The organism is Acinetobacter sp. SwsAc6, from assembly GCF_013391565.1.
Classification (GTDB): domain Bacteria; phylum Pseudomonadota; class Gammaproteobacteria; order Pseudomonadales; family Moraxellaceae; genus Acinetobacter; species Acinetobacter cumulans.
Genome location: NZ_JACAXE010000023.1, coordinates 1 through 54,536 on the forward strand (window position 1 = coordinate 1; position 54,536 = coordinate 54,536).

The 54,536-nt window shown below is 41.1% G+C and carries 69 protein-coding genes and 3 pseudogenes (1 of these 72 running past the window's edge); 42 read left to right on the forward strand and 30 right to left on the reverse strand.

The features are described from left to right. Positions 1-113 precede the first annotated feature (113 nt). From HYG93_RS13830 to HYG93_RS13855, 6 genes are all read right to left on the reverse strand, one after another. Entirely contained in the window at positions 114-737 is a 624-nt protein-coding gene (locus HYG93_RS13830) for a hypothetical protein (protein ID WP_087528569.1), read from the reverse strand. A 120-nt stretch (positions 738-857) separates the two neighbouring features. Next, a complete protein-coding gene (locus tag HYG93_RS19480) occupies positions 858-1,301 on the reverse strand; it encodes a hypothetical protein (RefSeq protein WP_228141108.1) in 444 nt (147 codons plus the stop codon). A 692-nt stretch (positions 1,302-1,993) separates the two neighbouring features. After that, positions 1,994-2,302, reverse strand: coding sequence for a hypothetical protein (locus tag HYG93_RS13840; protein ID WP_005006143.1), 309 nt, complete (start codon positions 2,300-2,302; stop codon positions 1,994-1,996). A gap of 5 nt (positions 2,303-2,307) precedes the next feature. Beyond that, a complete protein-coding gene (locus HYG93_RS13845) occupies positions 2,308-2,814 on the reverse strand; it encodes a thermonuclease family protein (RefSeq protein WP_058952583.1) in 507 nt (168 codons plus the stop codon). Positions 2,815-2,899: 85 nt separating this feature from the next. Further along, on the reverse strand, positions 2,900-3,763 hold the full coding sequence (locus tag HYG93_RS13850; protein WP_005028500.1) for a lytic transglycosylase domain-containing protein: 864 nt from the start codon (positions 3,761-3,763) through the stop codon (positions 2,900-2,902). 1 nt (position 3,764) lies between these two features. Continuing rightward, on the reverse strand, positions 3,765-4,571 hold the full coding sequence (locus HYG93_RS13855) for a hypothetical protein (protein ID WP_005028502.1): 807 nt from the start codon (positions 4,569-4,571) through the stop codon (positions 3,765-3,767). Between the two features lie 59 nt (positions 4,572-4,630). Between HYG93_RS13855 and HYG93_RS13860 the strand changes: the two genes are divergently transcribed. The 4 genes from HYG93_RS13860 to HYG93_RS13875 all read left to right on the forward strand — a co-directional run bounded on the left by HYG93_RS13860 (position 4,631) and on the right by HYG93_RS13875 (position 7,313). Next, positions 4,631-5,053 (forward strand): hypothetical protein, encoded by a 423-nt coding sequence (locus tag HYG93_RS13860; protein ID WP_005028504.1) that lies wholly within the window; start codon positions 4,631-4,633, stop codon positions 5,051-5,053. A gap of 80 nt (positions 5,054-5,133) precedes the next feature. Further along, positions 5,134-5,673, forward strand: coding sequence for a hypothetical protein (locus tag HYG93_RS13865; RefSeq protein ID WP_010591043.1), 540 nt, complete (start codon positions 5,134-5,136; stop codon positions 5,671-5,673). 34 nt (positions 5,674-5,707) lie between these two features. After that, the gene (locus HYG93_RS13870) at positions 5,708-6,448 is read left to right on the forward strand and encodes a hypothetical protein (RefSeq protein ID WP_005006125.1); all 741 of its coding nucleotides are present in this window, start codon (positions 5,708-5,710) and stop codon (positions 6,446-6,448) included. A 118-nt stretch (positions 6,449-6,566) separates the two neighbouring features. Continuing rightward, entirely contained in the window at positions 6,567-7,313 is a 747-nt protein-coding gene (locus HYG93_RS13875; protein WP_005028508.1) for a hypothetical protein, read from the forward strand. A gap of 68 nt (positions 7,314-7,381) precedes the next feature. On the opposite strand, the gene HYG93_RS13880 is transcribed toward HYG93_RS13875, so the two are convergent. Together HYG93_RS13880 and HYG93_RS13885 are read right to left on the reverse strand one after the other, a co-directional pair. Continuing rightward, on the reverse strand, positions 7,382-8,173 hold the full coding sequence (locus HYG93_RS13880) for a TraX family protein (RefSeq protein ID WP_032056299.1): 792 nt from the start codon (positions 8,171-8,173) through the stop codon (positions 7,382-7,384). Next, positions 8,149-8,799 carry a hypothetical protein gene (locus HYG93_RS13885; protein ID WP_005028512.1) on the reverse strand — a complete coding sequence of 217 codons (651 nt, stop codon included), beginning with the start codon at positions 8,797-8,799 and terminating at the stop codon, positions 8,149-8,151. Before HYG93_RS13885 ends, HYG93_RS13880 begins: the two co-directional genes overlap by 25 nt. 201 nt (positions 8,800-9,000) lie before the next feature. On the opposite strand from HYG93_RS13885, the gene HYG93_RS13890 reads away from it, so the two are divergent. Next, positions 9,001-9,840 carry a hypothetical protein gene (locus HYG93_RS13890; RefSeq protein WP_228141107.1) on the forward strand — a complete coding sequence of 280 codons (840 nt, stop codon included), beginning with the start codon at positions 9,001-9,003 and terminating at the stop codon, positions 9,838-9,840. On the opposite strand, the gene HYG93_RS13895 is transcribed toward HYG93_RS13890, so the two are convergent. The 4 genes from HYG93_RS13895 to HYG93_RS13910 form a co-directional block, all read right to left on the reverse strand. Continuing rightward, positions 9,835-10,095 carry a hypothetical protein gene (locus HYG93_RS13895; protein WP_010591040.1) on the reverse strand — a complete coding sequence of 87 codons (261 nt, stop codon included), beginning with the start codon at positions 10,093-10,095 and terminating at the stop codon, positions 9,835-9,837. The two genes, HYG93_RS13890 and HYG93_RS13895, sit on opposite strands and share 6 nt — an antisense overlap. Before the next feature lie 213 nt (positions 10,096-10,308). Then, positions 10,309-11,976 (reverse strand): DEAD/DEAH box helicase, encoded by a 1,668-nt coding sequence (locus tag HYG93_RS13900; RefSeq protein ID WP_005006110.1) that lies wholly within the window; start codon positions 11,974-11,976, stop codon positions 10,309-10,311. Further along, positions 11,976-12,344, reverse strand: coding sequence for a hypothetical protein (locus tag HYG93_RS13905; RefSeq protein WP_005006108.1), 369 nt, complete (start codon positions 12,342-12,344; stop codon positions 11,976-11,978). Before HYG93_RS13905 ends, HYG93_RS13900 begins: the two co-directional genes overlap by 1 nt. Continuing rightward, a complete protein-coding gene (locus tag HYG93_RS13910) occupies positions 12,341-13,519 on the reverse strand; it encodes a SprT-like domain-containing protein (RefSeq protein ID WP_178962568.1) in 1,179 nt (392 codons plus the stop codon). Before HYG93_RS13910 ends, HYG93_RS13905 begins: the two co-directional genes overlap by 4 nt. Positions 13,520-13,922: 403 nt before the next feature. Between HYG93_RS13910 and HYG93_RS13915 the strand changes: the two genes are divergently transcribed. Then, positions 13,923-14,567 (forward strand): hypothetical protein, encoded by a 645-nt coding sequence (locus HYG93_RS13915; protein WP_256733478.1) that lies wholly within the window; start codon positions 13,923-13,925, stop codon positions 14,565-14,567. A gap of 76 nt (positions 14,568-14,643) precedes the next feature. Beyond that, positions 14,644-15,726, forward strand: coding sequence for a hypothetical protein (locus HYG93_RS13920; protein WP_024160740.1), 1,083 nt, complete (start codon positions 14,644-14,646; stop codon positions 15,724-15,726). Between the two features lie 173 nt (positions 15,727-15,899). Here the strand turns inward: HYG93_RS13920 and HYG93_RS13925 are convergent, their stop codons facing one another. Then, positions 15,900-16,088, reverse strand: a complete 189-nt coding sequence (locus HYG93_RS13925) for a hypothetical protein (RefSeq protein WP_024160741.1) — start codon at positions 16,086-16,088, stop codon at positions 15,900-15,902. A gap of 160 nt (positions 16,089-16,248) precedes the next feature. Here HYG93_RS13925 and HYG93_RS13930 point away from each other — a divergent pair, with 160 nt between their 5' ends. Further along, entirely contained in the window at positions 16,249-16,593 is a 345-nt protein-coding gene (locus HYG93_RS13930) for a hypothetical protein (RefSeq protein WP_024160742.1), read from the forward strand. Next, complete coding sequence (locus HYG93_RS13935; protein WP_024160743.1) at positions 16,593-16,862, forward strand: hypothetical protein; 270 nt, start codon at positions 16,593-16,595, stop codon at positions 16,860-16,862. Before HYG93_RS13930 ends, HYG93_RS13935 begins: the two co-directional genes overlap by 1 nt. Positions 16,863-16,941: 79 nt before the next feature. Here the strand turns inward: HYG93_RS13935 and HYG93_RS13940 are convergent, their stop codons facing one another. Further along, on the reverse strand, positions 16,942-17,268 hold the full coding sequence (locus tag HYG93_RS13940) for an H-NS family nucleoid-associated regulatory protein (RefSeq protein WP_024160744.1): 327 nt from the start codon (positions 17,266-17,268) through the stop codon (positions 16,942-16,944). Positions 17,269-17,454: 186 nt separating this feature from the next. Here HYG93_RS13940 and HYG93_RS13945 point away from each other — a divergent pair, with 186 nt between their 5' ends. The 5 genes from HYG93_RS13945 to HYG93_RS13965 all read left to right on the forward strand — a co-directional run bounded on the left by HYG93_RS13945 (position 17,455) and on the right by HYG93_RS13965 (position 20,878). Next, complete coding sequence (locus tag HYG93_RS13945) at positions 17,455-18,279, forward strand: hypothetical protein (protein WP_024160745.1); 825 nt, start codon at positions 17,455-17,457, stop codon at positions 18,277-18,279. 227 nt (positions 18,280-18,506) lie between these two features. Then, positions 18,507-18,935: a hypothetical protein gene (locus HYG93_RS13950; RefSeq protein ID WP_024160914.1), complete on the forward strand. Its 429-nt coding sequence runs from the start codon at positions 18,507-18,509 to the stop codon at positions 18,933-18,935. After that, on the forward strand, positions 18,935-19,828 hold the full coding sequence (locus HYG93_RS13955; RefSeq protein WP_024160915.1) for a hypothetical protein: 894 nt from the start codon (positions 18,935-18,937) through the stop codon (positions 19,826-19,828). The genes HYG93_RS13950 and HYG93_RS13955 overlap by 1 nt, the downstream gene beginning before the upstream one ends. Positions 19,829-19,869: 41 nt before the next feature. After that, positions 19,870-20,460 (forward strand): hypothetical protein, encoded by a 591-nt coding sequence (locus tag HYG93_RS13960; protein WP_228254375.1) that lies wholly within the window; start codon positions 19,870-19,872, stop codon positions 20,458-20,460. Then, positions 20,438-20,878, forward strand: a complete 441-nt coding sequence (locus HYG93_RS13965) for a hypothetical protein (RefSeq protein WP_228254374.1) — start codon at positions 20,438-20,440, stop codon at positions 20,876-20,878. The genes HYG93_RS13960 and HYG93_RS13965 overlap by 23 nt, the downstream gene beginning before the upstream one ends. Here the strand turns inward: HYG93_RS13965 and HYG93_RS13970 are convergent. Beyond that, positions 20,870-21,130, reverse strand: coding sequence for a hypothetical protein (locus HYG93_RS13970; RefSeq protein ID WP_024160750.1), 261 nt, complete (start codon positions 21,128-21,130; stop codon positions 20,870-20,872). The two genes, HYG93_RS13965 and HYG93_RS13970, sit on opposite strands and share 9 nt — an antisense overlap. A 359-nt stretch (positions 21,131-21,489) precedes the next feature. On the opposite strand from HYG93_RS13970, the gene HYG93_RS13975 reads away from it, so the two are divergent. After that, positions 21,490-22,026, forward strand: a complete 537-nt coding sequence (locus HYG93_RS13975) for a hypothetical protein (protein WP_024160751.1) — start codon at positions 21,490-21,492, stop codon at positions 22,024-22,026. Positions 22,027-22,128: 102 nt separating this feature from the next. Here the strand turns inward: HYG93_RS13975 and HYG93_RS13980 are convergent, their stop codons facing one another. After that, positions 22,129-22,584 (reverse strand): hypothetical protein, encoded by a 456-nt coding sequence (locus HYG93_RS13980; protein WP_024160752.1) that lies wholly within the window; start codon positions 22,582-22,584, stop codon positions 22,129-22,131. A gap of 197 nt (positions 22,585-22,781) precedes the next feature. Here HYG93_RS13980 and HYG93_RS13985 point away from each other — a divergent pair, with 197 nt between their 5' ends. From HYG93_RS13985 to HYG93_RS14020, 8 genes are all read left to right on the forward strand, one after another. Continuing rightward, a complete protein-coding gene (locus HYG93_RS13985; RefSeq protein ID WP_005006071.1) occupies positions 22,782-22,994 on the forward strand; it encodes a hypothetical protein in 213 nt (70 codons plus the stop codon). A 69-nt stretch (positions 22,995-23,063) separates the two neighbouring features. Continuing rightward, positions 23,064-23,822, forward strand: a complete 759-nt coding sequence (locus HYG93_RS13990; RefSeq protein ID WP_024160753.1) for a Fic family protein — start codon at positions 23,064-23,066, stop codon at positions 23,820-23,822. 146 nt (positions 23,823-23,968) lie between these two features. After that, complete coding sequence (locus HYG93_RS13995; protein WP_057694171.1) at positions 23,969-24,532, forward strand: hypothetical protein; 564 nt, start codon at positions 23,969-23,971, stop codon at positions 24,530-24,532. A gap of 43 nt (positions 24,533-24,575) precedes the next feature. After that, complete coding sequence (locus tag HYG93_RS14000) at positions 24,576-25,106, forward strand: hypothetical protein (protein WP_024160755.1); 531 nt, start codon at positions 24,576-24,578, stop codon at positions 25,104-25,106. Positions 25,107-25,357: 251 nt separating this feature from the next. After that, entirely contained in the window at positions 25,358-26,200 is an 843-nt protein-coding gene (locus HYG93_RS14005; protein WP_077169165.1) for a hypothetical protein, read from the forward strand. Between the two features lie 12 nt (positions 26,201-26,212). Next, positions 26,213-26,527 (forward strand): hypothetical protein, encoded by a 315-nt coding sequence (locus HYG93_RS14010; protein WP_044111919.1) that lies wholly within the window; start codon positions 26,213-26,215, stop codon positions 26,525-26,527. Positions 26,528-26,599: 72 nt separating this feature from the next. Next, the gene (locus tag HYG93_RS14015) at positions 26,600-27,076 is read left to right on the forward strand and encodes a hypothetical protein (protein ID WP_005006052.1); all 477 of its coding nucleotides are present in this window, start codon (positions 26,600-26,602) and stop codon (positions 27,074-27,076) included. Between the two features lie 176 nt (positions 27,077-27,252). After that, positions 27,253-28,350: a phosphohydrolase gene (locus tag HYG93_RS14020; protein WP_125269093.1), complete on the forward strand. Its 1,098-nt coding sequence runs from the start codon at positions 27,253-27,255 to the stop codon at positions 28,348-28,350. Positions 28,351-28,530: 180 nt separating this feature from the next. On the opposite strand, the pseudogene HYG93_RS14025 reads toward HYG93_RS14020, so the two are convergent. Both HYG93_RS14025 and HYG93_RS14030 read right to left on the reverse strand, forming a co-directional pair. Then, a pseudogene (locus HYG93_RS14025) lies at positions 28,531-28,923 on the reverse strand (transposase family protein); the annotation flags it as partial. 37 nt (positions 28,924-28,960) lie between these two features. Then, positions 28,961-29,284: a transposase family protein gene (locus HYG93_RS14030; RefSeq protein WP_178962569.1), complete on the reverse strand. Its 324-nt coding sequence runs from the start codon at positions 29,282-29,284 to the stop codon at positions 28,961-28,963. Between the two features lie 648 nt (positions 29,285-29,932). Between HYG93_RS14030 and HYG93_RS14035 the strand changes: the two genes are divergently transcribed. Genes HYG93_RS14035 through HYG93_RS14045 form a run of 3 tightly spaced genes read left to right on the forward strand, consistent with a single transcriptional unit; the run spans position 29,933 to position 31,943 of the window. Continuing rightward, on the forward strand, positions 29,933-30,517 hold the full coding sequence (locus HYG93_RS14035) for an aminodeoxychorismate/anthranilate synthase component II (RefSeq protein WP_213070257.1): 585 nt from the start codon (positions 29,933-29,935) through the stop codon (positions 30,515-30,517). A 17-nt stretch (positions 30,518-30,534) separates the two neighbouring features. Then, entirely contained in the window at positions 30,535-31,581 is a 1,047-nt protein-coding gene (trpD, locus tag HYG93_RS14040; RefSeq protein ID WP_125269118.1) for an anthranilate phosphoribosyltransferase, read from the forward strand. Between the two features lie 23 nt (positions 31,582-31,604). Beyond that, entirely contained in the window at positions 31,605-31,943 is a 339-nt protein-coding gene (locus HYG93_RS14045) for a hypothetical protein (RefSeq protein ID WP_151837695.1), read from the forward strand. A 69-nt stretch (positions 31,944-32,012) separates the two neighbouring features. Here HYG93_RS14045 and HYG93_RS19695 read toward each other — a convergent pair whose 3' ends face one another. After that, positions 32,013-32,510, reverse strand: a complete 498-nt coding sequence (locus HYG93_RS19695; RefSeq protein ID WP_005028541.1) for a cold shock domain-containing protein — start codon at positions 32,508-32,510, stop codon at positions 32,013-32,015. Between the two features lie 152 nt (positions 32,511-32,662). Between HYG93_RS19695 and HYG93_RS14055 the strand changes: the two genes are divergently transcribed. From HYG93_RS14055 to HYG93_RS14075, 5 genes are all read left to right on the forward strand, one after another. Then, a complete protein-coding gene (locus HYG93_RS14055) occupies positions 32,663-33,097 on the forward strand; it encodes a DUF6573 family protein (RefSeq protein WP_005006045.1) in 435 nt (144 codons plus the stop codon). A gap of 72 nt (positions 33,098-33,169) precedes the next feature. After that, a complete protein-coding gene (locus HYG93_RS14060) occupies positions 33,170-33,658 on the forward strand; it encodes a hypothetical protein (RefSeq protein WP_005006043.1) in 489 nt (162 codons plus the stop codon). 200 nt (positions 33,659-33,858) lie between these two features. Beyond that, a complete protein-coding gene (locus HYG93_RS14065) occupies positions 33,859-34,389 on the forward strand; it encodes a hypothetical protein (protein ID WP_005006040.1) in 531 nt (176 codons plus the stop codon). A 220-nt stretch (positions 34,390-34,609) separates the two neighbouring features. Next, positions 34,610-35,251, forward strand: coding sequence for a hypothetical protein (locus HYG93_RS14070; RefSeq protein ID WP_005006038.1), 642 nt, complete (start codon positions 34,610-34,612; stop codon positions 35,249-35,251). Between the two features lie 12 nt (positions 35,252-35,263). Continuing rightward, entirely contained in the window at positions 35,264-36,097 is an 834-nt protein-coding gene (locus HYG93_RS14075) for a hypothetical protein (RefSeq protein ID WP_178962570.1), read from the forward strand. Between the two features lie 88 nt (positions 36,098-36,185). Here HYG93_RS14075 and HYG93_RS14080 read toward each other — a convergent pair whose 3' ends face one another. After that, positions 36,186-37,154, reverse strand: a complete 969-nt coding sequence (locus HYG93_RS14080) for an IS30 family transposase (protein ID WP_005804963.1) — start codon at positions 37,152-37,154, stop codon at positions 36,186-36,188. Positions 37,155-37,503: 349 nt separating this feature from the next. Between HYG93_RS14080 and HYG93_RS14085 the strand changes: the two are divergent. Continuing rightward, a pseudogene (locus HYG93_RS14085) lies at positions 37,504-37,749 on the forward strand (hypothetical protein); the annotation flags it as partial. Between the two features lie 249 nt (positions 37,750-37,998). Here HYG93_RS14085 and HYG93_RS14090 read toward each other — a convergent pair. The 3 genes from HYG93_RS14090 to groES form a co-directional block, all read right to left on the reverse strand. Beyond that, a complete protein-coding gene (locus tag HYG93_RS14090; protein WP_043907034.1) occupies positions 37,999-39,492 on the reverse strand; it encodes an IS91 family transposase in 1,494 nt (497 codons plus the stop codon). Between the two features lie 224 nt (positions 39,493-39,716). After that, complete coding sequence (groL, locus tag HYG93_RS14095; protein WP_004201176.1) at positions 39,717-41,357, reverse strand: chaperonin GroEL; 1,641 nt, start codon at positions 41,355-41,357, stop codon at positions 39,717-39,719. 55 nt (positions 41,358-41,412) lie between these two features. Next, positions 41,413-41,703: a co-chaperone GroES gene (gene groES, locus HYG93_RS14100; protein ID WP_004201172.1), complete on the reverse strand. Its 291-nt coding sequence runs from the start codon at positions 41,701-41,703 to the stop codon at positions 41,413-41,415. A gap of 193 nt (positions 41,704-41,896) precedes the next feature. Between groES and cutA the strand changes: the two genes are divergently transcribed. Beyond that, the gene (cutA, locus tag HYG93_RS14105) at positions 41,897-42,226 is read left to right on the forward strand and encodes a divalent-cation tolerance protein CutA (protein ID WP_004201171.1); all 330 of its coding nucleotides are present in this window, start codon (positions 41,897-41,899) and stop codon (positions 42,224-42,226) included. Between the two features lie 4 nt (positions 42,227-42,230). Further along, the gene (locus HYG93_RS14110; protein WP_004201169.1) at positions 42,231-43,262 is read left to right on the forward strand and encodes a protein-disulfide reductase DsbD domain-containing protein; all 1,032 of its coding nucleotides are present in this window, start codon (positions 42,231-42,233) and stop codon (positions 43,260-43,262) included. Between the two features lie 10 nt (positions 43,263-43,272). On the opposite strand, the gene HYG93_RS14115 is transcribed toward HYG93_RS14110, so the two are convergent. The 4 genes from HYG93_RS14115 to HYG93_RS14130 form a co-directional block, all read right to left on the reverse strand. Further along, entirely contained in the window at positions 43,273-43,911 is a 639-nt protein-coding gene (locus HYG93_RS14115) for a phosphoribosylanthranilate isomerase (protein WP_004201168.1), read from the reverse strand. Between the two features lie 4 nt (positions 43,912-43,915). Beyond that, positions 43,916-44,281, reverse strand: a complete 366-nt coding sequence (gene ble, locus HYG93_RS14120; protein WP_004201167.1) for a bleomycin binding protein Ble-MBL — start codon at positions 44,279-44,281, stop codon at positions 43,916-43,918. Positions 44,282-44,284: 3 nt separating this feature from the next. Continuing rightward, positions 44,285-45,097, reverse strand: a complete 813-nt coding sequence (locus HYG93_RS14125; protein WP_004201164.1) for a subclass B1 metallo-beta-lactamase NDM-1 — start codon at positions 45,095-45,097, stop codon at positions 44,285-44,287. A 100-nt stretch (positions 45,098-45,197) separates the two neighbouring features. Continuing rightward, positions 45,198-46,166, reverse strand: a complete 969-nt coding sequence (locus tag HYG93_RS14130) for an IS30 family transposase (RefSeq protein WP_005804963.1) — start codon at positions 46,164-46,166, stop codon at positions 45,198-45,200. Between the two features lie 157 nt (positions 46,167-46,323). On the opposite strand from HYG93_RS14130, the gene HYG93_RS14135 reads away from it, so the two are divergent. Further along, positions 46,324-46,839, forward strand: a complete 516-nt coding sequence (locus HYG93_RS14135) for a hypothetical protein (protein ID WP_303300857.1) — start codon at positions 46,324-46,326, stop codon at positions 46,837-46,839. Between the two features lie 516 nt (positions 46,840-47,355). Here the strand turns inward: HYG93_RS14135 and HYG93_RS14140 are convergent. Together HYG93_RS14140 and HYG93_RS14145 are read right to left on the reverse strand one after the other, a co-directional pair. After that, entirely contained in the window at positions 47,356-49,311 is a 1,956-nt protein-coding gene (locus HYG93_RS14140) for an alkyl/aryl-sulfatase (protein WP_000693745.1), read from the reverse strand. An 81-nt stretch (positions 49,312-49,392) separates the two neighbouring features. Then, a pseudogene (locus HYG93_RS14145) lies at positions 49,393-49,656 on the reverse strand (integrase core domain-containing protein); the annotation flags it as partial. Between the two features lie 225 nt (positions 49,657-49,881). Between HYG93_RS14145 and HYG93_RS14150 the strand changes: the two are divergent. The 7 genes from HYG93_RS14150 to HYG93_RS14180 all read left to right on the forward strand — a co-directional run bounded on the left by HYG93_RS14150 (position 49,882) and on the right by HYG93_RS14180 (position 53,401). Beyond that, positions 49,882-51,030 carry a hypothetical protein gene (locus HYG93_RS14150; protein WP_005006031.1) on the forward strand — a complete coding sequence of 383 codons (1,149 nt, stop codon included), beginning with the start codon at positions 49,882-49,884 and terminating at the stop codon, positions 51,028-51,030. A gap of 181 nt (positions 51,031-51,211) precedes the next feature. Further along, positions 51,212-51,367 carry a hypothetical protein gene (locus HYG93_RS14155; RefSeq protein WP_005006030.1) on the forward strand — a complete coding sequence of 52 codons (156 nt, stop codon included), beginning with the start codon at positions 51,212-51,214 and terminating at the stop codon, positions 51,365-51,367. A 38-nt stretch (positions 51,368-51,405) separates the two neighbouring features. Continuing rightward, positions 51,406-51,831: a hypothetical protein gene (locus tag HYG93_RS14160; RefSeq protein ID WP_005006029.1), complete on the forward strand. Its 426-nt coding sequence runs from the start codon at positions 51,406-51,408 to the stop codon at positions 51,829-51,831. A gap of 331 nt (positions 51,832-52,162) precedes the next feature. Continuing rightward, on the forward strand, positions 52,163-52,396 hold the full coding sequence (locus tag HYG93_RS14165) for a hypothetical protein (protein WP_005006026.1): 234 nt from the start codon (positions 52,163-52,165) through the stop codon (positions 52,394-52,396). A 13-nt stretch (positions 52,397-52,409) separates the two neighbouring features. Beyond that, positions 52,410-52,634: a hypothetical protein gene (locus HYG93_RS14170; protein WP_010591387.1), complete on the forward strand. Its 225-nt coding sequence runs from the start codon at positions 52,410-52,412 to the stop codon at positions 52,632-52,634. Positions 52,635-52,656: 22 nt separating this feature from the next. Continuing rightward, a complete protein-coding gene (locus HYG93_RS14175; RefSeq protein ID WP_005006024.1) occupies positions 52,657-53,118 on the forward strand; it encodes a hypothetical protein in 462 nt (153 codons plus the stop codon). Between the two features lie 34 nt (positions 53,119-53,152). After that, the gene (locus tag HYG93_RS14180) at positions 53,153-53,401 is read left to right on the forward strand and encodes a hypothetical protein (protein WP_005006022.1); all 249 of its coding nucleotides are present in this window, start codon (positions 53,153-53,155) and stop codon (positions 53,399-53,401) included. Positions 53,402-53,556: 155 nt separating this feature from the next. Here HYG93_RS14180 and HYG93_RS14185 read toward each other — a convergent pair whose 3' ends face one another. Next, positions 53,557-54,536, reverse strand: partial view of a Y-family DNA polymerase gene (locus HYG93_RS14185; RefSeq protein ID WP_005006021.1) — the 3' portion only. 310 nt of this gene lie beyond the right edge of the window; only the last 980 of its 1,290 coding nucleotides appear in the window; the start codon falls outside the window, past its right edge; its stop codon occupies positions 53,557-53,559.

Below are 54,536 nucleotides of genomic sequence, written 5' to 3' on the forward strand. Positions count from 1 at the left end.
AATCAATTTTATTGCTTCAACTTTAAATTCTGCGGTGTAAGTCTTCTGTTTCTTGCTCATGGTAAACTCCTGATGAGTGTCTATAGTTTACCAAGTTAAAACCTCCTGTTTTCTCAGCACACATCATTTGAGCTATTGGAATTCAAAAGATCTAACAAAATACTTCTTTGATTTTCTGCTAACCCTTTTTTTGTACTCCTCGATGAAACAGGTCTTGATGGTCTCCTAGCTTTTAAACTTTTAACCATACATGATATGTTGTGTGAAATTTCACGATCTATTATTTGATTTCTCTCACTGATAATTTGCTTTGCAAACCAATCTAGATAATTAGCAATATACGATATTCTTATATAGGTCGTAGCATTTGATACAGATTCATTGGTTCGTATTTTTGCTCTATTAAACTCTTTTCTTTGAATTATAGGTTTTCTTAATTTTTCATCAGTTTTCTTATCTTTTTTATCTCTAAGATAAATACAAAGGCCTTCTATCTGTTCTGTAGTCAAAAACTGTTTCTTTAAGAAAGTTTCTTCCAATAAAATGTTATTAGTATGACACCATTCTAATAACAACTTAACGGCATTGAGATAGGCTTCTATTGTATTTGAGGCCTTCGCAGAATTTCTGAGCTTACTTGTAGCAAAAAGAGTCGGATACCAATTCGGAACTCCATTGTCATCTATCAAAAGTGAATAACGTTCGCCTGACTCAAATTTTGTTCTAATGAGTTTCATTATGTAGACTCAAAACATTACATTATTTGATGGTACATCATTACCTGTTAAATTCAATTATTATATTTACTTACATGTTAAATTATTATATTTTAATATCAATTATTTATATAAAATTATTTACATAAAAGTCTTTGGTGCATTTAAGTATGGTGGGTCCAGGTATAAAAGTTTGACTTTATTAGCTAATTTCTCTCTTAAAGAGTACAGTGCCAATAGGTTATTCCCCTTAATTAGCAAGTTCTCTTTTAGCTCACCATTTTCGTCAAAAAATTCAAATTCTGTCTCATTGGTTGCGCTGTAATATTCAGGATTGGTAAGTACTTTTGGCTCAAATAATGTATCAATATCTTTTGAATCGACTTCTTGATGTAAAAACTTTTCTGTTGTTTTAACATCTTCGCGAGACATGCCCCCAACCAGCACAGCATCTTTAAATGGGAAATTAATCACTACATTACTGTTATTTTTAATAAAACCTACGTTTTCTTGATTCGCACTGTAGAGTCCAATTTTATTACTAAAGCGTGTGTACTGACCTTTTTTGAGTGAATTTTCCGCCATGTCTTTCCCTACTCTATGCTTTGCCAAAAATGTGAAACTATTTGTTGTGTAATGCCAAAATTTTCACAAATAAGTGTATTACTAATAAGCATGAAAGCAACATAAGGCTGTTCTTTTTTTAGCTAGTTGATTCATAACCTATAAAAAATAGATATGAAAAAGCCCCAATGTTGCAAATGGGACTTTTTTGTTGCCAAGGTTAAACTACTTAGCTAAAACTTGATCCACTGAACCAATTAACTTTCGGATTACTTCACCTTCTAGGGTGTTGTTATAGGTGTGTCATTTCAAATTTAGATTTTATCCCACCTCTTGAACAAGAGTATTAAGAATAAAACTGGATAAGCAATTGGCCATAAAACTGTAAAAAGTATTTTTGATGAATAAGGACTAATTTTCATCAAAATTTTATTAATAAAATAGTACCCCGTTAAAACATAAAAAACCGCACTAAAGTACTGGTGCATATTAATCAGTAAACACCACCAGATAATAGCCCAAAGAATCGCTACAAAAGTAAGGTAAAGGTAGAAAGCTTTATTTAGTTGCATGTTCATCATCTTTGTTCGGCATAACATTACCTTTTAAAAATCTACAATTGATCTAGTTCCCTTAGGAAAAAAACCACTAATTGCTTAGTGGTTCGTTCTGATCTGGTGATTAATTGGATTCCGTGGATATGACAATAGATGTCATATAAAACCTTCTTTGAACTGTCGCCCTTCCAGCGACTCTAAGTGCATTTCAAGGAAATCTATTGCCACTTCTGAGTAATTTGCGTTGGCTGAACAATTCACCAACTTTTCATCACAAAGACATTTTCCCAAATTTGCCAACTGAGTAACCAACTCATTTCGTACAGAAGCCAAGCTGAGAGCTTCAATCTGAGCTTGCAGTTCTTCACTGAAAAACTGCAGTTCCATACGATTACCACATTGTTGTTGCAGTAGATATTTATTTAATACCGCTACGGCTTTAGCGGTATTTAATTCACCGTTCATCAATATTACTTATTGTGACGGTACTGGCTTGGATAAACAGGGTTTGGATCAGCCCATAAACCAAGGCGTTGAGAACGTGCGTTGCTTTCAGCACTCAAAATAATTTTATCTTTGAGATATTCACGATAAGCCCATGCATAGCCATCTTTAACTTGCTTATAGTTAACACTATTCACGATGTTTAAGTTGGGCACTTGGTTTGTACGCATCTGAAAAATGGTACCAAGAGTACGACCGTAGCGGTCCTTACTATTTTCTTGCACATACACAATCGTTTCATGCAAGAAACTGATGTTCTGACGCGATTTCTGACCAAAAGCTTGACTTTTTTCTGGTGCATCAATCTGGTTGAAGCGAACACGGATCTGCTCATTGTTGTTGTTTAAAACGGTGATAGTGTCGCCGTCAGAAATACGTACAACTTTGCCAACAAAATCGGCTTGAGCTGCAGTAGCAACAACAGACATGGGTAAGGTTAAAGCTAAACTTTTTAAAGTTGTATTAAGGTTCATTTTGAATCCTTAGTGGGTAAAGAATAGGTAAATTGTATCGCATTACGTAACTGCAATTTTTTTCTTAAAAAATATATTCAGCTGATTAGTTAGGATTTATCCCCTTTCTCTCAAGCCATTTTTTCCATTGAAGTGCATACGCAACTAAACCAGGTTGTTTCGCCGTGCCATTGCGATATATCGCATTAAAAGATGGCGTCCATGAGTGGTAAGCAGCTGCTCTAACCCAAAAATCGGTTGACGGTTTTGTGGTTAATCGATTTCGCAAGATCTTGGCTGCAAGTCGCGCATTCAGACATCCATCAGTACGCACATAATGGCTGTTATAATTTTCAAACATACCGCCACGTTTAAAGTGCATGGAATTGATTTGGAATTGCCCCATATCCAATGAACGGTTTTTGTTTTGCGCTGTTTGTCCATTGGTACCACGCTCTTTGCTATGTATACCCAATAAAACATACAGCGGAACACCTTCTGACCGCGCAGCATGAATAACACAACTCAAAGTAGCGACTCTACCCGGTACGGTTTGATCGTAAGATACACTCGCTTGGTTGTATTGATTGTATTGCGTAGTTGGATAGGTATAAGAAACAGGACGGATATTCTGGCGAACGGGTTGTTGTTGTGGTGCTGGTGCTTGCTGGCCACTAGGTTGTGGTCCATTTTGTGCAACTGCCGTGCGCTCAGTGCTAGTCGGAGTTTCTTCAGTTTTTTGCGGTGTGTACTTCACGCCCAAGTAACGACTCGTAAATCCTCTTGGCTTTGCTGGCGCCGTTTCTTGCTGAGTGTTGGTCATGACCTGAAATGGTCGATATGGTGTACTTGATCCATTAGAATTGACATGGTTTGCATATGCACCTAGAGCCTCAGAACTTTGAGGCAATTGAGCATAAGCAACGCTTGATCCTAATAGAGTCGCAAATAGCGTTGGTTTTAACAGCATATTAATCAGCACCTTTATCGTTGTTGTTGAAATTGTCGATTAGGTGCTGTTTACGGTCAGCTAACTTATTCAGTGTTTCAACTGGCAATGGGTTTTTGCCGTCATACCACGATAAGCTATATTTTTTTGGCGCATAGCGGAACCATGCCAAGAATGGCGCATTCGGTAAAAATAAAAGACCAGTACGGACTTGCCACGCACGATAAGCTGAATTGATGCTAACCATGTATAGATAAAACACCAATAATACACCTGGTACAACAAGCATTGGATATAGCGCTTTAAAGAACATATAAACTACGTACAAGCCTGTAAACATAGATAATGCTAAATACAAATAAGACGAAAACTGATGGTTTTTAACAAGCTTGTCTATTTCATCATTACTCATTGAAGCTAAACGTTCTTGCCCTCTTGGGTAGTGAGTATTAGCAATGAGTCTTTTCAGTTGTTTAAAATTGTTAGGTGCGACAATTTCATATTCACATAAAGGGTGTGCACATACCCAATTCACGTTGCCTTTATAAGAACGTGGAATCCTGTTGTCATGCATTAAAATCGATTTACCGCATTCGGGGCATGTTGGAGACAGCATTGATCTAATATTAGATAAATGCGGTAAAAACCCTTTTCTAGCTGAACTCCAGTGGGTTTTACGCCCGAAATCAAAAAAGACTCGCTTTAAAATACCTGATTTACGGGGTTGACTAGCTTCAATTGCCTGTTTAATGGCAGCTTCATCTAAAACCTCATTGGTAATATTTACCTTTTGTGTAGCACTATCAGAACTATTTTTATCTGAAGACATACTTTTACCTACGGACTTTTATTATGTAGAATACGTTATTATATTAAAGGATTTTCAACGTGTCTAAAACCCTTTTTATTTTCGCAACGGTTATTTTAATTTCCACCCTTTTAAGTGCCTGTAATAACTCTAATACTCCAAATGAACAAGATCCATTAAAAGGTCAAGAACAGAAGTTTTTAGACGAATCGGCAACGAGTGAATCAAAAGAACTTGTGTTTTATGACTTGGTAGATCCTAAGAAAAAAGACCAACCTATAAAGGCTGAAGAAGCAAGTGCTTCCGAGCCTGAAGCCCAAGAACAACAACCTGAAAACGCCTTATCTCCTGAGGTTCTTGAAGCGATTCGTAAACATACAGAACGACAAGAAAAAAAGGAAAATGCACTCAGAACAATAGCTGAAGCTAAGCGTATTGAAGCATTATTAGTAGGTAAAGATCGCAGTAGTGATGATGGCTATACCTATAACAGTGATGAATAATTGATATATCAATGGTTTTAACCAATACAAACTTATTATTTTAAGTTAAAATGATTTTAAATTTTTTGGTATATACGGTTATGTTTAACAGTGCTTTTAAAAAACATAAAATAAAAATATGTTTTGGCTTGCCAATCATAATTGTGGTTTCGATCTTAATATTCAAAATCTACTCCTACCCCTTTAAGCCAAGACTCTTAAGCCCCGATTGGATTGAAAGTCGCTACAATGGTTGGGAAGTTGAACATCATGACTTATGGATTGCTACAATTGTGGATGTTGTTGGTCCAAAAACAGTAAAAATTAGAAATCAAAATGGAGAAGAAAAAATTATGGATCTTCTCTATATAAATGCTTTGCAATCTTCGGAAAAAATGAAAAACCTCTATATCAATAGCTTGTCCGGTTATGTTGGCCAACAGCTATTTGTAAAAGGAGATTCAGACAAAGCGCGGTTTAATGGCGTCTTGATCGATGGTAACGGTGAAAATATCAATCTAAACCTAACTTATGTACCAGGTGCGGTATTGGATATGTCATCAACTGCATACATTCATGACCGAGAAAAGCAATTAGTTCCTTATTTCGCGAATATCAATTCAGAAAATAGAACGTTTTAAGTTATAAATTAAGGGATATTAGAAAGGCCAAGCTATGCCAGCACCATTATGTTTTCTCACACTGGAATTTACCGCCAAAGTCAAGAATCCAGTTGATGTGCCTGACATTATTAAGTCGTCTATTTTGACGCGTATTAAAAAGTGCCGCACATCATCAATAGAACAGGTTCAGTATCTTTATAATGCTGAAGAGAGCTACTGGAAGCCAAAAAAACAAGTCACTGAAGAAGCAACTCAATATCATGGCATCACCAATGAAGATTTATTAACGCAAGACTCAATCAATGGTCTAAAGATTAAAAACTATGTTGTGTATTGGGCAAACGTTTATACATTTAGAATTTTGCAAAAAAGCAAAGTGAAGTTTTTTAATCACCGCTTTATCTTTTTAAACAACTTAATCAACGTGATTGGTGAAGATGGTTCCCTACCCATGACAGAATGGGCACGTTTAGCCAGTGCAGCTTCGGGAAATAATGAATTTCCAGAAGAGATACTGACTAACACTAACAATAAGGTCATCTGTTTGACCGTTATATTTGATTATATTTCTGAAAAATTAACATCACTTTATGGTTTGGATCTAAATAAGCATTACGATCTGGTTGCTGCAGTACAATACAACAGTGCCATCAAAGCTAAGAGTCAAAAATCATTAAAGGTTCATAAGCTTATGCGTGATGATTTTAATGAGTTTAAATTGCTTTTAGACAAAGGCATGGAGATTAAGAGAATTAAAAAGGAATATTTTATAAATAATAACTATCTCCCTTAAACCTAAAAGCCACTTTCTTAAAAGTGGCTTTTTTTACGTTAAACATAAAATAAACTATCACTAAAACCCTTTTTTAAAATATAATACTTTTAATTTCTATTTTAACTGGTGATACATTGTGAGTTTAATTAAGAAGCAAAAAGACATTCTATCTCACGACCCTCTTGTTTCAATTTTTAGTAACAATGACCTTTTAACAATCTCAGTTGATACGGATTCTGAAGATTTGAATCGTCAACCTAAAAATATAAAAATCCCGAATGCCGATCTTAAAGAGTTAACAATACAAATCAGTGGTTTTGATACTTTAGAAAACAATGATGTTGGTCGTTATTTCACTTGTTCTGGTACCGTAGAGCTCGTTAATACACTAGGTAATGGTGAAGAAAAACGTTTTGTATTAGCAGAGCCAAAAATCAAAGTAAACGTGGTTAAAAAAGGTCATTTACCGCAAACAGAACAAATTAAACAATTGGTTCGTAATGCGTGGATGGATGCATTTAGTGATGGTTGCCAAAACATTAACCAACCTTACCACTATGAAGATGAAACTTGGTTTGAACGCTTCAAAGGTAGCATTATTGGTAAGTTTGTACTGATCGTACTTGCCACTTTCTTCGCTGCTTTCATTGGTTTGGCTATTTTTGGTTATGTTGCTGGTAAAAAACAACAGGACCCAACATTAGAAATTGCGAATCAAATTGCTCAAGATCCTGAAGCATTAAAGCAATTGCTGAATCAATATGATCAACAAAATAACCAAGCTGGTGCACCTACTCCACAAGCATTACCAGAACAAGCAGCTGAGCAAGAAAGACAGCAAGAAATTAGCTCATTCGGTTTAGATGCTGGATCTAGCGAATAACGCTGATTAAGCAATAAAAAAGCACCTTAGTCATAAATACTTTGGTGCTTTTTTTGAGCCTAAATTTATTATGCAAATTTAAAAAGAATCCAAATGATGACGAGATGTACTGGATAGAACCAGTACGCCCACTTGCCCACTGGCGGTACTTCAAAAGGTATATTCATGTGCTGTCCTTTCAGTAGGAATTGTGCACCAATATACGTTGCAATGGCGCTACTGACAGCAAATGAGAATGCCAAAGAATATGTAGTCATATCCGTATAGTAGCCACCAATCAACCAGTTGAAAATGTTGGCCAATGAAGTGAGCAAGACGCTGATCATTAAAAAGTATTTCTTAGAACGAACGTTGGTTGTTTTAAAGAATAAATACAGGAATACAATTAATAAAACGCCCCACACGCTATACATAATAAAATTAGATAGCAATGTGGTCACGACTAACAGAGAGACAAACTGCAGCGTTGCATATTTATGTTTAGATTCCCCCAATACAACAAGCAAAAATCCTAAAAGCAACGTAGGCATGACGTTCAGTGTTGTAAATGGCTCTTGGTTGAATAGTTGATACGGTACTTCTGATAGCACACAAAACAACGCCAAATTTTTAAAATAGTTTTTTAATGTATGGGTTTTCTTTTTAGGAATAGCTTGGTTCAAATTGAATGCAAGCATGATACAAAAAATAGGAAAAGCACAACGGCCAATCGTCCTCAACAACAGATTATATTGAGGAAATAATATTGATGCGTGGTCAATAACCATGGTCACAATCGCAATCCACTTCAATAGATCCAAGGCTCTATTGCGATCTCGCACGGCGCTTTGGCTAATTACAGCTTCTTGTAGATGAACCATGTGTTATTTTTCGCTAAAGGGTTTGTATAAGCATCACTACGCTGTTTTCGGGTGTTGTTACGATTATCTAAGATCTCAATGCTATTCCAACCTTCGGGATAACCGAGCACCAGTCCAGAGTTATAAAATCTCGTGCGATGACGCTCTTCATCGCCGGCATAAAACAAGTACGCACGAATATCGTTATACGGTCGATGCCCGACCAATACGTTATCTTCATCACGATCAAAGTACTCATAAATTAAATCCGTATATTCACGATTGAAGTATCCGCACTTCTCAAACAGATCTGCACTTGAACGAAAAGTAATAGATTCCTTGGCCAGTGTTTTATTTAAAATCATGCGAGTGACATTACGAGCAAACACGGGCAAATTAAAATGCACAGGCAAATGAATTTCATTTATTTCGGACAAATCAATAGGATCACCAAAAGGACTAGAAAGTTCTAATGCTTTTTGATAAAAGTCCATCCATTGTGCAAGATATTCATCAACAAACTTTTTCTCACCATAATAAATTGGTAATCCATCAACCGTTAAAAGGTTTTGTGGAGGAAAAATATTGTTTCTTAAATCTAAGATGCTTTGTTTTAATTTTGCGATTTCGATTGGATCACTAATCATAACAACTCACTCGAATTAGAGTATTAAAATAATTATATAGGGTTTTAATTAATTAGATATAAGTTTTTAGCTCAGTAAATAAGCATTTTTGTTGTGTGGCGAATTAGAATTGATAAAAAATTTAAAAGAATATTTATTCTAGGAATTATTGATACAATGTATCTAATTTCTTACGAATTAGTATATACAATTGGGATTACTATGCTTACCCCTGATCGAATAGACAAAAAAGTTAATTTGGCTGGAATTGACAAGTCGTGGACCAATTTATTAAATCACTTGGACATTGATAGTCATCCTGAATACAACATCAATAAAACTCAGCCATGGTACTTGGCTAATTTTGTAGATTACCTACGCCTACTCAACTTTAAGTTTGATGAATTAAATCTAAGAGAGATTCGTGCAGTTGATTATGACTTGGTAGATTGGTCATTTCTTAAATCTAATCGCCTAAATGGTGTTGAGGTGTTTAAGGACCTTGCCATTTATCTGCAGAAACCCATTTTTGTTACGCAATATCCTAAATGTGTAGCCATCAATGCTGATGTTCGCGATCGTAAGCTTGCAGAGGTTATTTATGATTACTACAGACGCTTCTTACCGTTTTTCTATTCATTCATTAAATTGATCAGATCAACGCAGCGCTTATCTCTAGAACGTAAATTCCCCGTGATTGATAACTTTATGTCTAATTTTGGAGATCTTAGTACTGGTGAGTTTTATTCAAATATTCCATTTGATGATGCAGAGCTCAAAAGGATTTTGAAAAATGGCTTTGAAAAATATAGAGAGCATAAATCAGAACAGCGGTTTAGCCGTGCCATCGCAGAGCTAACACCGATGTTTAAAGCTTTGTCTGAATACTTAAAGATTGTGTCTACGGTTAACTACGTGGATCTAGACCTTATTCACTTCTTACACAATGCATTTTTGGGTAAAAACTTTAATGTTTATTCAGATCTATTCGCTTTGGATAAAGAACCTAATTTGTTGGTCAATTTAAGTTGGACATACACAAAAGCATTTCAATATTCATAAATAGCACCATGGTCGTTTATGTGCATCGGCTATATCAAAAGGAAGAAGAATATAGCGATCTTTTAACGAAAGGGCCTGGCCATACCGAAGTTTTGTAGCAGAAGAAAAATCTGTACTGGTTTTGCCCGTGGCAAAGTCTAACCAAAAGACGTCATTTCCATCGCAGAATAAACCTAAATTATCCTTTTCAAGCGCCACATACTTGATATAAGGATCATCTATTTGTGAGATCGAGGGAATATATTGATAGTCCACCTTTCATACAATATGTTTGCGAACGTGGTGCACGGCGATCGGTTGATCTATGGACCGTGCGTTATCCCATGCTACCTGAGCTTGCTCTAAAGTATATACGTGCGCTTGACAACATTCGTTGTATAGCCCTTTCCGTTAAAACCAGGCCACCCAATATTTGAGCCGACATTATCTCTAAAACAAGCTAGGTAAAGTTCAGTCATAAGGTTTCTCTTAAGCAACTTTCTTATTCAGTATGTGTTCGGCTAAGCGCTTGATACCGCCACCGTCCGTAATTAAATGTTCAAATAATTCGCCATTCGGGTTTTTAACTCCTTCCAACTGGCCTTTTTTGATGCCTAAGACATCAGAAATAATTGGATCTGAACCCGAATCAGCCAACAAGTAATATGCCGAGATCTGTTTGATTTGACCGTCACGGTCTAAGCGACCAATACATTGATCATGAACACCAGGCGACCAATCCAACTCACCAAACACAAATGTTTTGCATTTTGAGTGGTACTGCAAGCCATCAAGCCCGGCAGATGAACGTAATGAACTAATGAAGACTTTGCTTTCATCATTCAAGAATGCTTGTTTAGAACGTTCCTTAGCTGCAGGTCCTTCCGTGCCTGTATACATAACAGGATTGAATTCAGCCAAGCGTTCTAGCCAAATGTTGTACACATCTCGATGCCAACCATAAAGCATGACTGATTCACCAGACTCAACAAGCATACGCACGAACTCAGCGACATACGGCGCTTTGGCGATACCTGTTGCTTGGCGCATCATAATATTGAATTCTTCTGTCGCACGAAGCTTTTGCCCTTGGAATTCCTGAGTAGAGCTTAAAATTACTTTTGCCAGTTCCATTGCCTTGCCCTTAATTTGATCCAGTACTTTAGGATCGCTTTCGACATATTGAGGGATGATTTGTACTGGCGGTAACTCTCGATTTACATCTGCTCGAGTACGGCGCAACATTAGACCTTCATCACGTAAAAACATCCCAAACGCTTTAGGATCATTAATACGTTTTTCTTGTGAACACCACTCACGAGCGAATTCAGTAGCGGTACCTAAGCTATCTGGACGCAATATTTCAATGATGTTGTAGAATTCATCACCGTAGTTATAAATCGGTGTAGCTGATAGACCGAGGCGTAATTCAGCTTGGTCACTAATGAGTTTAGCAGCGGAATACTTTTGCGATGTATAGCCAGTCCGTAACTCTTGGATCTCGTCAAACACTACGTACTTAATCTTTCCGGCAAGATATTCAGCCCAACCGTTCAACTTTGAATAACTGGTGATAATGACATCGGGTGCTGCTTCACCCTCTTTGTGCAATGGATAAGGCGATGCTTTCTTTAGGATGTGACATTTTAGGTGCGGAGCAAAGCGTTCAATTTCATTCTTAATTTGCATTGGAAGATGTGTCATTGTCACAAAAAGCGCCGGGAGCGATTCAGGTAGAATCATCGGACATATTCCACTCGCTGTTTTGCCAAGGCCCAAATCATCCCCCAAGAGCAAACCTTTAACATTAAGTAGTAGATCTGCAGCTGCTCTTTGATACTCATATGGAGGCACAGCAAGATCAAATGTTTTGATCGGACGTTTATAGTCCATCACATCCAAAATATCTTCTTTTAGCGACACATAAGCCTTAGATTGCGCTTTCATGTATTTAAGATCATCAACACGCATTGGATAACGTTCAATAAACCAAAGTAGGTCGTGACAATTAGACGGCGTATCGCTTAACTCAATAAATTTTGATGCATGTTGGCTGACTTTTGGGAATACACGCTTAAGTCGTGTTTTAACATGTGGTTCACATTCAATGTGCCAGTTTTTTTCTTGACGAGAAATGGTGCCGTAAGATTTATACATTAGAAGACCCCCACTAAAATACGATGGCGGTAAATAAATTTATTGTTCAGTTGGATTGGAATGTTATTCACCCAATACGGTGTACCAACCACATAGAGCGCTTTTATGCTGTCATGGCTTAAATAACGATTGATCTGACGCAATAATGCGTTACGTGCACCATCTATTTTTAATTCAACACCCACCTTGCCGACATCTAGCTCAACAGTAAAATCAATGATGTCTTTATTTGATAGACGAACCTCACGTTCATACGGAATCTCATTGGCAATAAACATTTGCTCAATCGCGAGTTGTAAGTCTTTTTCGTTATAAAAACGGTATTTGTGTGAAGAAAACAGAATTCCAAGCTCTTCAATCGTTTTCATTCTGCATCCCCTTGGTCAGCTTTAGCAGCCTTTTTGTTTTTCTTCACCTGGCTTTTATCAATGGATTTTGACGGTACCAGTTCAACTTCACATTCAGTACACGACAATCTAAAAGTAGGACTACACGTTGCACCACGGCCACACTCAGGACACGCAAAAGATGCCCTAGTCTGTTTCTTAGGCTCAGGCTCTTCAAAATTGGCTGAACCAAGCTCTTGATAGAGTGTTTCACCGATCATAGTTTCTTTGAGTACAAAAAACTCGTTATCATCGCCGTTTGGTTGTTCACCCTTATAAAGTTTAACAACCTTAGGTTCTGGTATTGGTTGGTCGTCATCATCTAGCGGATCTTCATCAAAAGCCGTTGGATAATAACCGCCAAGGTTTGCAGCGGTATTTGATATGTCGATTAGTCCGATCGCTACATCAAAGGGATTCATTGTAGTGGGAGTCGTTTCCTCTTCTTCATCACTTGTTAGGGTGGCATATCCAGTGAGGGTATCTGGTGCTTTTGACGGTTCGGCAACTGGCTTCTCTTTTTTAGGTGATTTCAAAGCTGAATTGATTTCATTGCCAAGTAAGGCAATATGAAATAGCTTTGGAGAAGCAGTCGGAATGGACTCCAACAACTGCACTTGCTCTTGAATCATTTCAAGACTGGAAATCGTTTTGGGTGCGTACTTGTCATACCATTTGATGATACGCCCTTCATCGACAAGCTCATTGCACACTTGAATAAACAAGCCATCAGGTACAACGATTTCGGTCATCTTCTCGCCTGTCGTGCGACCTTCTTTTGTGCCGTCATCAGTCATAATCAAACCGATCTCAAGCATAAATGTCGCAAACTCAGCATTGTGATATGAGCGTTTAGATGGCTCACCAAAAATGCTTTGTTTCATATGACACATCTCATGTGCATAGCATTTAAAAATGTTAAGCAATGGTTGGGTGCCAAAGTAATCAGGGTTAAGGGCCAGTTCGTGCGTATACGCCGTATCATCTTCTGTCGAAGCAAATCTATTCTCAGACCAATAACCGGTATTTTTGTTGATACGTTGAAGCGTAATCAAACAATCTGGTAATTCATTTTTGAATAGCCTTTCATTGAAACGGTCATACACCAACTGCAGTTCTTCATAAAACTGCAACGTAGTTCTATTCTTTATGTTCATTTTTCAGTCGTCCAAACAGGATCAAACTAGGTGTGGATTGTACAAAACAACGTTTAAAGTTTACGCACAGCTTAAAATACAGTCAATAGTTTAAAATAATCAGCAAAGCATATATTTTTTTAATAAAAAATTACAACACAAAAAATAAGTATCATTAAAGTGTAGGTTTAATAAATTGTGGTTGGTTTTCATAATATGAGTGTTACGCTTTACTTCCACACAAAACTGGTGTTCCTATATCAATTTTGAGGGTTTTAAGTATATTATAAGCCACTTTTGTTAAATGCACATAGAAGTTACTTTTAGCGTTTATAAATGCTGAATAATACCCTTATTGTCAATAAGGCGCTATTTAAAGGCAATGGTTCTTAATAATGCTGTTTATAGAAAACTGGATATCGAAATGAGTCTGAATAACATAAAACTAACAGCCAATTGTTTTGCCCTTACACATCCTGAAAATGAAAAGAACTTGTTCAAGTACATTTTTAGAGAAATGTTTAAACGAAATAAGGTCGAGACATTCTGTTCCGCAAAAGTCATATTTTTTACAGATGGCAAGCACATCTATTTAAGAACGTGCGTATCGGACGTCAAAATCCCAATGGCCAAAGAATACATTGAAATTTCGCACGGTCAGCAAATCACTGGAAAAATCATGGTTCCTCTTAACCGTGAATGTAGCTTTAACCGCCAAGAAATTGAAGAATACATTTCGGTCCACGGCGAAAAACCCAAAGGCAATTCAGGTAAGAAGCGTAAAAATCTAACTGGAGATGAAGCAGCCGAATTCACCAAAAACGCTCTTAGTAGCAAAGGTCTATTGGATGTCACTATAATTGAGCAACAATGTGGACCACAGCTCAGCATTTTGAATATTCCAGTCCAGACCAGAGATATTTCATTTAGTGCGACTGTTGGGGATTTAGAGATATTTAAAACAGCATGGCTCAATGGTATTGGTCGTGATAAAACCTACGGCTTTGGAATGATCCGCTTAGATGGTACTTTGTTTACACCGCCTTGTAATAATAGTGCTCACGCCTAATCGAAAGGACTTTTAAAGTCCTTTTTTAAACGAAATTTTTCAGATATTGATCTGATGTAGATCCTGGTTGCTCAACATGAGAAATAAAGATTTAGATCCAAAGATAGGAATACCACTTAAAGTCATCACAGCGCGATTAGAACATGTGAAGTTTAACCTCAATGGCTTAATGAAACGTGTAGAAGCTTATGCGATCGCACGACAAAACAGTAAAGATCCGCACGAATGCCTAATCAGTGGTGATGAATGGACATATGCTGCACTAGATTGTCGAGATCCTATCTGGCGTGAACGAATGAAACGCACCAGTACCATTATGGGTGTTCAAGCCACTGGCCAAGAAATCCCACTCTCATTTATCAATCAGCTACCTTGCAACATTGGTGAAATCATTACCCTTGGCTCATGGAGCCTAACCAAAAATATTTATCGGTTTGAAGATCAAGTCATTCAAATGCTTGTAAAGACCGAATACAACCGCAGTATCCCCGGTTTCCTATTAAACCTACCTGATATTGCGATCTACGTTCAAACCGACAATGCCAATCTCTACGTGCAAAATGAACAAGTGGTCGGTGTTATTTTTGCGAAAAACACGTTGAACGATCGCAAGGTGCTATTTACCACGGTATATACCGATACTGGCTTAGCAAAAACCATTACCATGCACTTCCCTGATGATGATGATTTTGAATCAACTGTTGAAGACTGCATGACCGATTTCATTGATACGTTTTTTGATGAAAAGAACTTGCCTGATGAACAAGAAATTAACACGTTCATGGAACTGCAGAAGAAGCTAATCAATTTGATTCTATGGTTCAGCCAAAAAGAACCAGATCTCAGACCATTAACACCAGAAACAACACAAGCCAGGCCTAAATTAGAGCTGATTAAGCGTGAATTGCGTTTATTTGAGGCCAATAAGTACAAGCCGACTATTGTTGGTACCGAAACAAATAAAAAGATCAATGAAGCGATCCTAAAGCGCGATGAAGATCTAAAGTCTGGCAACTACAAAGGTACCAAAAAACCACATCCACGGATTCCTCACTGGAACTTTTACTGGTTGGGCAAACGTGGTACCAAAGAAAAATGGGTTAACCATTGGATACCATTTCAGATTGTTGGCGGTGTGCCTAAAGATAAAGGGCTCTAAGGAATAAGTTATAGAAATTTAAATTTCTTACCACTGGTAAATATAAGCATATATGTCAAGTAGAAATGCAAAAGTATTGGATTCCAACACTGATTCCGTAAAGCCAGTAAAAGCCACATGAAATAAGAAAGAGCCCTATGTTGGCTCTTATTTTGTTTTTGTAAATCTCAATTTTAACGCAGCGTGATTTTCACTTTACCAACACACTTTTTGTTTAGTGGGCGATTATTACTATCTACCCGTCTCAAATAGCCACATTGACTACAAGCAAAAGTATCATTACCTGAATCATTCGTAAATTTAAGCCAAATGTGACCATTGCCATCGTCTATATCTGTTTTAACGTATTTATCTAGATTCATGCTTAAACCTCTTAATAAGCTCACTCGATAATAACAATAGTTTTGCTTAGATAGTATTTTTCCAAAAGAAATTATTAGCAGATTTTATATATTTTTTAAGAAAAGTTTTTGAGCGCTTTTATTTATTAAAATTAAATTATTAAGCAAGGAGTTATAAAGCATGGCCAAATCAATAGACCAGTTATGGGGTGAATTACAGCAGATTCAATTTGATGAATCTAATTCCCTACCATGCGAATTCCATATCTGGAATAAAGGTGCATATCGCTATCAGATCCTAGATTGGTTTGAAGCAAATTCTGAAAATGGCGTATTAAGCTTGCAAGGCAAAACCTATACAACATTATGGGAAGAGTTTGGCAACACCCCGATAAACAATGATGATGAAATCGAAGAAGACTTTCATCTATGGGGCAAAGGTACAGACCGCTTCATTATCTGGCACTGGTTTGATGATCAATTAGAACACGGTGTAATTAGCTTAATTGAGAAAGGAGTTGCGTAATGGGATTATTTAGTTGCCCTCACTGTAATAGTGATATTGATACTAACGATAAAAAGTCTGGCCATCAGGTGAATGATGTAATTCAAGAAACCTTTTGTTCTGTTGACTGCAGTATTGAATATCTGGTGCATAACTCACAAATGATTGCAGTAGATCAATACGGAAGTTTGCCATTAAGCAATGAAAACCTGAATGAATTCATTGAAGCATTTTCTAATGAGGGTGTTGAAGATGATGTGTTAGAACACATCAAAGCTGAACTTTGTTAAGTAGTCGCGCACGTGCTCTAAACAACACTGACAATTGCATTTAAAAAAAGGGCTTAAATCATTTAAGCCCTTTTAATATTTATACGATAAGAAAACTTTCTAATGTTTTTCCAGATTCAATCTCACGATTTAACCAGGATGGACGTTTACCACGACCGGCCCACACTTCTTTGTGGTTATTCGGGTTGCGATATTTAGGATCTGCTTTAACCACTGGCTTTTTATTTAATTTACGATTTTCGCCGTGCTCATTTAATTCAAGAATAGTTAAGCCTAATTCTTTTGCGATCTCAAACATTTTGAGATAACCGTCATCAAGTTTCTTATTCTCTACTACAACAATTTGGTTTTGTGCCTTTTTAATTAGGTCTTCTAACTGGTCTTTACTTAGGTTTTCAACTTCCATAACTAATCTCGAAAATTTGGATATATCAAATATAAACCAGTGCGTTTTGTTTACAACCGCATACGGTAGTTTTAATTGATTAAAATATTCAACTTATTCCATGGCTATTCTAATTTTTAAGCATAAGTTATTCCCACTTTAAATCCATTAATCTAAAAATACATTCAACCTGTTAGGTAAATTAATATGCACAAGTATCTCATGATGAATCTTGCGATTAACGAAACATCAGCACTACCAATTGGTATCCGTATTTGTGATTTTAATATCGGCTTATATGCCTCTAAGAAAATTTCAGAAGTGCCAGCTTTAATGGCATTGGTTAATTACACCCTGTTTAAGTATTCAAGCTATGAGAGTGAAGAACTTGAAGACATTAAAACCTTATTAGAAGAACATGATTTTAAAACTCGCTATGACTCTTGGGAAATCAGCGGTGATTCTTTTTACGTTTTGGGTTTTAAAGAAATTACAAAAGACGAGTTTGAATTATTGCAAAAACTTGACCTGTTGACCGTGGTAGACGAATACAACTACCACCATAAACTTTTGTCGAATCATGGTGAGCATAATTTTGACGAATATTTCAAAAACTTTAACGAGTCTAAAGAGCAAGAAATCTTGAAGCAGTTTAAAGACATTGCATTCAACCTAAAAAGTGATGCCCCTTTAAACTCGACATTTGCTCAAGACGTTATAGAGTTGCTGACTACCTACAAGTTTGGTACAGCTTTAGAACCTATCGACAGCACTCACAGCGATACAAGAAATCGTTCCTACTTTAGCCATACGCTTGAGGGTGACTTCGCATCTGGAGCTATTCAGGTCATTATTTCAAATTACAAAGAAACTGGCGTCAAAAACCCTTATTCAGTGATTGAGCCTTTAAATCTTGAAATTATGCTTGAAGATGAACAATGTTTTGATGATGAATATGCAAGTCTCGTTGTTGAATGCGAGTATGTGTTTAATCTTATTAAGACCGACTTATACACCAACACTTTTGAATAAACCAAGCCTTTAAGAGAGAAATCTCTTAAAGTTGCGCTTAAAAACGTAAACGATGTTTTTTTAATTGATTAAAAAAGGTTTTGAATTTTTAGCGCTGCAATGGCGCTCGTCATTATTAATTCTTTCTGGATGCTTAAATAAGTATTTTTTAAAAAAACTTTATCCGTTCATATTCTTAATATAATGAAACCTAATCAAGCAAATAGCTTAAAACTTGGAGAAAGCTCATGAATTTAAACCGTAATTTTTGCCCGATCGATTTTAACGAAGTTTACGGCAGTACTGACAATTTACCTTTGTTTTTGGTTAAAGCGTCACGCCAGGATTCTAACGATGACGAGCATAGTGAGTATTTCTTCATTCGAGCACCTCATGAGCACCGTTTAGCTTTCTTCCTTGCCCACATGTTCAAATCACATGTGGATAATGCCCTTTTGACCTTGGAAAACTTGGCTGAAGAAAATTATCAAAATATCCCTGAATTGGAAGAGTTGATGTCTTCATATGGTGTGATTGATGGCGTTGGCGTGGATACACTTTTTGATTTCCGCGCTAAGGAACTCACAGTTGATAAAGCGCTGGAGCTAGTCGAATTCATTGAAATTAACCCACTCAATACTGATATTGTGGGCTCACTATTCTTGGAGGCACTTTAATGAATAGTAGCTTTATCTTAATTAATGAAGCTATGTCGCCTATTCGTAAGAATACGGCGCTTTTGGAAACCCTGTTATCTATGATCAGTACTGCAGATCAAGACCACGGCGACCAAAGCCCAAGCTTCCACATTAATATCCATGCTGGCATTGAATTGCCTGATCATGAAATTGCATATACCACTTTAAAAGGTTTTGCAGAGCTGACCGAAGATCATAATCTTTGTATCTATATGAATCCTGAGCTGTCAGAAAATGGCTTTATGTTGCTATCCACTCAAAACGTGGTACCTGATTGCTATGACAATTCTATCTTTGTAGATCTGTCGAATCAGTTATGCAATTTCTTCAATCAAGAAGTACAGCAGTTAAACGATCAAGCGCAAAAGGCGTTAAAGCTGTTGTTACAGCATAAAATCAATGGAACAGCGATTCGCACGTTCAACCCTGAACAATTGCAGATCTTACAGAAAATCGCTGCATTAGATAGCTTCATGCTCGATGACCAGCGCGATTGGTTTTACTTTTCCGAAGTAGCCATTGATAACGCCTATAAAGACATGAAAAAAGGTTTAGAACTGTTGGTTCTCAATGAAGATATTAAGGATGCACTTAAACAGCTACTTGATGCAAACAACATGGAGTTTTGTGATTTACCAATACTCGTGGTTTTGTATCCCCTACTGGTTAAGTCTGAAGAAAATAACAAACTGGTACAGGCTTGCTTAAGTCATCTCATTGGCAACAACTTAATCAATGAGCCGTTTATTGCTGGTGTACAACTTGAAGCTGGTGCATTTAATAGCGAAATGAACACCTATACTTTATTGCCACACATGAAAGCAGTAAAAGAATTGCTGATAGATATTGAAGCAGATCTCACAAAAGTTTAACCGTTTTACCTGAGCTCATTGCTCAAAACCTTGGAGTTGTTATGGATACTATTGTTCGCGTTAAATCAGTTGGTGTTTTAGGTCTATCATCTAAAATCACGACATTTGTAATCGACATCGAGCTTGATGGCGGTAAATTAAAAATTGAAGATCAATTGCTTCATTTTAAGAATTCTTTACGTACAAGCTATCGAGAATATGATGAAAGTTTAGCGATCGTAAACAATAAGGCTATACTTTCCAATTTAGACAATGCAGTAAAACCAAACGAATTGCATGCTTTAGTTGATGATTATATCGACTCAGTTTGGGTAACAGATGCCAATAAAAACACCACTAAACAGCGCCGTGCGTCACTTGGTTTGCACAATCCAACGATAAAAGACAAAGGTGTTTTGAAAGAAGCCCTTTTAAGTGAAGTTAGCCTACAAAAACTATATCAATCAGAACGTAGAAGCCTGATCAGATCGGAAGTATGTTGCGACCAGCATACTTCTTTTTTTTTGAACCTTAGCCTAGAATCATCCAATATCATCGCTTCATACCAAGAGAATCATGCCATATCTCATATATTTAATGTTCCTTGCGTTTGCAAGCGCCGTAATTTTAGTGGAAGAGGCTTATGGTCTTAACATCCAATTATTTGCAATGGGGATTGTCGTCATCATTGGACAATTGGCAATTTTTTGTTTTATCAACGCAGCGATTAACATCAACAATGAAAAACAACATCGCAATGCCGTCAAAACCTTGCACTATGGCGCTTCATTTTCATTAATTGTGGTCACTACACTGGTCTATTTATATAAGTATGTGTTGCACAAACAGGAATATTTGACCATGGCGATTTACTTTTTAGGAACGTGGTTTGCCATCACCCTTTTTGACTCAGTGTTTAAGTTAGTCAAAGTTGGTATTTTTAATAGCAAGAAAGACAGTGCTGAAGTTGTGAACTCAACGCGTAAAGTGACGGTAGTTACTTTAGCGATCTGTATGTTTGGGTATTACTTATTTAGCAAATATGCATTAAATATTAACGTACTAGACTAGGCATCTTGTAAACAAAACCGCACCTAATACACAAGCGCAATAACCAGCAAAAAAGAACATCCTTTTAATTATTGCGCTAATCTTTTCCGTCACAGTACCGTTATGAACAATAAAAACTATCATAAACATTAAAGCGATCGTGCAGAGGAATAAGGCAAAAACAATTAAATAAGTAAAAGCAAAGTCAAAGTTTAATACCACTGGAAAACCAATAGATACCGCCATTAAAGCTATTGTACTTGATGCATTCATATCTTAAAGCCCATCTAGCAACTAGCTTAATCGTAGCGATAAATAAGGTTTAAAACTGAAACTTTATTATTGAGATTGGTCAGTGCACATTAAAAAAATGTGCTTGGTATATACCAGAAAGCAAAGAACCAGACGCAAAACGCCTGGCTCTTTAAAATTGAAAGGTGAATAAAAAAAACACAAATCACTTGAACGCATTTCTTATTCAAGGTCAGTTTAATTAGATTTCTTGCCATTGTCTATGTAATGTAAACGTGGACAGCATTAAAACAATCTATATTTTTTGAAAAAAGTTTTGAAAAGGTACAGTGAAATATAATGAATGTATGAGCTCAATGCTCACCATTTGGAGAAATTATATGAACTTTGAAATCTTATCTAAAACAAAAGTTGTCGGTCTACAAGAAGATTCTCTCACCTCTTTTCAAAATTTTATGTTTGAAAATATTGCATGGGATAGCCAAGTCCGTGCTGATTATTACCAGTCAAATAAGAATACTGTACTGCTGGAGCTACCAGTACGTTTACGCCGTGACATTCAAATCGAAAACATCAACGGCGCTTTAGATGCACTAGTTGATTTTGAGCTGATCTACAAGCAAGACCAAGGCAAGTTGGTATCTTCATTGGTCGTTGATACGCAGTACTTGTTATGTATAAATGATCAGGATATTGATCTTTGGTCAATCGACAGAGAACTCAGTTTCTTACAAGAAGCTGACCGCAATCACCTTAAGAAGCTTATGCGTCATTGTGATGATCGTTTCCATGCGTGGATGCGCGAGATTAAGTCTTACTTCAATCGTTTGACAGTACAGCCGTTGCATCTTGATATGCAGATCAAAATACGCAAGATCGTAGGCTATACAGCGGTGCTACCTAAGACCTTTCCATAAGGTTTTAGGTGCCAGTATAAAAACAAATAGACCGCAATTAAGCGGTCTATTTTTTTGCCTAAAACGGCGTTAACAGATCTATGTAATATTTAGCCCTTAAAACTATTGGCAAGTATCTGAATAGCGCTCAGCACTTCCAAAGAATGATTCACCCTGATTGTCCACGATGTCTACATACAGATCTGGTTTAACTGGAGCATTGGCGAATACAGAGCAATAAAACGGATGAATCTTTTCATTCACAAAGCGGTTTAAAGAGTCAGTTTCATCAGAAGAGTATTTATCTGCAGTTTTGCTAGACATCTGAACGTTCATATTAAAGTGTTTTGAATACTTCACTTTTTTAAGTACCGCACCAGTTTCAATCTGGTACGGTGTTTTAGTGTTAAGCAAACGCTCAACTTTACGTTTGTTTTCAGCAGTAGGAGAAAGCGCAACAGCAGATTTTAAGCTGTTTGTATTCAGGTTATTTAAAGAACTATTAGCTAAAACAGCGCACGACATAGACACTGAGATTATTGCAACTGCAGATAGTTTTAGTGTTTTGAATACGTTCATGTTTAACGACTTTCCTGTATATACTTAAATTATATACTTAATATACGATATTTGATTTTTTTGGAATTTTAATCTTATTTGATTTTGTTAATCGGTATATACCAATAAGATTGTTTATACGCAATTTAGCAAGAATCGCCCCCTTGTTTGGGGTTACAATTATTGTAATTTACAGATTGTTGATACAGGAAACCGATATGTCTGAAGAAGTGAAATACGAAGACCGTGTACGTGCTGCATACCGTTCTGCTCAAGGCAATGTAGCTCAAGAGTTCTCCCCTCACATTGTTAAAGCATGTGAAGCATCATCAAACGCACGTATGGAGCGCTTAGCAACTGGTCAAACAACATTTGACGAGGAAGAAGCTGCATTGATGAAAAAATGGAATGCACTTAAAAACAAAGCCTAATCATCGCGAATACAACCTAATCTAGCTTACAGCGGATTACCAAACCCAATCACTCATAAGTAGAACAATATGGACGATAAACTTGAGTTTTATTTAGATGCAAAAGACATCTTATCTCAACCTACCAGTTGCCAAGCGCAAGGCGACTATAAAAAGGCACTGGAAAAAGAAATCACGGAACATCGAATAGCGAAAATGGAAATTTCGCCTTTACGTGGCAATTATGATCTCGACCACCTCTCTAAAATCCATGAAAAAATCTTTGAGCATATTTACGATTGGGCTGGAGAAGTGCGTCTGGACGACATTTCTAAACGTGCGATCGACCCGAACGGTAATTATGAAATCGGTCATTTCCTAGATAAAAACCTGATCCCTGATGAACTGAATAAGTTCTCACAGGCGGTTAAAGAAAAAGACCACCTGAAAGGTTTGGACAAAGACCAGTTTGTGCAAGAGTTCACTCAGCTTTATGCCAAGTTAAATGAAGCTCACCCTTTTGAAGAGGGTAACGGTCGCGCTGCAAAACTGATGATGAACCAGCTGGCGAATGATGCTGGTTACACCATGGTATATAGCAAGGTCGCCGTATCAGATTGGAACTATGCGTTTAAACGTTCACTGACAGATCAAGAGCTTTATGTCGGTGAAAACTATGAAAACCTAGAACCGATGGAACAAGACCTCTCTTACCTTTTAAAAGTCATGGACAGTATCATTGAACCATACGATCTAGTCCTGAAGCTTGAAAATACGGAAGAACAAGAGCAAGAACAGGAAAATGACCAGGATAAATCAAATGATGATGATTCACCGAGTTACGGATAATTAGATTAATCCGTATACGATGGCTTTTAATTGATTAAAAGATTCTTGAAAAAAGAATCTTTTTTTTTTGAGAAAAATTTCTAATGAAGTGACTCAGATTAAAATAAAACCTTAGGAAAATATTGTCCGAAACTTGGAGATGAATAATGAATAACGCAGCACATCAATTTGCAAATAAAGTGGTCGCTCAATACCAATTTACAAACGGAAGTGATTCAAGTCTGAATCATTTAATTATCGGCAACAGCACCGCAGAAATTATCGACACCTTAATTTATATGCTTTTCTCAAGCCATGCTGAAACCTATGACGATGGCGTTGTTTGGTTTAAATCAGTGGACGCAATTAATGTTGAGAAGTCTTACATTACTTACAACAGTCGAGAAAGCTGCATTTTTGCTTATTTTGTGTTTGATAAAAATCCATTAATGCTGAAAACAACCGCATTGCATATTGATAATGTTTGTTACTTTGGATGTGAAAGTGACACCACCAATAAAACCATCGAATTTTTAGAAAAATTCAAAGTTCGTGTATCCCTTGCTAAAGAGTGCCACAAGTTCAAATTCAATACTGAGCATCATGAAACCTTGATGCATGAAACCATTAAAACCTTAAAAACTATCTATGAAGAACATAACGACATGGATGCCGAAAAGTTATCTCAACACCATGACACAACTCATTTAGTTAACACATTTCTTGCTTAACCGTACACCATACAATAAACAAAACCCGAAAAAGGATATAACAATGCTATTAGGCGCTTTAAAACAATCTCTAAGCTCAGTCATCGACATGAACCGCTACACCGCCCTTTGCTCACATGTGGAGGGTGAAAACTTGCCGTTATGCGCTCAATTTCGTGTACTTAAATATATCTTTGGTGAGCATGGTCTAAGCGCACTTAAAAATTACAAAGAAGTTGAACACATTGACGAAGCCTTTTTGAAAAAACACTTCCTACGCATGATGAACTATGACTTTGAAGCAGTCATATACCTTGCTATGGTCGGCATGCGCGAACTTATCTTAGAAGCTGATGCTTTTGACCATGACGGCGAACAAAACGCCCAAAATGAGCTTAAACAAGCATTCCAATACGTTTCAGAAAATGACGTTCGTAATTTTGCTTATGTCACTCACATGGGCTATTCAGAAAAGTATTTCAACTGGAATATCATTCGCCACCAGTCTAAAGATGAAGCGGATAATCCCCTCACCTTTTGGTTATTTAAGAATGCAATGTATTCACTATTTTTCAACTTAGCCAATCGGAAATAATGCCCCAACTCATTAAGAGTATTTAAGTCCGAACTTAAGTACTCTTTTTTTTGCATTAGAAAAATAGACCGGTATATACGCCGTCTAAGCATGGCTTAAAACGTATACGATGATTTTAATTGATTAAAAATATTTCAAATATCCATTACGTGTTTTAGGTCGGTTAATCAATTCCAATAAAGTTATTCATTAGTATTTTTTAAATAAAATGGCTCTATCGAAAGCAATTGCTTAAAACTTGGAGTCCTGTAATGAATCAACTTGATAAGCTAAATCATTTAAAAAATATCATCAAGCAAGTACCACATGAGCGTTTTGATCTGGATTTATGGCGCACGATCCCTGGTACCGACAATATGACTTTTGCTCAACTTATAAATAGTGATGCTAATTGTTGCGTCATAGGTTGGGCGACAGCTGATGAAACATTTAAAAGACTTAACTTCATGATGTTAGACGGCGTTCCCCTTTATGCACCATTCCGTGCGAATACTGGTGAACCATTCACTTATGAAGAACTCAAAACAAATGTTGTTTATCGCGGTTCTGAAGCAGTACGTGAGTTTTTTGGACTCAATTATGAAGATGTCGATCATATTATTTTTGAGAGCAACTACGCTTTTGAAGACCCAATCAAAGACGAGATTATTGATCATATCAACCATGTTATTGATCGTGTAAACATCCGTCCACAAGACCTTGACCATTTGTTATCTAGCTCAATTGTTGCACTGGATAAAGAAGTCCGTGAGTTCACTTTAAATGATGATGAAGTCCGTGAAATATCTGTTGTGGTTGATTGCTTCAATAAGTTTTTCCCCGATGGTGCTTATCTTGAGTTTATTGCTACGGTCAACGTACCAGGTGATTGTGATCCACTGGAATACATCGCCAGCAATTACAACATTAAAGAGCCATTAGCTTTCGTTCCTAAGCCGAATGAAGCATTAGAAGAATATCTGGAAACATACCCGATCGAATATCTCATGCATAACTGGCAAGAGGATTTCATTTCGCCGTATGACGAAATCATTAATCAACGTTTAACGCACATCGCATTGCAAAATTTAAATAACGCAAAAGCAGTTCAATAAGGAAACCTACCCATGACAATTGAAAATCCGCAACTCGTCAGTGCCATCAACGAACTTGGCTTTTACTTGCCACAGCAAGTACAACAGATACCGAACACCACAGAAGCCGGGTTTCGTGTGTATGTGATCGATACAGCAAAACATACCAACATCGAGGCACTAATTAGTGCTATTGAGAATGTCAGTATCACTTCACAGCCCTTTTATTTTCAAGATGATTACGACATGGGCGTGTTTTTTGAGGGATTTAGTTTCTTCTTGCCTATGCTCATTACACAAGACAGTGATGCACCTTTACCACTGTTCTTAATTCAACTGGATTTGTAAGTCCAACAGCGGTACGTGCGCCAGTATGTACCGCTACCCCTTTTGGCACACCGCCTAAAACTTGGAGCAGATATGAACAAAGCAACGACCGTTGAGCGTTTAGAAAAGCTGATTGAGCTAGTGATCGAGGTCATTCCTGATGAAAGCTTTGATTTCGACATTTGGCGTGATTATGACGCAAGCCATACAGAACAACACACCGATTTCTTTTCAGGTTTCACCACTGAAGAATTGTTAGATAAAAATATTGTAGGATGCCTGATTGGTTGGGCTACGTCTGTCGAGTATTTCCAAAATCTAGGTTTCAATTTTCATGGTTCTGTTGGGCCAATCTTCATGTATGAAAAAATACTCAGCAATGAAGAGCTAAAAGATGCGCCTGTTGTCACTGTACCAGTCGTTTACCAGTGGAAAGCAGTACGTGAGTTTTTTGGCATCACTCAGGAAGATGCTTTGGTGATGTTTAGCTATGACAATTACGACCAGGCCAAAATTGATAAGGACACAATGATTCGATTTATTGAACGCATCATCCAAAAATATAAGTAACCACCGAAACGGCGCAATGCCGTTTTGCTAGACGTTATAACCGCTTACGATGATTTTAATTGGTTAAAATATTTTCAATATTTTTAAATTTTGAGAAAAGTTTTTCCCCTGGTACACCCCTCTATACTTAATCCATAGCAAGCAAGGCACAAAGCCTTAAATCTGGAGTAAGTCGAATGAATACAGCGCATAAGTACGATGATCAAGTCATCATCCCAACAATAGCCGGGCAACTGGAGTTGCTGTCTGGTACCGATCTAAACAAAGAACTGGCTGAGCATGTTTTTCATGAAGCACCAGACATCGATCTAAGTATCTATGACATTTTTATTGTCTGCTTAAGTGGCGGTAAGGATTCGATTGCAGCGTATTTGCGCTTACTGGAGGCTGGAGTAGATAAAAGCAAAATTGAGCTTTGGCACCACAAAATTGATGAAGAAAACCAGCCGTTCATGGATTGGGTGTTCATGGAAAACTATACCAAAGCATTCGCTCAGGCATTCGACACACCATTGTACTTCAGTTGGCTCGAGGGCGGTTTCCTTGGCGAAATGCTCAAAGAAAACAGCTACTCAAAACCCCACTTCGTAGAAACACCAGAGGGCTTAATTAAGCTTGAACGCGACAACAACCGCAGTAAACCAGGCACACGCTTGAAGTTCCCACAACAAGCAGCCAGCCTCATGACGCGCTGGTGTTCTTCAGCGTTAAAGATCGATGTCGGACGCAGAGCATTGAACAACCAAGAACGCTTTGACGGCAAGAACATTTGTTTTATCACTGGTGAACGCCGTGAAGAGTCACCAAACCGCAGTAAGTACAACCAGCTAGAACCGCACCCATGCGACCGTAGAAGCGGTAAGAAAGCAAGACGCGTTGACTGGTGGAAGAACGTGCTTCACTTCACTGAAGAGCAAGTATGGGCGTTACTGGAGAAGTACAAGGTTACGCCACCAGTGCCATATCGCTTAGGTTGGGGCCGTAGCTCATGCATGACCTGTATCTTCAACAGTCCTAAAATCTGGTCAACCATCAGCACCTACTACCCTGAACGCGCTCAGCTGATCGCTGGTTATGAACAAAAGTTTGACTGTACGATCAGTCGCTCAAAGCTCGATGTCGTCAGTCTGAGCAATGGCATTGAGCCATTCGACATTCAGGATATGGAAGCACTGGTACAGTCCAAAATTGAAAGTTATTACCTACCAGTGTTCACGGATAACTGGACGGTTCCACCAGGCGCATTCAACAAGGAGGGTTGTGGATCGCTGTAAATTAGGGTGCCATTTGGCACCTTTTTAGGATGAAAACCGCAAGCGATGTTTTTTAATTGATTAAAAATGGTTTGGAATAATTTTGTTTTTGAATAAGTTTTTGACACCACCTGTCAGCATAAAATGATTTTAAACCAATCAATATGAGATGATAGACTTCCTTCATAAATCATTTTTCAATCAATTTAATAGTTTATCTTTCACCCAATCTAAATTGTATATGCCAGCAAGTAAATTAAACCGCAGGTTTAATCGTTTACGACGATTTCTATATACACAAGATAAAATCTTAAAACATTTCATCCTTCCAAATACATGCTCTACTTGAATTCGTCTACGACCAATCTCTTTATTTAACTTTTTTAATTCAGAATCTAGTTTTTCAGTTTTCTTTGCTTTAGATGGCATGAGGCATCCAAAACCCAATTTCTTTATCCCTAAATACCCCTTATCAACGATAAAAAAGGGCTTAAATTTTAATTTCCTCATGCTTTTTTTAAATATTTTAAAATCATGCATGCTTCCATGACTTCCACATACACTCAGTATTTCACCTGTTGTATAGTGCATAGATAGCTGAAATTTAAAGGTATGTCGCTTTTTTTTACCGCTATACCATTTCTTCTGTTTTTTTTGGACGTTGAACTAATATTTCAGTTGCATCAATCACAACAACTTCCCAATCCACTTCATCTCGATTAGGAAGTTGTTTTGGCAAGTTAAATTTTCCAGAACGGATTAAGGTATCTTCAATAACACGTGTGATACGAATTGCACTCGTTTCAGATACACCGTAACTCATACCAAGATGGAAAAATGTTCGATTTTCTCTCCAATATTCTATACATAAGAGCAAACGATCTTCCAACGGTAATTTATGCGGTCGTCCTTTACCAATATGACGGGGTAACTGCTTATTTATCTCGGCCAGCATGAGGTTAAATGTAGCCCAACTAACACCGGTAAGCCTACGAAACTTAACGTCTGATAATTTTTGAATATCTTTGAATTTCATCCAAGGATTATCCCTTGAATTAAATAATTTTGCTGATTAATTTAAGATCAAATAAATTGTACGTTTTTTGATTTATGAAGGAAGTCTAATAAAATCGTTTAACAATTCTAAATCTGCATTCTTTTGAGCAACCCGATTGAAAATACCTATACTGCGGATTTGTATTTTCTATCGAAACGCTGCAACCAAACCAACCGACTTGAGCCACAATAGCATGCGTCAGGATGCTACTTTTTGGCGCATTTTTTAATGCTATCTTAAGTGTGAAGCTAAAATATGACTGCTGAATGACCCAGTTTGATCAAATGATCTTTTCTTTCCGACCAAACCTGAATAATGCGCAACAAGCTTTGAAATGATGAATGCGCTGATAAGCTTTAACAGGGATTATCATATAAATAGTCAGCAGAAAATGCTTATTATTTGCTATGATGATCAGTGCTTCCTTATTCCACCTTCTTTTCGACAAGAAAAAATAAAGTCCTTTCTCATTATAGGCGCCGGAATAAAGCAAATTACCCCAGACTCTTTAGCACTTAAAGTGTTTAATTTTCAATAGGTTAGCTCATGCTTTTAATGATCGATAACTATGACTCTTTTACCTACAACATCGTCCAGTATTTTGGCGAGTTAAATCAGGAAGTAAAAGTCGTTCGTAATGATGCCGTGACATTAGAAGATATTGAGCGATGGCAACCCAAGTATTTAGTGATTGGCCCAGGCCCTTGTTCCCCATCTGAAGCAGGGATTTCCATTCCTACAATTCAGCATTTTGCAGGCAAAATTCCGTTACTGGGCGTGTGTTTAGGACACCAAAGTATCGGACAAGCCTTTGGCGGAAACATTGTGCGCGCTAAAACCGTGATGCATGGTCGTTTATCCGATATGTACCACAGCAATACAGGTATTTTTAGCAATCTGCCTTCACCATTTTCTGCAACCCGTTACCACTCTTTGGTGATTGATCAAGCAACCTTGCCAGATTGTCTGGATGTGACATGCTGGACCAAAGAAGCAGATGGTTCGATGGAAGAAATTATGGGTGTGAAGCATAAAATTCTACCAGTTGAAGGCGTGCAATTTCACCCCGAATCGATCCTGAGCCAACACGGTCATCAAATCTTTAAAAACTTTTTGGAAATTTACGCATAATGAGCGAGTCAAATCACATGAATATTCAACAAGCACTGAACCATATTACAAAACAAATTCACCTGACTCAGCCTCAAATGGAAGATGTAATGCGCGCGATTATGTCGGGCGAAGCAACAGACGCTCAAATTGGTGCATTGATGATGGGCTTACGCTTAAAAGGCGAAAGCATTGATGAAATTACTGCTGCTGCACGTGTAATGCGTGAGTTTGCCAACAAAATTGATGTCAGCGATATTCCGTACCTTGTGGATATTGTAGGTACAGGTGGCGATGGTCAAAACCTATTTAACGTATCTACCGCCTCTGCTTTTGTAATTGCAGCTGCAGGCGCAACCATTGCCAAACATGGTAACCGTGGTGTTTCAACTAATTCGGGTTCATCTGACTTGCTTGAGCAAGCAGGAATTAATCTTGATTTAAATATGCAACAAACTGAACGCTGTATTCGTGAAATGGGCGTAGGTTTTTTGTTTGCACCGAATCATCACACAGCCATGAAGTATGCAGTTGCACCACGTAAAGAGCTGGGTATTCGCAGTATTTTCAACTTGCTGGGGCCATTGACCAACCCTGCTGGTGTAAAGCGTTTTGTGATTGGTGTATTTAGCAATGAATTATGCCGCCCGATCGCAGAAGTGATGAAACAGCTTGGTGCTGAGCATGTCATGGTGGTGCATTCTAAAGATGGTTTAGATGAAATTAGTCTTGCTTCGAGCACTTATGTTGCAGAACTCAAAGAGGGTGAAATTACCGAATGGGAACTTACGCCAGAAAGCGTAGGGATTGAATCTCAAACTTTAACAGGACTGACTGTAGAAAACCCAGCTGAAAGCTTGAATCTGATTAAAGATGCATTAGGCAAAAACAAATCAGACAAAGGCGAAAAAGCGGCTAATATGATTGCACTTAATGCGGGTGCGGGTATCTATGTTTCTGGTCTAACCACAAGCTACAAGCAAGGTGTCGCTTTGGCACATGACATTATTTATGGTGGACAAGCTTTGGAAAAAATGGGCGTGTTGTCAGAATTTACCAAAACGCTCAAACAGTACGAAGCATAAAAAAATCAGGAAGGTGGATGTTTATGACAACTTTAAACGAAACAATGCAAAAGTTCTGTAAAGCTAAGGCAATGATGACCTATTTAATGTCTGATGATCCTATCATTGATAAATCTGTCAGCCGTTACGAAAATTGGGCATTGGCTTATGACCTTTTGGTGAGTATTGGGCATCTGGATCTAGAACAAGTTGAGCAGATCTGGAATGAAAAAACCCATACCAATTTTGTGCTTTGGGGTGTAGTTGGTGAATGCTCAATAGAAGAAATTGTATCGTATGTGACAGAAGAATATGACGCTCAAGCTGTCACACTGGCGCAGATTAATGAATTACAAGACGGTAAAACACTGGCAGAAATCTAAAATCAACCTAAGGAATGAGTTATTAATTAAGTATTAATAGCTCATTTTTTATTGTCTGAAACTATACAACTACCACCTTGAATCATTTTCACAAGCATCGCCATCGCCGTCACCATCCATCATGGTATCTGGGCAGTTTTTCACAAACCAATCAGCTTCTTCTTTAGATCGCATTTGAGAGCAATGCTTACGACCATCGCATTTATAGGCTACTGGCTTTTGATATATAGCATTTGTAGTTTGATTATCTTTATATAGATATTTCTTTAATTGAATGCTACCTAGATATGCCACCCCAATAGCTATGCTAATAAAAATTATCCATAGATATATTGGCAATGGTTTTTGCTTATCTTGCGTTTGTTCATGGTCGGAATAGTAAACATGGATTGCCCTATTTTTATTTTCTTTTTTAACTACCTCGAAATAAACCTCTCGACCTGGTATTGGCTGTTCACCTTTCTGAAAATCCTTAATATGGAAAAATACATCACCAAAATTACTCGTGGATATAAAACCAAAACCACGCTCAATATTATAATTTTTAATTGTTCCTGTTAGTACCACCTAAAACCTCAAATATATATTAAAAGCTATATTAATTATAATTATTAAACCTGAATAGATACTATCTTTTTTTTAAAAAAAAGTTTTAAGGTTTATGAATTTATTATAATTAAAACATCAAAAGCAATTGCTTAAAACTTGGAGTAGCTATTATGAATAATTTTTTCGCTGGTGCTGAAGTCATCACTGTTTTTTCTTTACAAGACGCTTTAGAAGAGGGCGTGATTCTTTGCCTTAGCGATAAAGAAGAACATGCCAAAGATTGCAAACAGTTCTATAAGTTCCCTGTTTATATTACAAGCAACTTGTATAACAAGCACCTGACAGCTGCAAAAGCAATTTTTCCGAATGGTACGGAAGCTGATGCTGAAAAAATCAATGATTTAATGGGATATACCATCTTTGATATGTTGAACATGAGCGTTCGTGGTTCAGTTGCACTTAATGACCAAAGCGTTAAGTTTAAATATGCTCTACAAGATACACCGCATACCTTTTCTGACACCTTAATCACCAATATTGCTACGGTTGGGCCTGGCGTGAATGGTGAGCCTATCATTACTTTTATGATGCCTGAAGACCAATAAACACAACACCTAGCATTGACCAACCAATGCTAGGTTTTTTGAGATCCGAACGTTCATTGAGAGGTATTAAAAATGCAAATGGCTACTATGAAAATTGACAACCTTGACCTATTCGGCTTTGCAAATATGCAAGCTATAGAACAACAAAGAGAAAAAAACGAATTAAAACGTATAGAAACGATGAAGCTTGTCCGTTGTGACTGGTTTATCGCCGTGACATCTACTGGAGAGCTGTTTAAGTACAGTGAAAAAGTACCAGCTAAATATAAGGCGTTTAAAGGCATTAAATTATTCAAGTGCTGGAATGAAGCTACCGCGGATCTCGTGTTAAATGCCGTAAAAGGCGCAATCAAGGGTGATCATTACGAAATACCAGACGTTAAAAAAAGCAAAAAGTTTGCTGTTAATAGCTGGGTAAGAAACATTGATCTAAAGTTTCTACATTTGCCAGTCGGTCAACTCACCAACCTGTACAGGGAACATCAAGAGCGTTTAAGACTGAAGCGTGAAAAAGCCAGACTTAAAGAAAATGAAAACACGTATGACGTAGAACCGCACTAATCACACCCACCAGGAATAAGCACCCATAGCTTATTCCTTTCATAAGATGATGGCCGTAAACGGTGTTTTTAATTGATTAAAAATAACTTGAAATCATGAGCCTATCAGCCGAAATACTTTTACTGAAAAGTTATACAGGCCACATGCACCGATATAATGAATACATCAAAGCTCATTGCTTAAAACTTGGAGATACGACAATGCAACTACAAAAATTTAATACTGGTACTGCTAATGTGCGCCACTTGCTACAAAGCTTCACCCAAGCGTATGACGGTTTACCAAGTTGCGTCATCAATGTGATTGGCGTAGCAACCAAAGCAGATCCGCAGTTTATTTTTAACATTGAACTGGATGTCGTTTTATTTCACCAACATAAGTCACAAGCCTACTGCATTGAAGTCAATGCACCGTTACAGGTTCAAGCCATCGCAGACGCTCACGAATCATTTAGATTCAGTCCTGATGATTCTCATGCATTGATTGAGGGCGAAGTCATGGATGTGGCGATAAATTTACAACACCAAGCCATTAATGACATGATTCAATATGATTTGCTGTCAGATGCAGAACTGGAAAAGTTCAATACATGGAATAAAGGTTTCGCCAGTGCATTACTGACTGAATGTTTTGAAGATGTCGCAGATTTTAATGCGCTGCATAGCTCACATTTTATGGCGAACACTGTTTATTTAAGACTGATTGAGTACTTTAAAAACAACCTGTCATAAGAAACCATTAAACAAATAGAGGGAGATCCAATAAAGGTCTACCCTCTTTTTTTATGCCATTAGATTTAATGACGTATACGATGTTTTTTAATTGATTAAAAAAATATTGAAATTTTTCATTGCCAGTTCCATAAGTAATTTGAGAAAAGTTTTTAAGGGATATTTCACAGATATAATTAATTCATACCTAAGCAATTGCTTAAAACTTGGAGTTGAAGATATGAAAAGCGTACTTGATTTTTTTACAAACCGTTCTAAAACATTAAACATTATTGTGAATCCTGAATTAAATACAGGTCATTCCCTTGCTGATTTTTCGTATAACGAAGAATTGCATCAAGACCTTAATGTATTAACGGTTATTCCGCGTGATCATTACGGAAACTTTCTATCTTTAACCCTTGATGATTGGGGCGTGATTACTTCAAAAGTTCAATTCCCTGAACATCTTGATTTTAATCAATTACTCAGCATTTTTTGGGAAACACAACCCATTTTAGTTGTTACTGACATCGCACGTTCAGAAGTGCATGACAGCGACTTTTTTCAACAAAGCTTGGTCAAACAAGTCAATCTTGCATATAGCCGAGATATTGCCAGTGAATATGCACCAGAAGATGTTCACTACATCTCTCAATCTTTTGATTTAGATAAGCTGATGCGTTGCGGTGTATATCTGCAAGGTCATTGCTATTCAGCTCATGATTTCGTCATTAACAACCATAACCTATTTGAAAAAGACAGCTTGATTGTGCCTGTTTTTAACATCCACTCGACACAAAAAGAACTGCAACAATTTTTTGTGTTTGATCTGCAAGGCAGGTTTTTGGATTGCGTTGTTGGCACTGAAGTTTTGTACTAAGGAATATTGATCATGTCTAAAAAAAACTTATTGATTGAATTGAGCTACGAAGCACCAAACAACACCAGTGCTGATGCTGTTTTGCACAATGTCTATATTGATATTAATCACCCTGAAAATCTGGCGATGTTTAGCGAGTCTTGCAAGAATCGCCATGAAATTAATGAAAACCTACCCATTTGCCAGTTAATCACTTCATGGGTTCGATTACTAGGGATCTTCACCATTCTGGACAATTCAGATCAGGACAAAGAAACCCCTGTTCTCATTCAACTTGCTGACGGCGGTACTTTATCTATCGATGGTTGGGAAATTCTCGACCAAGAAACCAAAGATAGACGCTTGGCGTTAATGGACATTGAGCCAGATGAAGAACAAGACGAAGACGACCCTATTTTGTTCGCTCATGAGTATTCAGACTCAATCACTCTCACCAAAGTCGAAAAGCCAGTAGCAGAAAGTGTATATGTCGCTATGCGTAACTCTTACAGCAACAACTTTGATTTAGTTCTTGAATGTATCTTGAATCCTGAAAAACATTACAGCCTATATCAAGGCTCATATGATGGCACTCATGTTCAAGTGATCCTGAATGACTTGGCACTCCTACCATCATGTAAGACACATAAATCAGAAATTGGCGACTATGTAACATGCAATGTACTGGAGCTGTTCAAAGGCTCAATAGATGCGTATGGCGCAGAAAGTGAATTTATTGATTCATTCGTGCAACTCGACATTACACCGTACTTAGATAGCACACTGAAAATGGACTACATCGAATTGCAGTTTAGCTACCAGAGCAACGATCTCATTGCATTTTTTGGGAATGATCCATGTTCTTAACATGGATCTCTATGGAATAGGAGAAAATACAATGTCTGATCATATCTATAATTACATCATCGGCAGAATCGACAAAAGCCGGGCGAATTCAAACATGAGGTGCGACAGTTTCAAAAGCCATATGATAATCAACAAGCTGAGCAAATTTCTCTAATGGTGTAAGCCAATCTAACGCCTTTCTAGGACGAGTATTCAGTGACATGGCAACTTGATTTAAATAATGCTGATCTGCCTGATTTAAATCAATCCCTTTAGGTAAATATTGCCTAATTAAACCATTCATATTTTCGCATGTGCCTTTTTGCCAGGGTGAATGTGGGTCACAGAAATATACATCTATGCCTAAATCTTCTTCGAGTATTTTATGTTCTGACATCTCACGTCCACGGTCATAGGTCAACGTTTTACGCAGTTCTGCAGGTAAATATTTCAGAGCTTCAGTTAAAGCCTTGCGCACTGATTCTGCCTTTGCATCAGGTAATGTTGCCAAGATACAGAGCCGTGTATTTCGTTCAATAAGTGTTGCTATCGAACTTTTATTGTCTTTACCTTTAATTAAATCAGCTTCCCAATGACCCGGTATTTTTCTTTCTTGAACTTCGGCTGGGCGCTCATGAATAGTTTTAATATCCTGTAATATAGAATCTTTTTTAGGTTCACCGTTAGCTTTTCGCTTTTTATTTTCATGACGTAGACAGGATAATAAGTCTTTTTTCAACTCACCCTTGGGTAATGCTCGTATCGTTGAATAAATCGTTGTATGGCTTACATTCATTGTTTGATCCAAATCAGGAAATGTCTTTAAACGCTTTGCTATTTGCTGAGGAGACCATAAACAACGGATCGCTTCAACAATAAATTTCCAGAGGATTGAATCGATTTTGAGTTTTCTGTGACCACGTCTACGTCTAGCGAAGGTGTTATCAGAAGCATATCGAGCTTGATAAACGTCATTGATGCTATTTCTTTTAAGCTCACGATAGATCGTACTAGGATGTCTTTTAATGAGTTCAGCAAATTTTCTGGCTGAAAAGCCTTCTTTTCTTGACTCAAGCATTAATGCAGTACGATCTTCAAAGTTAAGATGATGGTATGACAATTTTATATACTCCATAAACCCTTTAAATTAATTAGGTGGTTTATGTCGCACTTCAAGTTTTACTCTGCCCTCCATTGTTTTCAATTTATCGGATTTCTAAAAACATGAGATATATGTTTCAATAAAAGTTTTTAAGAACTTTATACACCAAATACCAATGCTTCACTTATGATAAAGTGGATTAAAATTGCAGAAAATGGGTAAATCCATAAAAAATGTCAACATCTTCAAATATACAATTGTATTTCAATTTCCGTTGTTTATAGTTGGAACATTTTTTTAAATCTCTACACTCAAGGTTAGATTTATGTCTACTGCTCATAAAAAAGCATCCTTATTGCAAAAAGTCAGTAAAGGACTCACAGTTGGTTCAGTCATTACAGGAAGCACGTTTTTACATGGTCCCCCTGTTTTGGCACTCGGTTTTACCAAGCTGTTTAAAAAATCAAAAAAAGTAGACGAAACCAATATTCAATTGGCCAATAGCTGGATTGGTGTAAACAACCACCTGATTGAAAAGGTGCTGCCAAACCTAAAGTGGGATATGGGTATAGGAAGTTCAACCGCCCTTTTTGGCGAGTCTGGCGGGTAGGAAGCGGCCGCGCAAGCGCCGCTTTGGGCACAGATCGGGCACAGATCGGGGGTTCATGCGTGGGTTTTCGACATCGCGGGGCCACGCAGCGGCTCAGTGCGTAGCCATTTCTCACCGAATCCCGGCACAGGGCCGAGCGCAGCCCTGCGGGGTCGTGGCCGCATCGGATCGGACTCTGGCTTGGCTGCCGGCTGTGTGGCCGGCGCCTCATCACGCGGCGGGCGGCGGGGCGCGCGCTGCGGGCCGGTAGTGCGCTTGCTCCAGCGCGCCGTGTTTCTCGAAGTGGGCGAGGATGGCGCGAATGGCCTTGGGGTCTTCGATGCTGGCGACGATCCGCACCGCGCCGCCGCAGTGGGCGCAGGTGGTGATGTCGATGGAAAAGACCCGCTTGAGCCGTTGCGCCCAGCTCATCGCACGGCGCTTCTGCTCGGGGCTGCGCGGCTCGTCGTGGGCGCTGACGTCCACTGGCGCCGCATCGCCCGCAGGCCGCCTGCCGCGCCCCGAGGGCGTCAGCTGCGCGCGCAGGTTTGCATTCGGGGCGAATACGCCGTGGAAGCGGGTGAGATGCGCGCGTGGCGGCGGGACCAGTGCCGCCAGCTTGGCGATGAAGTCCACCGCATCCCATTCGACATGCGTGGTGCCATTGCGCCACGGCGTCTTGAGCTGGTAACGCACCCTGCCCTGTGGCGAGATCGATAGCCGCTGCTCGCTGATCGCCGGGCGCGTGATGTAGCGGCACAGCTTTTCGAGCTTGTGGCTTTCGTGTGCTTCCGCGGCCACGCCGGCATGCAGCGAGAAGCCGCCGACCTTGCCGGCGTCGCCCTCCAGCGGACCGGCGTCGCCAGGCAGCGTTTGCAGCGTGACGACCTTGCGGCCAGCGTCGCGACCGGTGGCGATGCGGTAGGTCATCGAACTCATCCGCAGCCCATCCATGCCGTCGTCGCTACCCGCGCTGTCGGACAGGAACACGGATTCGTCTTCGCCTTCGAGCCAGCCGCGGCGCGACAGGTGCCGGCACACGCGATGCGCGATGGTGTTGGCCAGTTCCGTCAGTTGCGCCGATGTGGGCGCACGGGTGCGGTGCAGGCGCGGCTTGCGCTGCGGACGCTCGGTGGTGTCCTCGTACACGCCGTCGAGCCACAGCATGTGGAAGTGGATGTTGAGATTCAGCGCGCTGCCGAAGCGCTGGATCAGGGTCACCACGCCGCATTGCGCCGTATCCCGCGGCACGCCGGCCTGATCGGCAAGCCAACCGGCGATCACACGATGCACGATGCCCAGCACCGGGCCGATCGCCTCAGGCTTGCTGGCGAACAGGAAGCGCAACGGGTACGGGAAACTCAGCACCCATTGCCGCACCGGCCGCGGGCCGAACACCTCGTCCACCAGATGCCGCGCCGACTCGGCCATGCGCCGTGCGCCGCAGCTCGGGCACAGCCCGCGCTTCTTGCAGGAATACGCCACCAGCCTCTCGGCACGACAGTGCTCGCAGACCACGCGCAGGAAGCCGTGCTCGAGCACGCCGCAGCGCAGGTAGGTCTCGAACTCCTCGCGCACATACTCGGGCAGCGGGCGGTCTTCGGCCTCAAGACGCGCGATGAAGTCCGGGTAGTGCGCCTGCACTAGCGCGTACAGCAGCGTGCGCTCGGGCAGGTGGCGCGCGTAACGCGCAGCGGCGTGGGCGGCCGGCAGTGGCGCGCACACCTCGGCCTGCCGCCGGGGTGCGGTCAGGCGCGGCACGCAGCGCTCCGTTGCAGGGACGGCTGCTCAGGGTTGCGCCCGCGAGCACGCGTTCATATCGGCGTTTTCTGATCTTCGCGTCAGACATTGCCGCGGGGCGGGTAGGAAGTCTCCCGCCTCGGACGCCAGAACGCACAAAGCCCGGCACGAGGCCGGGCTTTGTGGTCTTGCTTGATGGATCGCGGGGCTTAGAAATCCATGCCGCCCATGCCGCCCATGCCGCCGCCGGCCGGCATCGCCGGCTCGTCCTTCTTCGGGGCCTCGGCCACCATCGCTTCGGTGGTGATCATCAGGCCCGCGATCGACGCGGCGTTCTGCAGCGCGGTGCGGGTGACCTTGGTCGGGTCCAGGATGCCGAACTCGATCATGTCGCCGAACTCGCCGTTGGCGGCGTTGTAGCCGAACGCACCCGAACCTTCGACCACGCGGTTGAGGATGACCGACGGCTCATCGCCGGCATTGGTCACGATCTCGCGCAGCGGGGCTTCCATCGCGCGCAGGGCGATCTGGATGCCGTGGTTCTGGTCTTCGTTCACGCCCTTGATGCCGGCGATCGCCGCCTTGGCACGGATCAGGGCGACGCCGCCGCCCGGGACGATGCCTTCCTCGACGGCCGCACGGGTCGCGTGCAGGGCGTCTTCGACGCGCGCCTTCTTTTCCTTCATCTCGACTTCGGTGGCGGCACCGACCTTGATCACCGCAACGCCGCCGGCCAGCTTGGCCACGCGCTCCTGCAGCTTCTCGCGGTCGTAGTCGGAGGAGGTCTCCTCGATCTGCGCCTTGATCTGCTTGATGCGCGCCTCGATGCCCGCGCCTTCGCCGGCGCCATCGATGATGGTGGTGTTTTCCTTCGACACCTGGATCTTCTTGGCGCGGCCGAGGTCCTTGATGGTGGCCTTCTCCAGCGACAGGCCGACTTCCTCGGAAATCACCACGCCGCCGGTCAGGATCGCCATGTCTTCCAGCATCGCCTTGCGACGGTCGCCGAAGCCCGGGGCCTTCACCGCGCAGACCTTGACGATGCCGCGGATGGTGTTGACCACCAGGGTCGCCAGCGCTTCGCCTTCGACTTCCTCCGCCACGATCAGCAGCGGCTTGCCGGCCTTGGCCACGCCCTCGAGGACGGGCAGCAGGTCGCGCACGTTGGAGATCTTCTTGTCGTACAGCAGGATGAAGGGATCATCCAGGTCGGCCGACATCGACTGCTGGTTGTTGACGAAGTACGGGCTCAGGTAGCCGCGGTCGAACTGCATGCCCTCGACCACGTCGAGTTCGTTGTCCAGGCCGCTGCCTTCCTCGACCGTGATCACGCCTTCCTTGCCGACCTTGTCCATCGCCTGCGCGATCAGGTCGCCGATGTTGGCATCCGAGTTCGCGGAGATCGCGCCGACCTGGGCGATTTCCTTGCTGGTCGACGACGGCTTGGACAGCGACTTCAGTTCGCCGACCGCGGCCTTCACCGCCTGGTCGATGCCGCGCTTCAGGTCCATCGGGTTCATGCCGGCGGCGACCGCCTTCATGCCCTCGCGGATGAACGCCTGCGCCAGCACGGTGGCGGTGGTGGTGCCGTCGCCGGCGTTGTCGGAGGTCTTGGAAGCGACTTCCTTCACCATCTGCGCGCCCATGTTCTCGAACGCGTCAGCCAGTTCGATTTCCTTGGCGACGGAGACGCCGTCCTTGGTGATGGTCGGCGCGCCGTAGCTCTTCTGCAGCACGACGTTGCGGCCCTTCGGGCCGAGGGTCGCCTTCACGGCGTTGGCGAGCACGTTGACGCCGCGCACCATCTTGGAGCGCGCGTCTTCGCCGAAACGAATGTCCTTGGCAGCCATTGCGAATTACCTCGAAAAATTATTCGGATGAGAAATGTGTGGGAGCGACGCGCGATCAGCCGAGGATCGCGAACAGGTCGTCTTCCTTCACCACCAGCAGCTCGACGCCGTCCAGCTTCACTTCGGTGCCGCTGTACTTGCCGAACAGCACCTTGTCGCCGACCTTGACCTGCGGCGCGCGGACCTGGCCGTTGTCCAGCACCTTGCCGGTGCCGACGGCGACGACTTCGCCCTTGATCGGCTTCTCGGTGGCCGAATCCGGGATCACGATCCCGCCGGCGGACAGCTTCTCTTCTTCCATGCGCTTGATGACCACGCGGTCGTGCAGCGGCTTGATATTGGACATGGCAACCTCGGTAAATGGTTGATTGACGTGGAAAAACCCGGCGATTTTAGCAGTCGCGCGAAGCGAGTGCCAAACCGCGGACAACAGAACCGGGCGAACCCGGCATGCCACCGAGATGGGGCGGGCCCGCCGACTTTCAAGGGCCGCACGCGGATGTCCGCCAGGCCCGCCGGATCGGGGCAGCCGCTACCCTATGCCGGTGAGCGCCCTGATCTGCTTCTGCACCTGTCCCGACGCCGACAGCGCCGAGCGCATCGCCACCGCGCTGGTGGCCGAGCGCCTGGCCGCCTGCGTCAACCTCCTGCCCGGCCTGCGTTCGGTCTATCGCTGGCAACGCAAGGTCGAGGCCGCGGCCGAGGTCCTGCTGCTGGTCAAGACCAGTGCCGAGGCCTACCCCGCCCTGCAGGAACGCCTGCGCCAACTGCATCCCTACGAACTCCCGGAGCTGCTCGCGGTCGAAGCCGCGTCCGGCCTGCCCGAATACCTGCAATGGCTGGCCGCCGAGAGCCGACCGGTAAACTGAGCCAATGACCGCATCCACGATCCGCCTGCGCCGCTGGCTGGCCGGGCTCGCCCTGCTGCTTGCGCTGCCCGCGACCTCGGCCGTCGCCCAGGACTTCGAACTGCCGCCGGTCGACGAGGTCTTCGTCCTGTCCGCGCAGGCCACCGCGCCGGACCGCATCGAGGTGCGCTGGCGGATCGCCGACGGCTATTACCTGTACCGGCACCGCACCTCGGTCAAGGCCGATGCCGCCTTCACCGGCGCGACCATGGCGCTGCCGAAGGGCAAGGCCTACCGCGACGAATTCTTCGGCGACGTCGAAACCTACCGCAAGGAATTGCTCGGCACCCTCACCGGCACGCCCGCGGCCGGCGCGAGCGCGACCACCCTGACCGTGAAGTACCAGGGCTGCGCCGATGCCGGCGTGTGCTACCCGCCGCAGACCCGCACCCTGAAGGTCGCGTTGCCGGGCGAAGCGGGCGCTGGCGGCTTCGGCTGTAAGGCGCGCGGGCTGCATGATTATGTCGTCAAGAACGGCTCTGCCGATCATCCCAACGCCGAGGTGAAATTCGCACTGGGTGATGTGGTCAACACCATGATCGGCTGCACTAATGGTGAAACGATCATGCTGTGCCACGACACCTCGCTGCCGCGCCCCTATTCTCTCGGCTTTCGGGTGCAAGGCACCGAGGGGCTGTGGATGGACGTCAACAAGTCGATCTATCTGGAGGGCAAGAGCCCACAGCCGCACCGCTGGGAGCCTGCCGAGGGCTGGTTTGCGAAATACGATCACCCGCTATGGAAACGCTACGCCGATCTGGCGGCAGGGGCCGGGCATGGCGGGATGGACTGGTTCGTGATCCACGCTTTTGTCGAGGCGCTGAAGGCCAAGGCCCCGATGCCAATCGACATTTACGACGCGCTGGCCTGGAGCGCGATCACGCCTCTGTCGGAACAATCGATTGCTGAGGGCAATCGCACGTTAGATTTTCCCGACTTCACCCGAGGGCAGTGGCGCACCCGCAAGCCGATCTTTGCGCTGAACGACGCCTATTGATCGACGCGATTTAGGCCAAGCGCACCGCAAAGGCGAAATTGGTAATCTTGTCGGTATCCTTGACGCCCGGCGCGCTTTCGACGCCGCTGGAGGTATCGACCAGCGGCGCTCCGGTGCGCGCAATCGCCTCGGCAACATTCGTCGGATTTAGCCCGCCTGCCAGCCCCCACGGCAAGGCACCGCGATATCCGGCCAGCAGCGACCAGTCGAACGCCAACCCCATGCCGCCGGGCAGCGCGCCTTTGGGGGTCTTGGCGTCGAACAAGATCAAGTCCGCCGCCCCGGCATAGGCTGCGGCGCGTGCGACATCGCTGGCGCTGGCGACGGGCAGCGCCTTCCACACCGGCTTGCCAAACCGCGCGCGCAACTGGGCCACGCGTTCGGGCGATTCCGAACCGTGCAGCTGCAGCGCGTTCAGCTTGGCTGCCACCAGTGCGTCGGCGATGACAGCATCATCCGCATCGACGAACAAACCGACCATGGCGATCTGGCCAGCTGCGCGCGATGTCAAAGCGCCCGCGACATTCGACGTAACCGCACGGGGCGACGCTGGATAGAACACCAACCCGGCATAGTCCGCCCGCGCCGCGATGGTCGCATCGAGCGCCTCGGGTGTGCTGATCCCGCAAATCTTGATTTTCGCGGGCATGCGGTCAGTCGGGGTTCTGGATCAGCCGCACCAGCGTGCAGTCGGGATCGATCAGGTAGCCGATCCTCAGGCCGCTCGCCTCCAGTTGCGGAGCTTTGAAGCGCGGCCAGCCGGTGCTTTTTTCCTCGGCTCCCGCCGCGTTCACCAATGCCACCATGGCATCGAGATCATCCAACCGCAGGCAACAGCCGAACGAGCTCGTAGCTGGGTCGAGGTCAGGATAGGGGAAGAATTCGAGCTGCAAACCGCCGCGCTGCAGGATCATCCAGCCGCGATCCTTCCAACTCGTCGCAAAGCCCAGCTTCGCATAAAACGCCTCTGTCACATCGAAATCGCGCGATGGCAGATTGGGGGTGACGTGGTCAGCCATGGCTCAGCGCAGCTTGTCGGCCATGCGGGCCGTATGAGTGATTGCGGCGCGGCTATCGGGGGCGGAATGGCTCATCACGATCATGCTGGCCTTGGGGAACGCCGCACCAAACGCGCGCGCTGACGCGGCGTAGTGCTCAGTGTCGGCATCACCGAGATTGCCGAGCGACTTGGCCTTGCTGTCCTTGATCAGGCAGCCACCAAAAGCGATGTCGGTGCCGTCGATCCCAACGGTGATATTGTCACTGGTGTGGCCGGGGCCGGGGTAAAATACCTTGAGCGGGCCAAAGTTGGGCGCGGTTGCTGGTTCGACCCAGCCATTGGCGGCGAAAGTCAGGCTGTGTTGCGCCGCAACCATCCCCTCTTGCGGGGCAAGCTGGTTCGACAACGCATTGGCATAAGTCGCAATCCCCGCCGCATGCAGCGCGTCCATACCGCCCATCTTGTCCTGATGCGCGTGAGTCACCACCGCCAGCGCGACCGGCAGGTTGATCTCCTGCTTGATCCAGTTGAGGATCTGGGCGGTCTGGTCATCGGTCCAGGCGGTATCGACCACCAGCACGCGGCCGCCATCCCTGACGATCAAACCGTTGGAAGCGACTGCCCCGAAACCCGGCATGTCGAGATAGGAAGTGTGCTGCCAGACATTCGGTGCGAGCTGGCGGAAAACCAGATCGCCAAACCGTTGGTCGCCAGTTTCCATTTGCTGGCCAATCGTCGGGCGGATTTCACCGGGCATGCACCCGCTCAGCATCAATGCAGCGGCTAATGCGGTGCTCAGCTTCGCGACCGGGTGCATAATATTGGGCAATTCCATCAAGTTTTCCTTTTATTCAGCATTAAAAACCCCGCAAATGCGAGGCCTAGTAAATAGATGATCTTAATTTGGTTCACTGTAGCAAAAATATGGGGCGAATTCAAACATGAGGTGCGACAGTTTCAAAAGCCATATGATAATCAACAAGCTGAGCAAATTTCTCTAATGGTGTAAGCCAATCTAACGCCTTTCTAGGACGAGTATTCAGTGACATGGCAACTTGATTTAAATAATGCTGATCTGCCTGATTTAAATCAATCCCTTTAGGTAAATATTGCCTAATTAAACCATTCATATTTTCGCATGTGCCTTTTTGCCAGGGTGAATGTGGGTCACAGAAATATACATCTATGCCTAAATCTTCTTCGAGTATTTTATGTTCTGACATCTCACGTCCACGGTCATAGGTCAACGTTTTACGCAGTTCTGCAGGTAAATATTTCAGAGCTTCAGTTAAAGCCTTGCGCACTGATTCTGCCTTTGCATCAGGTAATGTTGCCAAGATACAGAGCCGTGTATTTCGTTCAATAAGTGTTGCTATCGAACTTTTATTGTCTTTACCTTTAATTAAATCAGCTTCCCAATGACCCGGTATTTTTCTTTCTTGAACTTCGGCTGGGCGCTCATGAATAGTTTTAATATCCTGTAATATAGAATCTTTTTTAGGTTCACCGTTAGCTTTTCGCTTTTTATTTTCATGACGTAGACAGGATAATAAGTCTTTTTTCAACTCACCCTTGGGTAATGCTCGTATCGTTGAATAAATCGTTGTATGGCTTACATTCATTGTTTGATCCAAATCAGGAAATGTCTTTAAACGCTTTGCTATTTGCTGAGGAGACCATAAACAACGGATCGCTTCAACAATAAATTTCCAGAGGATTGAATCGATTTTGAGTTTTCTGTGACCACGTCTACGTCTAGCGAAGGTGTTATCAGAAGCATATCGAGCTTGATAAACGTCATTGATGCTATTTCTTTTAAGCTCACGATAGATCGTACTAGGATGTCTTTTAATGAGTTCAGCAAATTTTCTGGCTGAAAAGCCTTCTTTTCTTGACTCAAGCATTAATGCAGTACGATCTTCAAAGTTAAGATGATGGTATGACAATTTTATATACTCCATAAACCCTTTAAATTAATTAGGTGGTTTATGTCGCACTTCAAGTTTTACTCTGCCCCGTAAAATTATGGTTCTGGTGAACTACGAATCAAGATCCAATCTGGTGACTCAAGCACAGTTAATGAAAGTCCAATTCCCGAACATCAATACCTTGAGAATGTTCCTGAATGACTTTGAGCCAACGGAAAAACATGTTATCCATTACTCGAAATACAGTAAAGAAATGCCATCAGGTGCAGATGGATATTTCCTATTTTCAGAACATGACCAGCAATGGAATATTTTTGATCCGAATGTCTTAAGTCGGTTTGTTTGTATATACCAAGAATCACCAGAGTTAGATAATTACCAAGATTACATCTGTTCTTGTGAAGTCAAAAACTCACCCACACTTAAAGCAAAACATAAAAAACAAGCATTTATGGAGAAGATGATCTTCACTTCATTGGGTTTTGAGCGTTATTGCCATCATTGCAACGGTTATGAACCACTGGATCGTTTTTATTATCATTCTGATACCAAAACCTATGAATCAGTTTGCAAGCCTTGTTATGTTCCTCATTACAAACCTTACAAGATGAAAAAACTTATGACCAGTACGGTTGAAGAATATATTTAATCATTAACTAGAACTCAAAAAGATGGCAACTATTAATTATTGCCATCTTTTATTTATTTTCTTTAACATATAAATTATAAACCCTAAATATAGGATTCCTTATGACTTTAAGTTATCAGCTTAATGAACTAAATTGCTTTTTTTGATATAGATCTATGTAATCAGGTTAATATAAAAGCTTATTTTCAATAAAAAACACATCATAATACCCCCTTGCCTTTTAACCACAAAAATATTGAAGTTATTATTTAGAAGCAATTAATAGAAAAATAAACAAATCTTTTTTAAACAAGCTACTAATAAAAATATCTCCATCGAAAATAAAGTATAAAAATTCAAAAACCATTTAATAAAGTATCAATAGAGTTAAAATACATATAGCTTACTTTTAATTTTAAAGAGGAATACAAGAAATAATTTCTTGTATTCCTGTTATAAGATTGGGAGAACCAAGTTGATAATTTCACCCATTTCTTTGGATCTATTAATTTAAGTTTCGACTTTACTTATTTGAGCTTAGCCATTTGGTCGAGTCACAATCGGGAAAATTGAATCTGGACGTTTAAACATTGCAAAGAATTTTCCAATTTTCAGTGGATTACCTTTGACTTTACTGTCTTTAGAAAGCAGGACTTTTACCCCTTCTATTTGACCTGTAATCATTTTTAGATATAAGGGCTTGGTTAAGGTTAATGTAGGGCAATCCAATGCCAAATCTTTACTTTCATCATAACGCTTAAACTGCATGACTGAGTTTTCAACCCATAATGAAAAATGCTCTTTGGTATCCGACAAAACCAGATTGATACACTGGTTTTCATTTTTTAAATTTTCCACATCTAAATTTGTCGCCATAGCTTCAAGAAATCTTTCAGTTGGTGTATGAATCAATAAATCACTCGGATCAGAAGTATTTTGTAGGGGTACATTATTTTGTAGCTCTTGAGCGCCCACCAAAAAGAAATTACGCCAAGTTGAAGCCTCAGCAGCATAGCCCAATTGACGATAAGTATTCGCCAATAAGTCTTTTGCTTGTTGGTTTTGAGGGTTATTCAACACAATATGTTTTAAAATCTCGGCAGCCCATCTATAGTCAGCTTGAGCGTAGGCATCCCGCGCATTTTTCAATGCATTGTTCTCCCCACCTGCTAACTCAATATATTTTTTTGCAACAGCTTTAGGGGGTAATGGATCTAAATTGGAAGGATGGGCATCGAACCATCCCATATAATATTGGTATACTGCTTTTACATTATGTTTTAGGGTTCCATAATAGCCATGAGCATATAGTTTTTGATCAAGTGCCGCTGGAAGCTTAATTTTTTCGGCAATTTCAGCGCCATTAAAACCAGAGTTCATATATCTCACCGTCTGATCATGCGTGAACTTATAAACATCTCGCTGGGTTTTAATAAAATCTTGAATATTGTCATTGCCCCAGACAGGCCAATGATGCTGTGCAATCAATACATCGGATGCTTTGGCATGCTGCATTGCTTGGTCTAGATAGCCCACCCATTTTAAGGCATCACGGACTTTAGCACCCCGAAGGGTATAAAGATTATGCATGGTATGAGATAGAATTTCTGCGCCGTTATAAAGTTTCAATGATGGGATAGAGAACGTTAATTCTGCTGGTGCTTCTGAACCCGGCACGTTATAAAACACAAAATCCAAGCCATCAACCGTCATTTTCTGTTCTGGTTGAGTGATCAGTTGTGTAGGCTCAAGGATGCCCATTTTTCCCACAGCAACAGCCTTACCTAAACCTGTATCCACCAATCCTTCCGCATTTTTAGGTAGAAAAGTTCCATACATATAAGTCGCACGACGTATCATGGCTGAACCTGCCATCACATTTTCACTGGTCGCTTCTTCCATAAAGCCTTTTGGCGCAATAATTGGAGTTTTTCTAGCGTTAATTTCTTCGCTAGAAAGAACGCCTAATGCACCACCAAAATGATCGATATGGCTATGGGTAAAGATAATGGCTGAAATTTTTTGCTCACCTAAATGCTGTCTAGCAAATTTAAGTGCTGCTTCAGCCGTTTCTTTAGAGGTTAATGTATCCACAATAATCCAGCCAGTATCACCCTGAATGATGGTCATATTTGCCAAATCAAAACCACGAATTTGCCAAACTCGATCTGTTACTTTAAATAGCCCAACATTGTTGTTTAATTTTGCTTGTCGCCATAGAGTGGGATTAACGGTATTTGGTGCTTGATCTTGTAAAAAACTAAATGCATCAAAATCCCAGATAACATTGCCTTTCTCACTTTTAATTTGACCTGTTGGCTTGGCAATAAAGCCCTTTTGAGCCTGATTAAACTCAGTCATATCCTCTAAGTTATACTTCGCCTTATATGTATTATTTGATTCAATGACCGCTTTTTCTACTACAGTATTTGCTGCAAAAACAGAAAATGGCAGAATAAGCATCAATGAAACTGTTAAAAACTTAATTTTCATCTTCTTTCCTTTTTTTAAATAGAGGTGGTCCCACATGTTTGAACAACTAAAAGCTTATTTATAAGTGATACTCTGCTCTAGTTAAGCTACCTTATTTTGTTGTGGTAGCTGGTCATAGTAAAACTCATCTGGAGTCATTTTGTCCAGACTCGAATGAGGTCGTTTCAAATTATAAAATTCAAAATATGCGTTTAATTGCTTCTTCGCATCCAAAACATTGCTGTAGGCTTTGAGATACACCTCTTCATATTTAACGCTCCGCCATAATCGTTCAACCATCACATTATCAACCCATCGACCTTTACCATCCATGCTGATTTGGATGTCATTTGATTTCAATACATTTTAATATGTGAGCCTTATTTTATTTCATTAAATAGAAATAATTGATATTACTTTTATTCAACGTATACGGTGATTTTAATTGATTAAAATATTTTCATTGCTGAATCACTACCGTTGTTATATTCAGCTTCATTTATATTTTAAGAAAAAGTTATAAACGCCACTTAATAGCTATTATGGAATCTCAGATGTAGAGCACACGGCTCAAAACTTGGAGATTTTAAAATGTCACATTTCACAGTTGCAGTAGTTACCACCCCTGATGGTGATGTTGTAGATGCCCTAGAACCATTTTACGAATTTGAATGCTCAGGCATTAAAAACAAATATTGCATTTCAGAATCATCATTGGACGAAATTAAAGACCAATACGAATCGACAGAAATCACTTTGATGAAAAACTCAAAGCCTATCTTAGATGATGGTGAAGAACGCTATGCGTTTCTTGACGACCCTCGTTTCGTGCGTGATGCAACAGACTTAGAGCTTGATGCCATCAAAAACAACAAAGGTGATATTTTTGCTGACTTCCCGAACGGCGGTGAGCATTTATCAGTGGTACAGGTCAAAAACGATGATGGTACGTACTCAAGTCGCATTCGTGATTTAGGCATGTTCATTCAATGGCATCAAAAAGATGTGCCATGTACTGAAGTGTTTGAGCTTCAACAGTTCATTAATTGGTATAACGAAGAAGTTACGCCAACTGTTTTGACAGGTGAAAAACCTGATGAAAGTTGGACAGAATGGATAGAGCTTGATGCTGATGGCAAAGTGGTCGATTACTTCACCACCACCAACCCGAATCCGAAATACGATTGGTATGAAATCGGAGGACGTTGGAAAAACATGCTGTTGCGTCTTGATGGACGTAATGTGAATAGTTGCCCGATTGGTGAGCTTGATTTTGAATCCGAAATCAACCGTTTAAAAACCGAAGCCAACCGTGTTTATGACTACTTTGAAAAATGTATCGGTGATGCTTCACGTACTTGGCGTCCATTAAGTGAATTGTGGGCTGATGAATCAATCGAAACAGTCAATGAAAAGCGTGACATTTATCATAACCAAGATTCAATCAAAACAATTAGAGCCAATGACACTGATAAGTTTTATGGCTTGAGTGGCTATGATTTTGATGAATTTTTGGTGAGCCGTGAAGAATTCGTAGCTAAAAAATCAGCAAACCCATTCGGTACATACTGTTTCTTAGATGCGACCAGTGGTGATGAAATAGGCGACTGGACAGGTTCAGAGTGTGGCATGTTTGGACAGGATATTCGCAAGGAAGAAGATTGGGAAAACAAAAACCAAGCCTTGCTCAAGAGCTTTCCAAGCGACTATATAATCACGATTGTTGATTGCCATATCTAAAACCCAAACAGGGATAAGCGTAAAACCTTATCCCTTTTCTTTTGGGCATTTTTTAAAGCGCATTCGATGTTTTTTAATTGATTAAAAAGGTTTTGAATTTTTAAATTTTAAGAAAAATTAAACAGCTATTGCGCTTTGTATAATGAATATAGATTTAATCACTATCCTTAAAGGTTTTAATATGTGGAATACATTAGTTTTAATTCGTAAAACCGCAACGTCAAAAGAAATAAAAGACAAAGCTGATATGTATTTAAGCCAGTTAAATACTGCAACCATTTCAGCATCTCTTAAAGCTGAAATACTCTCTTTTATCGAATCTGTTTTAAACGATTAATCAACTTAGGCTCAACGCCTACAACTTGGAGAAACCCCATGAATTACTACAACACATTCACCATTCCATGCAATTTTAAAGTACAGCACATTGAAGATGGTCAATTTGTCGTGTTTTTTGCTGATGGCACTCAGTTAAGTTACCAGATTGAAAACACCAGCAAGGTTAAATGGATTGAACCTGAAGCATTCAGCTTAGAGCAAGTACTCCTAAGCTCAAAAGAGCCAATCAATGCCGATGATATTGACATCATTAAGTATGCTTCATACCGCTTAATTGCTGACACGCCATTGATTGATGATGATGGTAGCAATCCTGAGCCTGATTGCCTTTACTGCAAAAAATCTAGTGACACTCTTAACAGCCTCATACTTCAAGTCACTGAAGCACATACCCTCCCATGTTGGCTACTGACATCAAACGGCGTTCATATCCTAGATATTAATGAATTGACTGAAGTTTAATAACAACAATTAGTGAAGCATGTCTATTGCTTCACTTTTTGGCAGTTGAAAACCGCATTCGATGTTTTTTTAGTTGATTAAAAAAAGGTTTAGAAATTTGGTTGTGGCCAGCGCTAGATCTGGCGCACCAGGATCAATGCTTATTTTTATGGTTCCTTAATTGCTTCCATCATTTTAATAGCATCCTCATTACCATTTTTAGCTGCTATCTGTTAAAAGTCGCAGCAAGGATCAGTAAAACAATAATAAATAATTTCAAAAAAGTTTTTTGGTTTAGGTTCTATCTTAAAATTAACAATTAGAAGCACAACGCTTAAAACTTGGAGTTGAAATGGCTACTATTAATGAATTATTGAGCAAAAACCTTGATCGCAAATATGGTCCAATTGAAGCTCATGAAGTTATAGAACTTGTTCGTGTAACTCGTGCGCCAGAATCAGTAAATAACCCTTCAATGCCATCAGTTAGAATTTCTACTGCAGATCTGCACCATATGGTTGAACAAGCTAAAAAGTTCAATTTGTGGGAGGAATGGTCCACCAAGGTTTTAGCAACGCGATGGTGAGAAATCAAATACAGTGACTCACTTGGTTTTTGCTGAAGACTACTCAGGATCTAAATTGGTTCGTGAGAAAAACCAGTACTTGTGCTCAGCTGGAGGCTTATTCCCTGCAGATGAAGCAAAGAAAGAATTCAAAATGAAAGTAGGTGATGTTACCGTGGACACGGTACCGCACCTTGTTACATGTAAAGTGTGCCTATCACGTATTTTTACGCAACTAGCATTAACTCAATCTAATTAATCAAATTTATAAGGTGTTCATCATGAATAACAAAACAATTGCCAAAAAAATGATTAACCAAGTTAAATCGGTTATCACTGACCCACAAGCAAAAAGCTTGTTGGCTGCTTATCACGTAGAGGCGTCATTTACCCACTTCTACGAAACACACAGCCACATTTACCTGGTTGGTAAAGACATTACTGCAGTCATGGCCAAACATTTTCCATACTTCACGTTTAAGACTCGTGATAACAAGAAAACCCGTCACGGTATTGGCGATGGATCGATGTCTGATTGCTTAAACAAGCTGCGCCGTGTGTATCGCTTAGAAATAAAAAAACCGATTAGCGAGAAGTTTATCGCTGAAGTTGGTGCACCGACTTTCACAAAAAGCCAATCTGTAAGTCCTGTTGCTTATTTGATTGATGAAGTTGTGCAGCAAGAAACAGCGCCGATCGCACGGTCTGACGTTCAAAACAGTTTTCATGATCTTTTCAATTAATTTGAGGCTTACTCAAAAGTGTGAGAGAGACAAAATGACAAAACGCTGTTCTGGTGATGTGAAGTCACCCTGGTTCTTCATCGAGGACCAAATCCCAAACAAAGATGGCACGGCGTTTATTGTGTGGGATGAATTCTTAGACCATGAAATTAAACCTATCCGCTGGAGCGATAAGATCCGTGACTATGCTTCAGGTGATGTCGAATGGAGTGGAAGCTTCTTATTTTGGCGATATGATGATGGTACACCAGCTGAATCACCAAGAAGCTATCAGCAATCTTAATTTCTTATTTTGGAGGTAAAAGTACTTATATTTCCGAGGGTGTAGCCAATTGGTTTTGAGATCTGATCAATCTCATTAAAGCAAAGGTTTAATTCCTTGAATGTCAGTTCGAGTCTGACCATCCCCGTCATTGCCAACAAATTCCCTCAAATGAATCAATTGAAGACAATCATACCAGCCTCACTAAAATAGTTACGGCTTTGACGTTCTGACTTAGGTTCCCAATCTCTATTTTTCAGATTACATGATCCAGCAGCAATTTTAGCCTTGCCAAACTTACTTTGAATGCTTTGAAACGCCGTCATTAACGCTTGCTCTTTTTCAAGCTGCTCTACGTCAGTTAGTAGGCCGATCGTGCGATGTTCTTCTTTTATCAATTCACACAACATCACGCCACATTTCTTAAACTCTATCCCCTCTTTGTACAATTTATCAATCAGTGATGTGGCAGCTTTAACAAGTTGCATCAAATTGTTTGTAGGTTGGGTAAACGTGTATGTTAACGACTTGCTGTAATACGGTTTTGACTGGTCAAATGGGTTGGATTGCAAGAAAACAATCAGAGATCCGCAAAGCTGGTGTTCATCAACAAGCCGATTGAATGCATTATGGGTATATTTGCTGACGGCTTCTTGAAGAATTGAGAGCTCAGTAATTTTCTGGCCGAAAGATTTGCTCGAGACAATCTGTTGTTTCGCCTTAGGTGAACTTTCAAATTCAAAGCATGACTGGCCAAGCAATTCTAAAATCGTACTTTGCATATTCACATTGAAGAGTTCACGCATTCGATTCGGGTTGGATGTTGCAAGATCCAGCACAGTTAAAATCCCCATGTCATTAAGCTTTTTAGCGTACTTTCGCCCTACACCCCATATTTCATCAACTGGCATGCTTTGATAGTAGCTTTCGACATCTACCAGGCTCATTGTCACTAAATTACAGATTCCATTTAATTCTGGATTCTTTTTGGCAAGGTTGTTGGCCATTTTACTTTCAGTCAGTGTTCTACCAACACCCACGCACGTTGTTAAGCCAATAAGCTTATATACTTGATGCCGAATCTCCCGTGCCATTTCAGTAGCATCAAAGTTTTTAGTAAATTGAGTAAATTCTATAAAGCCTTCATCAATGCTGT

What these genes read in the sequence shown, in the direction of transcription:
- HYG93_RS13950 (WP_024160914.1), top strand. Translation starts at nt 18,507, where the DNA reads ATGAATTTAAACCGTAATTTTTGCCCGATCGATTTTAACGAAGTTTAC.
- groL (WP_004201176.1), bottom strand. Translation starts at nt 41,357, where the DNA reads ATGGCTGCCAAGGACATTCGTTTCGGCGAAGACGCGCGCTCCAAGATG.
- HYG93_RS14180 (WP_005006022.1), top strand. Translation starts at nt 53,153, where the DNA reads ATGACAAAACGCTGTTCTGGTGATGTGAAGTCACCCTGGTTCTTCATC.
- HYG93_RS14015 (WP_005006052.1), top strand. Translation starts at nt 26,600, where the DNA reads ATGAACAAAGCAACGACCGTTGAGCGTTTAGAAAAGCTGATTGAGCTA.
- HYG93_RS14005 (WP_077169165.1), top strand. Translation starts at nt 25,358, where the DNA reads ATGAATCAACTTGATAAGCTAAATCATTTAAAAAATATCATCAAGCAA.
- HYG93_RS14175 (WP_005006024.1), top strand. Translation starts at nt 52,657, where the DNA reads ATGAATAACAAAACAATTGCCAAAAAAATGATTAACCAAGTTAAATCG.
- HYG93_RS13980 (WP_024160752.1), bottom strand. Translation starts at nt 22,584, where the DNA reads ATGAACGTATTCAAAACACTAAAACTATCTGCAGTTGCAATAATCTCA.
- HYG93_RS13900 (WP_005006110.1), bottom strand. Translation starts at nt 11,976, where the DNA reads ATGTATAAATCTTACGGCACCATTTCTCGTCAAGAAAAAAACTGGCAC.
- HYG93_RS13850 (WP_005028500.1), bottom strand. Translation starts at nt 3,763, where the DNA reads ATGCTGTTAAAACCAACGCTATTTGCGACTCTATTAGGATCAAGCGTT.
- HYG93_RS14165 (WP_005006026.1), top strand. Translation starts at nt 52,163, where the DNA reads ATGGCTACTATTAATGAATTATTGAGCAAAAACCTTGATCGCAAATAT.
- HYG93_RS13970 (WP_024160750.1), bottom strand. Translation starts at nt 21,130, where the DNA reads ATGAATGCATCAAGTACAATAGCTTTAATGGCGGTATCTATTGGTTTT.
- HYG93_RS13920 (WP_024160740.1), top strand. Translation starts at nt 14,644, where the DNA reads ATGAGAAATAAAGATTTAGATCCAAAGATAGGAATACCACTTAAAGTC.
- HYG93_RS13865 (WP_010591043.1), top strand. Translation starts at nt 5,134, where the DNA reads ATGTTTAACAGTGCTTTTAAAAAACATAAAATAAAAATATGTTTTGGC.
- HYG93_RS14080 (WP_005804963.1), bottom strand. Translation starts at nt 37,154, where the DNA reads ATGCTTGAGTCAAGAAAAGAAGGCTTTTCAGCCAGAAAATTTGCTGAA.
- HYG93_RS14075 (WP_178962570.1), top strand. Translation starts at nt 35,264, where the DNA reads ATGTCTAAAAAAAACTTATTGATTGAATTGAGCTACGAAGCACCAAAC.
- HYG93_RS13830 (WP_087528569.1), bottom strand. Translation starts at nt 737, where the DNA reads ATGAAACTCATTAGAACAAAATTTGAGTCAGGCGAACGTTATTCACTT.
- HYG93_RS13995 (WP_057694171.1), top strand. Translation starts at nt 23,969, where the DNA reads ATGAATAACGCAGCACATCAATTTGCAAATAAAGTGGTCGCTCAATAC.
- HYG93_RS13975 (WP_024160751.1), top strand. Translation starts at nt 21,490, where the DNA reads ATGAACTTTGAAATCTTATCTAAAACAAAAGTTGTCGGTCTACAAGAA.
- HYG93_RS14020 (WP_125269093.1), top strand. Translation starts at nt 27,253, where the DNA reads ATGAATACAGCGCATAAGTACGATGATCAAGTCATCATCCCAACAATA.
- HYG93_RS14045 (WP_151837695.1), top strand. Translation starts at nt 31,605, where the DNA reads ATGACAACTTTAAACGAAACAATGCAAAAGTTCTGTAAAGCTAAGGCA.
- HYG93_RS14150 (WP_005006031.1), top strand. Translation starts at nt 49,882, where the DNA reads ATGTCACATTTCACAGTTGCAGTAGTTACCACCCCTGATGGTGATGTT.
- ble (WP_004201167.1), bottom strand. Translation starts at nt 44,281, where the DNA reads ATGGCTGACCACGTCACCCCCAATCTGCCATCGCGCGATTTCGATGTG.
- HYG93_RS13885 (WP_005028512.1), bottom strand. Translation starts at nt 8,799, where the DNA reads ATGATTAGTGATCCAATCGAAATCGCAAAATTAAAACAAAGCATCTTA.
- HYG93_RS13990 (WP_024160753.1), top strand. Translation starts at nt 23,064, where the DNA reads ATGGACGATAAACTTGAGTTTTATTTAGATGCAAAAGACATCTTATCT.
- HYG93_RS14110 (WP_004201169.1), top strand. Translation starts at nt 42,231, where the DNA reads ATGACCGCATCCACGATCCGCCTGCGCCGCTGGCTGGCCGGGCTCGCC.
- HYG93_RS13870 (WP_005006125.1), top strand. Translation starts at nt 5,708, where the DNA reads ATGCCAGCACCATTATGTTTTCTCACACTGGAATTTACCGCCAAAGTC.
- HYG93_RS13905 (WP_005006108.1), bottom strand. Translation starts at nt 12,344, where the DNA reads ATGAAAACGATTGAAGAGCTTGGAATTCTGTTTTCTTCACACAAATAC.
- HYG93_RS13890 (WP_228141107.1), top strand. Translation starts at nt 9,001, where the DNA reads ATGCTTACCCCTGATCGAATAGACAAAAAAGTTAATTTGGCTGGAATT.
- HYG93_RS14115 (WP_004201168.1), bottom strand. Translation starts at nt 43,911, where the DNA reads ATGCCCGCGAAAATCAAGATTTGCGGGATCAGCACACCCGAGGCGCTC.
- HYG93_RS13930 (WP_024160742.1), top strand. Translation starts at nt 16,249, where the DNA reads ATGGCCAAATCAATAGACCAGTTATGGGGTGAATTACAGCAGATTCAA.
- HYG93_RS13915 (WP_256733478.1), top strand. Translation starts at nt 13,923, where the DNA reads ATGAGTCTGAATAACATAAAACTAACAGCCAATTGTTTTGCCCTTACA.
- HYG93_RS13880 (WP_032056299.1), bottom strand. Translation starts at nt 8,173, where the DNA reads ATGGTTCATCTACAAGAAGCTGTAATTAGCCAAAGCGCCGTGCGAGAT.
- HYG93_RS13935 (WP_024160743.1), top strand. Translation starts at nt 16,593, where the DNA reads ATGGGATTATTTAGTTGCCCTCACTGTAATAGTGATATTGATACTAAC.
- HYG93_RS13910 (WP_178962568.1), bottom strand. Translation starts at nt 13,519, where the DNA reads ATGAACATAAAGAATAGAACTACGTTGCAGTTTTATGAAGAACTGCAG.
- HYG93_RS14055 (WP_005006045.1), top strand. Translation starts at nt 32,663, where the DNA reads ATGAATAATTTTTTCGCTGGTGCTGAAGTCATCACTGTTTTTTCTTTA.
- cutA (WP_004201171.1), top strand. Translation starts at nt 41,897, where the DNA reads ATGCCGGTGAGCGCCCTGATCTGCTTCTGCACCTGTCCCGACGCCGAC.
- HYG93_RS14035 (WP_213070257.1), top strand. Translation starts at nt 29,933, where the DNA reads ATGCTTTTAATGATCGATAACTATGACTCTTTTACCTACAACATCGTC.
- HYG93_RS13925 (WP_024160741.1), bottom strand. Translation starts at nt 16,088, where the DNA reads ATGAATCTAGATAAATACGTTAAAACAGATATAGACGATGGCAATGGT.
- HYG93_RS13985 (WP_005006071.1), top strand. Translation starts at nt 22,782, where the DNA reads ATGTCTGAAGAAGTGAAATACGAAGACCGTGTACGTGCTGCATACCGT.
- HYG93_RS13855 (WP_005028502.1), bottom strand. Translation starts at nt 4,571, where the DNA reads ATGTCTTCAGATAAAAATAGTTCTGATAGTGCTACACAAAAGGTAAAT.
- HYG93_RS14160 (WP_005006029.1), top strand. Translation starts at nt 51,406, where the DNA reads ATGAATTACTACAACACATTCACCATTCCATGCAATTTTAAAGTACAG.
- HYG93_RS13840 (WP_005006143.1), bottom strand. Translation starts at nt 2,302, where the DNA reads ATGAACGGTGAATTAAATACCGCTAAAGCCGTAGCGGTATTAAATAAA.
- HYG93_RS14060 (WP_005006043.1), top strand. Translation starts at nt 33,170, where the DNA reads ATGCAAATGGCTACTATGAAAATTGACAACCTTGACCTATTCGGCTTT.
- HYG93_RS13845 (WP_058952583.1), bottom strand. Translation starts at nt 2,814, where the DNA reads ATGAACCTTAATACAACTTTAAAAAGTTTAGCTTTAACCTTACCCATG.
- HYG93_RS13955 (WP_024160915.1), top strand. Translation starts at nt 18,935, where the DNA reads ATGAATAGTAGCTTTATCTTAATTAATGAAGCTATGTCGCCTATTCGT.
- groES (WP_004201172.1), bottom strand. Translation starts at nt 41,703, where the DNA reads ATGTCCAATATCAAGCCGCTGCACGACCGCGTGGTCATCAAGCGCATG.
- HYG93_RS19480 (WP_228141108.1), bottom strand. Translation starts at nt 1,301, where the DNA reads ATGGCGGAAAATTCACTCAAAAAAGGTCAGTACACACGCTTTAGTAAT.
- trpD (WP_125269118.1), top strand. Translation starts at nt 30,535, where the DNA reads ATGAATATTCAACAAGCACTGAACCATATTACAAAACAAATTCACCTG.
- HYG93_RS14155 (WP_005006030.1), top strand. Translation starts at nt 51,212, where the DNA reads ATGTGGAATACATTAGTTTTAATTCGTAAAACCGCAACGTCAAAAGAA.
- HYG93_RS14130 (WP_005804963.1), bottom strand. Translation starts at nt 46,166, where the DNA reads ATGCTTGAGTCAAGAAAAGAAGGCTTTTCAGCCAGAAAATTTGCTGAA.
- HYG93_RS13945 (WP_024160745.1), top strand. Translation starts at nt 17,455, where the DNA reads ATGCACAAGTATCTCATGATGAATCTTGCGATTAACGAAACATCAGCA.
- HYG93_RS14000 (WP_024160755.1), top strand. Translation starts at nt 24,576, where the DNA reads ATGCTATTAGGCGCTTTAAAACAATCTCTAAGCTCAGTCATCGACATG.
- HYG93_RS14070 (WP_005006038.1), top strand. Translation starts at nt 34,610, where the DNA reads ATGAAAAGCGTACTTGATTTTTTTACAAACCGTTCTAAAACATTAAAC.
- HYG93_RS14065 (WP_005006040.1), top strand. Translation starts at nt 33,859, where the DNA reads ATGCAACTACAAAAATTTAATACTGGTACTGCTAATGTGCGCCACTTG.
- HYG93_RS14125 (WP_004201164.1), bottom strand. Translation starts at nt 45,097, where the DNA reads ATGGAATTGCCCAATATTATGCACCCGGTCGCGAAGCTGAGCACCGCA.
- HYG93_RS13960 (WP_228254375.1), top strand. Translation starts at nt 19,870, where the DNA reads ATGGATACTATTGTTCGCGTTAAATCAGTTGGTGTTTTAGGTCTATCA.
- HYG93_RS14030 (WP_178962569.1), bottom strand. Translation starts at nt 29,284, where the DNA reads ATGCTGGCCGAGATAAATAAGCAGTTACCCCGTCATATTGGTAAAGGA.
- HYG93_RS14140 (WP_000693745.1), bottom strand. Translation starts at nt 49,311, where the DNA reads ATGAAAATTAAGTTTTTAACAGTTTCATTGATGCTTATTCTGCCATTT.
- HYG93_RS13940 (WP_024160744.1), bottom strand. Translation starts at nt 17,268, where the DNA reads ATGGAAGTTGAAAACCTAAGTAAAGACCAGTTAGAAGACCTAATTAAA.
- HYG93_RS14010 (WP_044111919.1), top strand. Translation starts at nt 26,213, where the DNA reads ATGACAATTGAAAATCCGCAACTCGTCAGTGCCATCAACGAACTTGGC.